This window comes from Legionella taurinensis (assembly GCF_900452865.1).
Lineage (GTDB): Bacteria > Pseudomonadota > Gammaproteobacteria > Legionellales > Legionellaceae > Legionella_C > Legionella_C taurinensis.
Genome location: NZ_UGOZ01000001.1, coordinates 1,323,674 through 1,381,344, shown reverse-complemented (window position 1 = coordinate 1,381,344; position 57,671 = coordinate 1,323,674). Strand labels below are relative to the sequence as shown.

Here is a 57,671-nt window from a genome sequence, read left to right as displayed (position 1 = left end):
TTTCAGTGAAACCACCGAAAGGGATTGGGTTCGCGCGAACCCACAGGCCTGAAGCTAGTCGCCGTGGTGCTCGCGGGTAAATTTTTTAATTTCCGGCAGAATAATATGGGAAAATTTTCTGCCGTTAAACAGGCCATAATGGCCTACACCCATGGCCAGAAAATACTCCTTCATGCTGTCAGGTAGATTTTTGCACAAATCAATCACAGCCCGCGTTTGCCCAAGCCCGGTGATGTCATCGTGCTCGCCTTCAATCACCAGAATGGCGGTCTTTTTAATGTCTTGCAGGCGAATGCTGCGGCCTTTGGATTTGTAGCGGCCTTTCACCAGCAGGCTTTCCTGAAACACCGTATGAATGGTTTGCATGTAAAATTCCGCGGTTAAATCCATGGTGGCAAAGTATTCAAGGTAAAATTCAATGATTTTAAAGGCTTCATCCCTTTTCTTTAAGGCAAACTTATCAATGGCGTTTTTAAGGGATTCCAGATGCCTTTGCATGTTCATGCTTAAAAAGCCCGACAATTGCATGAATCCGGGATAAACCAGACGCATGGCGCCCGGGAATCGGGCAGGAACCATGGTAATCACATTCTGCTGAAACCAGTCATCACCGCGTGAAACCGCCAGTTCATTGACGGAGGTTGGTGATTGACTGGTATCGATAGGCCCACCGAGTAAAATGGCGCAATGCGGCGTTTTGGGGTCATTCTCAGTCGACATCATGGCCAGTGCGGCCAATGTTGGCACGGTCGGTTGGCACACCGCCATGACATTGACGTCAGGCCCTAAAAGTTGAAAATAAGAAATCAGGTATTCAATGAAATCATCCAGATCAAAGGCCCCTTCTTTCAGCGGCACGTCACGGGCGTTTTTCCAGTCGGTGATGTAGACATCGTAACAAGGCAGCATGGATTTGACCGTGCCGCGAAGCAAGGTGGCATAATGCCCGGACATGGGCGCCACCAGCAACAATTTGGGAAGTGTCTTCTCGAAGCCCTTCTTGCGAAAGCGCAACAGATTGCAAAAGCTTTTCCGGTCGACGATTTCTTCTTCTATGTCGTAATAATCATCGCCTATCTTCACTTCGGTGATATTAAAATGCGGCTTATCATAGATATTGGTCATCATATGAAAAACATAAAAATACCCGGACAACTCACGGTTAAACCGCACGCCTGAATCAAGAAAACCAGCCATGAGCTGGGTCTGGTCTTCCGAGAGGTAGGGAATTCTCACCGGCAAGTCCATGCTGTCGGCCACCCGCCTGAACCGGCGGGACATGGTCAGGCAATAGTCAGAATAAGGTTGCAGGGCACTCATGCCCCAATCATACCAGTTGTAAATCGAACGATTATCAAGCGGGTGCAACATGGTTCGCTTCCTTCCCTGCATGCAACATGGTTGAATAGCTACAGTATAGATCAGGATGGATTTTTTTGTTTATCATGGAGTTAGGACCAGGAAAACGTCCAATTGATCAAAGATGGAATTATTGGTACAATATTTGTCCAATTAATTGGTGTTTATTCTTCATGCAAGACAAGTACTCTTTTTTTACCGCCAAGACAGCGTTTACAGTTGCGACTGAGGCTGACCATACCCCACTCCATGCTGCAATATCCTCCTGCACCTCGGCCTCGGAAATAATCCATTATGTGACTCAAACCAATCAGCAGCACCTGGCCAGAATGCTTCACACCCCCAATAAGAAAGGGTTACTGCCCATTCATCTGATTAGGGGTTTATCAATCGCCCCCGAGGAAAAGGAAGCCCTTTATCAGTGTTTGTTGCCGCACATGAAGCCGTCCGTCCCCTCCCTGGCCACACCCGTCGATTTAAAAACGATTTGCAATCAATACAAAATACAGCCAGACAGTCCTTTGTACGGCACTGTGAAAATTGCTTGCCTTTTAGTCAATCAGATCCGCCAAACGGATTTTTTATCGTCAACGCACCCAGACATCAGTGGGAAAGACGCCGAGGACATTGAGCTATTGCACAGAGAAATAAAGGGCTGTCGCAATGAAGCGGACAGAAAAAAATACGAACACCTGTTTACCGACAAAGACGTAACTTACCAAAACGAGGAAGACGACGAATACTGCTCCATAACTGCCCATTTCACACCCTCTGTCCGTAACACCCTGCTCCAAACCTACGCCGAAATCCCATTAGCTGCCAAAAAGGCCAATTGCGCGGAATTTAGTGACATTTTTGTTCATCTCTTCAATAAATTGAATCTGAAAAATGAGCGCATCGAACTGTTTGAAATCAGCAATAGCGATCATGGTTTTGTGGTATTAAACCGTGATCCGGACAGTAATCCTGCCCAGTTTAAAACCTGGGGCGATCGGGCCCTTGTTGTCGACGTCTGGGCGGGGAAAATCTACCCGGCCACCTCAATTCCGGAGCAGTTGAGCACTTTCTCTTCAATGGACATCACCCTGGGTAAGGCAACCAGGCACTACGTCTTTATCGCGCCTTTTATCCCGGGATACCATACTCTGGCATTGGATACCGATGTCTCGCTGGTGGAGGAGACGGTTCAATTTAAACTAGCCCCAAACTCGTATGTGGGTGGATGGATTAAATGCCTAAACCTGTCTCTAAAAGAACTCTTTTTATTCCATGGTTACATTAAACCGCTGCTCAAAGAATTAATCGCAGAAAAAAAACTGAACGAGTATGAACTGGCGGAACTGGAATATCCCGTGGAAACCCTCATCTACACTTTTCTTGATCCCTATTATTTAAAACAACTTACTCACGGTCAGGTTTACTTAAAAGACATTGAAGATCGGCATATTATCGACGAGGTCCCTCACCCCATGGGTTATGAGATGCCCGAGTTATCAAGCCCGCAAGAGACGGCCGTTGGTCAGGGGCAACTGGCAAAATAAGTCCCTGATATATTGAAGATTCCTGCCACTTCCGATAAATTGAACCAGGTGTCTTTATGTATCAATGTACATAAAATCATAATCTGGAAGCCCTCCAGACCATCAGTCAGGGAATGAGTATGGAATTCGAAATTAATTCGGCAAAGGACGTCGACAGTGTATCGCCCTGGTGGCGCAGGGCAGTCTTTATTGTGATGGCTTTAGGCTTTAGTGTCCTGATTGCATTGACAGCCAAAGTCTACCGCGACGCGCCCCCTATTCCCGACCGTGTGGTGAACGCCCAGGGGCAGGTAATTTTTACCAAAGACAACATCCTGGCCGGGCAAGCCGTTTTTCTGAAATACGGATTAATGGACAATGGCAGCATCTGGGGACACGGCGCCTACCTTGGTCCCGATTTTTCTGCTCAGTACCTGCATAATTTAACCCAAAACCTTCATGATGACTTCGCCCAATCGCGTTACCAAAAGTCATTTAATCAACTGAATGAGGGCGAACAGGCGATGGCCCGCTCCCTTACCCAGCTGGTTTTAAAAACCAACCGCTACAATCCGCAAACCGGCATTTTAACGGTAAGCGACAGCGAAGCGGCTTCTTATGTCAGGCAGATTGACTGGTGGGCGGCCTATTTTACCAAAACTGCTGACAATGGCGGTTTGCCGGCCAATTTTATTACCCGGGGCGACGAATTAAATAATCTGGTTGCTTTTTTTGCCTGGACGGCCTGGGCGTCCGTCACTAACCGCCCGGGTCAAACGACCACCTACACCAACAATTTCCCCTATGACCCGGATGCTGGGAATTTTCTCAGCGGTTCTGCTGTCCTCTGGAGCGCCCTGAGCCTGATTGCGCTTTTAGGTGGGACTGCCCTGGTGCTTTTAGCCTTTGGCAAATTTGATTACCTGGGATGGAAACGAAGCCGGGAGAAAATCCTTCCGCGATTTGCTATCGGTGATCCCACCCGAAGCCAGAAAGCCACCATCAAATTTTTTGTGGTGGTGATGTTACTGTTTTTTGCACAAACGCTGGTTGGCGGTCTTACTGCGCATTACCGCGCAGAACCCGGCGATTTTTACGGGCTCGACTTGTCATCCATCTTTCCGAGCAACGTCGTGCGCACCTGGCATCTGCAACTGGCCATCTTCTGGATAGCCACGTCCTATGTTGCCGGCGCCCTGCTGCTGTCCCGTGAATTGGGTGGACGTGAAGTCAAACACCAGACCCTCTTTACCCATGGATTGTTTGCAGCCCTTTTTGTGGTAGTTGCCGGCAGTTTACTGGGTGAATGGGCAGGGACTTTCCAGTGGTTGAAGGAGTACTGGTTCTGGTTTGGCCAACAGGGCTGGGAATACCTTGAGCTTGGGCGATTCTGGCAGATTCTCTTAGCCCTGGGTTTGATTTTCTGGTTATTCCTGTTGGTACGCAACGTCATGCCGGTTATTCATGATCCTGAATTACGGGAAATATCGCGTCTGTTCCTTTTCGCGGCACTGGCAATACCCGTTTTTTACCTGCCGGCGATGTTTTTTGACAGCACCACCCACTATTCAATTGTCGACACCTGGCGGTTTTGGATTATTCATCTGTGGGTTGAAGGGTTTTTCGAGTTCTTTGTCACTGTACTGGTTGCACTCATTCTGTTAGGCCTTGGCGTGGTTGCGCGTACCACAGCAGTCCGGGTGATTTATCTGGACGCTATTCTTTATTTTGGCGGCGGTCTCATTGGCACCGGTCATCATTGGTATTTTAATGGCCACAGCGAAGCCAACATGGCCTTCAGCGCGGTGTTTTCCGCCATGGAAGTCATTCCCTTGACCTTACTGACCCTCGATGCCTGGGATTTTATTCGCGTCACCGAAATGGAGCGCCTCCCCTCCGGAGAGCCTGTGCATATCCCGCATAAATGGACCTTTTATTTTATCATGGCCGTCGGTTTCTGGAATTTTGTCGGTGCCGGGATCCTTGGTTTCCTGATCAACCTACCGGTCGTCAGTTATTTTGAAATTGGCACCATGCTTACGCCAAATCATGGGCATGCGGCCATGATGGGCGTTTTTGGCATGCTGGCTCTGGCTTTGCTGGTTTTTGCCATGCGCCATGTGTCGACTGATGCTCAATGGCAGTCCTTGGAGCGTTATGTCAAACTTTCTTTCATTGGTTTAAATGCAGGGCTTGTCTTAATGCTAATCATGAGTTTATTCCCGGGCGGCATCATGCAGCTTGTGGATGTGCTGCATCACGGTTATTGGCATGCCCGAAGCCTTGAGTACACCGCCCTGCACAGCGCACGCCTTATTGAATGGTTGCGCACCCCCGGGGATGTTATTTTTATAGTTTTTGGCGTGGTTCCCTTATTGATCGCTGTTTTACGTTGTTACTTCAACATTCGTTCAAAACCAGCGCAACTCATTGACCTGCCTGCATCGAGTGTCCCTGGCAGCGAGTGATCCCCGGATAACTTCATGAAGCCCTCCGCAGGATGGGCCCCACCTTCAGACTTCCAAAGCACTCGGCTCGCCTCGTCCTGGGTAACTCCTGTACACCGGGGAATTTCTTCTCTGATCAACGGGTTTTACAGGGTATACACAGACTTATCCACAGTTATTGTGGATAATGCTGTCGTTACGCATGGAGCCAATGGCTGAAAAAATCAGGCGCAGGCTGGTATTTTAGATGGTCGTCATGGATAGGTTGGGAAAAAAGACGGGCTGTTTAAAAAAGATATCCACAGGCTGTTGTGGTGTTGGAATAGTGAAACTGCCCCAACAGAATATCAGAAAAGAAATAAAAATACAGTCTTGACATCGGTTAATGTCATTAAAATGAAAACAGGATTACACAGAGCAACAACTCATTACCCCCATTCCCGGGGATCACCATTCGAGTTTCGAATAGTTGCCCGCCTACGCGGGGCAAGACAGCAGATGAGTTCACAAGCAGGGCCATTCTATGCCTTGCCTGTTTGCCATCCTTTATGCAGCCAATCCCCTGGAGTGCGACACCCCATAAACGAGGCAGGCGAGGTGCCTGACCTCGCCTTGTTCTAATACTCAATTCGGGGAAAAGTCATGCGGCCAAGCGGCCGTCAACATTATTTGACCCGCTTTCCTTTGGCGTCATAGATTTGAACGTTGACCGCCTTGTCAGCATTTTTGCTGGCATACACCACGCGGGCGACCACGTAGCCGCGATTATTGGAAATCGCACTTTCAATGGGGGTTCCCGCCACTTCCCATATCCCCAGCGTGGCGACATCCAGGGCTCCATGGCCGGCTGCGCGCACATAATTTAGCCCGCTCTTTCGCGATTGAGCCCGGTAAATCTCCAGGTATTGGCCATTTTTAAGTGTGCTTTTCTCAATGGGTTTCATACCATGGGATAAAAAACACATGCGCGTTTCGCAGCGGCTGATGTCGTTAGGAGCTACGCCTTTATTTTCTGCGGCCTTGTAAACCGCACAACTGCTCAAAAGCACACTGGCCGCAGCAATTACATAGTTTGCACACCTCATACCACACCCCTATTGTTATAATTTTGGGCATTCTGATGCTATTGAATTCTGAAGTCAAGGGGCGTTGTGCCGTTATTGTTTATTTTTGGAACTCATTTTTTGCTTTTCAAGCTCAGCATAAAATTCCTGCTCCTTTTTGGCAATGTGCATTTTATAGCCTTGCGGATCCACAAAGGGGTTCTCGGTTTTCGTCTTTAATAACGCGTATTTTCCTGCAAGATCGAAGTAACCGGCATGTGCACCCAGAAAAATATCGCAGGGCAAGGATTTCATCACGTCAATCGCCTGTTTGAAATCCCTCGCAATCTGAGGGTAGGCGGTGTTATTAATCAGCTTATAGCCTGGATTGACGTTAAGACTTCCCACCATCACCACGTCGTAGGTTTTGCCCTGGTCATTGACTGTCATGGTCCAGGTTGTACACCCTTTCGTATGCCCAGCCGTGCGATGGGCGGTCAAGACTGTTCCGCCGAGTTTAACCTGCTCCCCATCATGCAGGACTTTATCGACCGGGGTGGCAGCAAAATACAGGCTGCTGTCATTGGCGTAATGAAAATCGGACCGCCCTCCAGATTCCACGGTCGGCACGTCATCTGCCATGACCATGTATCGGGCATGGGTTTGTTGTTTAATCTGCTTGCTGCCCCCGGCGTGGTCGAGATGCGCATGGCTGACCAGCAGAATTTTGGTATCACTGAATTTAAATCCCAGGGTTTCAATGCTCTTTTTAATCATCGGCACATTGGCTTCAAGGTCGCTGTTGACGAGAATGTTCCCCTCAGGGGTTACAATTAAATAACTCGCCAAATCATCGGTTCCCACATAATACAGGTTTCCGGCAATTTGAAACGGCGGGAAGGGATGGCCAACAGGGTAAGCAAAACCGACTTGATTCGCGCAGAGGATCAATATAACCAGGGAAAGCACGCTTTTTTTCATTGTTTTCTTCAATTAATTCAAAGCGCGGAGTTTAAACGTCTTCACCACCAGCAGCAAGAGTGGGTATTACGTCAATTCCTGTCTCTCCCCTGAGTAATCAGCTTACCTGCCTCTCCGCTGCACAGGTAAAATTACTTCATCGTCGGAGGCTCATACCCTGAATTCGGCTGATGAATGGTCATTCCCGCAAACATATCCACAGCGGGCTGGCCTCTGACTTCCCAGTTCATGCTGTGATTATGAGTAACGGCTGTGCGGCCCAAGACGTTTTTAATAATGACCGCCGGCACTCCGGTAAACATGGGCTCGACCTCCTGCTCTGCGCATTGCTCGATGTAATCGCCGATCGCCTGTTGCAGCACCATGACCTGTTCATCGACTTGATCGGCAATGTCCTCTGAACGCGCCTGCGTCAGATCGGCGCCTCTTTTTTCAAGTGCACGTAACCTGAAAACCACCGAGGCCATAAAATCAATATCCACTTTCAAAGGCCCTTCCTCGCGCCCAAGCGGTACGCTGTCGGAGTAATTGAGGGTAATGGCGGTCGCTTCGCCCTGACGATTATCCAGGTATCTGCCCAGTAATGATCCGACCTGGCCGGACGTATTATCCATCCAGTCACGGGATACATTCATAAAACACCCGCGTAAAATCATTTTCCCGGCATTGTTGGGTCCAATTTCATATTCCGGCTGGATGCGATTGGGCATGATGTGTCCTTAGTCCATTATTTGATCAAATTATAGGAAACCAACCCCAGTATTCAACCCGAGGCGGGTTAAGATCCTGATAACGCATGCAATTCTGTCTTTGCTATACTGTCAACAATCGTCCACAGTGGGTTAGCAATGATAAGCAAAGACAAATGGGAGAGCCTGAAAGCACGCATGGCCCAACTTGAGATTGACGAGGCGCATCTTGTGGAAAAATTCATCATTGGCAGCGGAAAAGGCGGCCAGAAACTGCATAAAACAGCGTCGACTGTTTATCTTAAACACCTGCCCACAGGATTTGAAATAAAATGCCAGGACTCACGCTACCGTGAAGACAATCGCTATTTTGCACGCTTGCGCCTCTGCGAAAAAATGCACACCTTGTTCAGTGAGGAAAAATCCAAAGCCCAGCAGGTGATTGAAAAATTAAGACGCCAGAAACAGCGGCGTTCCCGGCGGGCGAAACAACGGATGCTTCAAGAAAAAGCAAAGCAAAGCCAGATTAAGCAATTACGGCAAAAACCTTCGTCCGATCAGTAATTTTCACCCTGCCCCGTGTTTCAATCGCCTGGACTATAATTGAATTGTATCTGCATTATGAGGTTTATCATGAAAAATCGTCATCAAGAGAAAAAATCCATCCGAAAAATATCCAAACAAACACTGGAAAACGTTGCCGGGGGTAATCGCAATCCGCGCGAGATGATTGATGCTGATGATATCAATCGACGATTGACAGATTTCGTTAGTCGGTTTCATCGTCGCTAACCGGGTTATTTCTCAATCCAGAACTTGAGAAATCTTATCCGGATTGACGTCCTGAGTCAGGTGCTTACGACACTCGGTTCAGTGTTTCAATAACGAAACATTGGGTTCGTGGCAGGCTGTTTAAAGTGATGTTTCTGCCTCTGGCCATGACCTTTTTAGCAACGATTTAATGTAAAATGGGCATCGTTGATTGAGTCTTTCACCCATGAATCCAATACGAAAAATTATCCACATTGACATGGACTGTTTTTATGCCGCCATTGAAATGCGTGACTTTCCGGAACTCGCTGATAAACCCATCGCCGTGGGAGGCGATGTAAAACGTCGCGGCGTTATAGCCACCTGCAATTACGCCGCCCGCGAATTCGGCGTGCGCTCGGCCATGCCGACTGCTCAGGCGCTGAAACGCTGCCCTCAATTAATACTGCGTCCTGTCCGTATGGAGGTTTATCAACGGGAAAGCCAATACTTAAGGGCCCTGTTTGCGGAATACACCGAACTCATCGAGCCCTTGTCTCTGGATGAAGCCTACCTCGATGTCACGCAGTCGACCCGCTGTCAGGGCAGCGCCACCTGGATTGCCCAAGAAATACGGCAACGCATTTATGAAACACGGCAATTAACAGCCAGCGCCGGCATTGCACCCAATAAAAGCCTTGCCAAAATTGCCAGTGAATGGAATAAACCCAATGGCCAAATGGTGATTCGCCCCGAGGACGTGAGCACCTTTATTCTTGATCTGCCGGTTCGCAGTTTATTTGGTGTAGGTCCCAAAATGGAGGCGAAACTTAATGCCCTTCAGATAAAAACCTGTGCTGATTTGCAACTATACCCCGTCGAATTCCTGTCAGCCAAATTTGGTACCCTGGGGCAGCGGCTTTATGAATTGGCACGAGGCATTGACGAGCGTGCAGTTAATCCTGAACGCATCCGCAAGTCATTGAGCGTTGAAGAAACCTACCCAAGCGATTTGCCGGACAGCGAAGCCTGCGTCGCCGCACTGCCCGACTTAATTACCCGCCTTGAAAATCGCATCCAGCGTGCGGGCAGCCTAATCGCTATTCATCATTTATTTGTCAAATTGAAATTCAATGATTTTCATCAGACCACCGTCGAACGGGTCAGTCCTCAAATTGATGCGGGTATTTTAAGCCAATTAATTCGCGAGGGCTTTGCCAGACACAACCTGCCCGTTCGCCTGCTGGGTGTCGGGATTCGATTGAAACAGGAGCCTGAGCGTGAAGCAATACAGTTGCCATTACTGGATTTATGATGTTTTCGAGTGACTATCAAGGACATTTCGGCGGCGGATTTAATGATCAATCCCCTATAACCAACCGGCTTACCATTAAGGCTTTAAAGTCTCCAGGGAATATGCGCTGAAATCAATTTCAGGGAGGTTGCTGTCTTCCCACCCTTCTCTAATAATGGTTTTCTGCTCAAACGATTTTTTAATGTGTCCATCGAGAAAATTATCAAATTGCTTAATTAAGCCTTGTTCATCCTGATTAGCAATTAATTTAACAATGAGGGGCAAATCGCTTTTGCTCAGGGTGGTTGATGTGCCATTTTCGCCCTTAATCAAATGAAATTTGATCACATCAAAAGGCAGGACTCTTTCTAAAACAAGGCTAAACCCACCAAAAGAATAGCCGGCAGGATTAAACAGTTGCTTTAATACTGACAATTCCTCGCTGTGCTCTTTAACTAACTCATTGGATTGCCAGCTTGCAAATGAAAACCTCAGTTTTTCTCGATAAGAAGTAAATCTTAAGGTGTTCAATAACACTTCATTTGGAAATTCAGTCATGTGTTTTCCTTGTCATTCCTGGCAATTCATCATCCAATACCATCCCTTTAAACCCATTGGGCCTTGCGGCTATCCAGCTTACCTTAATAAGAGGCAAAACAACATGCTAAACTAGCGACAACGTAAATGACCTACCCAATTGACATGATTACCCTCCGCGAACCTTCCGCTCAGGATGAAACCGTATTTCTTGCTACCATGAACAAGAGCCGTGACTTTCATTTTCCGTTTATCTCCGCGCCCTGTACCACGGAAGCATTCCACACTTATCTGCAGAAGAGCCAACAAGACAGTGAGCAGTACTACCTCGCCTGGGACGAAGACCAACGACAAATGATCGGTGTTTTTAACATCAGTCACATCGTGCGCGGCGTATTTAAAAGCGCTTACTTAGGTTATTATGCCTCAGTGGACTACGCAGGAAAGGGCTTCATGAGTCAGGCATTGAAACTCGTACTTCAACGGGTATTCACGACCCTTGATCTTCATCGCATTGAAGCCAATATCCAACCATTAAATACCGCATCCATCCAACTGGCGACGAAAAACGGTTTTTTAAAAGAAGGGTTTTCACCCCGCCATTTAAAAATCAATGGCCTCTGGCAGGATCATTTTCGTTTTGCGCTCACCCTTGAGGATTGGTTAGCCAATCAATAGGAAAACACATGCTCACTATCACCACCAGCCATTTATTTTTAAGACCGTGGCATCAAAAGGACAGCAAACCATTCTTTGACATCAATCAGGATAAGAAGGTGCTTGAATTTTTGCCGGGACCTATGTCTCGGGAACAAATAAACCATTTCATGCAGTATCAAAACGAACAGTTAGAAAATCGCAACTACATGCTGTGGGCCGCTGAATTACAACAAACCGGGGAGCTTATCGGCTTTATCGGTCTTAATTATTTTGATAAACCCACACCCTTTTCCCCCGCGGTAGAAATTGGTTGGCGTTTGGGCTCGCAATATTGGGGTCATGGCTATGCGCCGGAAGGAGCCTTGGCCTGCCTTGATTACGCATTTAAGCAACTGGGCCTCCATGAAATCGTCGCCTTCACAGTACCCGATAATGCGCGCTCGCGAAAAGTGATGGCAAAAATAGGTATGGTGCAGGACATGGACGGCTCTTTTGCTCATCCTGGGTTGGCAGGGGCGCATCGGCTATCGAGGCATGTTTTGTATCGTATCAAGAGGGGGTAATCTTCTTTATTTAGAAGGAATCATCGTTCCATGCCTTCAATGTTCCGATTCAATAGCCGACCACTCAAACAGCCCCTGGATGGCGGGCCTGATGCGTATTCTACATGCTGGGTTATGCGCCTTTCTTCACCAATTGACAAAACAAATTCATCCGGGCGATTTGTTCGATAGTCCCCGGCAAAGAATTCAACAAAGCCGGCGAATAAACAACGATTGCCAGGCATTGTGCTCTCGATATCGCCACATTCATGCGATTCTTGTCGAAAAGAAAATTAAACCCCCGAGGCGACTCATTGGCACTGCTTGCGCACATGCTTAAGAAGACAACCGGGGCTTCCTGTCCCTGGAATTTATCCACACTCCCAACCCTGGCGTTAGCCCCCAACGCTGTTTTAAGCTTATTGACCTGATAATTATAGGGAGCAACAAAAAGGATATCATTCCAACCCATTAGTCTTTTTTCACCTTTTTTAGCATGAAATGTCCGCCCCAGTAATTCATTCGTCAAGACGACGATGTGCTCCACTTCTTCATCACTGCCTTGTGTGTTGCCTTCATGTTTCACCGGGACAGGGATTATTCCAGCGGTTTTGTTTAAAAGCCCATGATACCCGGCAGGGATGCTTATCCATTGCTCATCATTTTCAGGAGCCGTTTTAAGCTTGCCTTCGTAGACACCCTCACTGATAAACTGATTGACGGCCGAGTGCATACGGTAAGTGGTTCCCAAAAATACCCCCATGGAATCCGGGATGGTGGGTGTGGAGTGCAGCAGATAATCCAAAATCGATAAGCCGCTGTCCTCGGGGTGACTTCCCTGCGAAGGCTGCCCCAATTGCATCTGATCCCCCATCAGGATAATGTTCGATGTCGATTGGCTCATGGCAATCAAATTAGCGACGCTCACCTGCCCTGCCTCATCAATAAACAGATAATCAAAGGCATTTTCCAAATCGTCTCTGGAAAAACCCCAGGCGGTGGTTCCGACCACACAGCCTGCTTGTAAAAAACCGGCAATCGCTTTATTGTCAATCACGCTGATCTTTAAATCCTCCAGGGCTGAATCCGTATTACGGGTACAGGCAAAATGACCGTTAATGCCTTCTTTGCGGCAATAGTCGGCCGTGCTGATTAATAAATGATTGACCGCTTTATGGCTATTCGACGAAATGCCTATTTTCTTGCCGTTTTTAATTAACTCCGCAATTAAATGCTTGCCCGTATAGGTTTTACCAGCCCCGGGTGGTCCCTGGATGGTCAGATAACTGTTATTGAGATTACGCACAGCGCTAATCATTTCATTCAACCGCTGATTGGGATCAGGACTGGGAGCGATGGGCTGGCCGGCGACATGCCCCTTGATTCGAGGGATGGATTGACTCAGAAAATCAATGATGGCCGTTTGCCCTAGCTCCCCTTTCGCAAACTTTCGCGCCTGTTTTGCAATGGCTTGCGGTATGGGCTTAGGATTAACATGCTCATCGGGGATTAAGGTGATTGGGCCATCCGGCTCCTCCTTTAATTTCAGCGCGATAATCCCTTGCTCCAAATCACTTCCTTCCGGATAGCAGGCTGCTTTGATGTTGTGACCCTCGGGGGTTTCATGGCCTAACAAAAAATAATTATCCAGGCTACCCTTGAATTCCTGGGCCGGATCAAATGAATACTCATAAACGAAATGACGCGCTTTAGGGCTGGGTTTGTAAGCCGGCTTTTCAGTTCGCCGGCAATAAGCAAGGCAATCCATGTCGTCGAACAATTCCTCTTCGCTTAAACCTAATCGGTCGAACAGTCGCCAAAACACCGGCTTGGATTCGCGTCGATGAAATTCAATGGACCAGGCCATGACCGAATAAAGTCTGGCGGATTGTTCATTTCCCTGCGCTTTTAATTGCAGCGCTTGTACCAGTAACTGTTCGCGAAGTTCAATACCCTCGTTCATTTCTTTAATGTCCGGCTCAACGGGTTCTTTTTTGCCACAAAAGGCAATGCCGCTGGATTCTTGCCTGTCTCTCAGCCAACTCACCAGTTCCTGAGTGGAATAACAATCATCAATATTGTACAAACGAATATCATTCAATGCCTTGGAGGATTGCCAGGTATCACCATCCGGATTTTCAAGCCACTGTTGGTACACCACGACAGAATCCGTTCCAGAACCTACCTCGGTGTTTCGTTTGCTGCGGTATAAATGCTCAATGTTTTTAATGGAATAACGGGGCTCGCCCACCAATAAGGCGGTTTTTACGACCTTATATAAATCAACAAAGACGTCATTGCGCAGCAGCTGGTCCACTTCATATTCGCATACGCCATACCTGCTCATCAGTTTACGGCAGGCCGTGATTTCATAGCTGGCATAATGGTAAATGTGCATGGACGGATCCTGAAGCCATCGTTGATACGTCCATTCAATAAAGGCTTTGAAACAGTCTTTTTCCTGCTCGCTGTCGTGCGCCCAGAAATCCTTGTATTGACGCTGATTATTGTCATCAAAATAAGCAGCACCCCACAGGTACTCCAGGCCGCCGTCTTCCAGCGGGAACCCTTCGATATCAAAAAAAATGTCCTTGTTGGAGTGCGGCGGCAGAAGCGCCAAGCCTTGCTTTTTTCCCGCGGCATGAGCGATCAACCGGTAGACCGGTCTTTCTTTGCCAATGCTCTCCTTTTGGATTCTGGCCTGCTCCTGTAATCGTGCAAACGGTTCCGGTTTTATGCCTTTGACACCACTGACTCTGGCTTCGGCTAATGCCGTCATGGTTGTGATGCCTGCATCATGCAATTTTTTGATTTGTGCTGACGTAATGGTCGCCACCTGAATCAAATGATCTGCTTTTAACAGCAGGTGTTGCGCATGGGTACTCCATCGCCCCCAATTCCTTGAGGAAGCCGGATCCGGGCATTGAGTGGGCTCAAATGCCTGATGCGCGGATAAAAAGTGACATTTAAGGTTCTGGTAGAAGTAAAAATAATCAGTAATCCTGAACCGGATTTGCTCTTTATTGCCCAACACGGCAGTCAGGTAGTCAGCCCTGGCCTGCTGCATTGCCTCAAGCATCTCAGCATAGCAACATAACTGCACCAGGAAATGCGGTTTAACAGACTTCGCTAATTTGGTATCCCAGATTTCATAGCAATAATTCCCAAAACGGCTTTTACCTTCAATTTTGATCAAAAAATCAGCATGTCCTCTGAACGGTAACCCTTGCAAATGAGCCTGATAAATCACATCCACGCCGTTTTTCATCGCCTCAAGGGTTGCTTGATAAGCGTCATGCCGACCGTGTAGAGTGGCAATGGTTAATCCTTTAGCCTTAAAATCCGCTAATAGCTCTAATTCGTGTTGATTTCCTTTGTCACGCAAAACACTGAGCAAAGGGTCGCCTTCATCAGGCGCCGGTAGTAAATCAGGGTGTTTTATGGCCAGATGTTCCATCCAGGAGGCAAAAGGACTATCCATAAACTGAGTGAGATCGGACGGTGAAAATACCATTTGACTCGATTCAAGATACATTCAGGGCTACTCCCAGTGATTAATGAAATGGCTACAGAATCTCATCATGAACGGCATGGTATTATAAATAAAGTCCTTATGAAGTAGGTAGTGTACCGTGCTTTAGTTTTAAAATTAACCAGTACTCAATAGAAAGAGGGTGTCTATTCCCTTACCCCAGACGAGTATTATGGCAAACCGAGGCGGAAAGCCAAGTTAATAAAAACACGGGGTTCTCTTACGCCGAAACCCATGTCATCGGTAACGCCGCTTGATCTCCACCTGTGCAACTATCACCCTCAGCCTGCGCTCTCAATGAGAGAGATGATTTTGTACGTAGAAGGACCGTTTCAAAGCCGATCCATCGGCGCCGTCCATCCCTACCAGGGCCACCAATCCCATGAGTTCCTGTGTCGTATTATTTGGAATCCTCTGGACGTTTGACTCCAAAGGGTAATCCTTTGCACAAGACACTGTGTTCGTAAATCGCTTGAGAGGGGATTCCAGGCATTTTTAAAATTCTTTCAAATCGCTATCAGTAGGGATCCGTTTTTTAAGTTTTTTCTTCTTATCTTCTTTAGATCTTGTTCTGCAAATGTGAGTGAAGTCGTGCGTTAGCCGCGGAAAACTCAGTCAAGAATCGAGATTGCTAATATTTCCTTAATCCAGTTGATGTACTATTTTAGCCCAGTATGAAATTAATTTGATTAGAATGAAACCATTTGCATCCAAATGATAAATAGTAGTCCTCAGTTGTAAAAGTCAATCATGAAAAAAGCACTGCAGTTTAATGGAGAAGTCATGATTCGGACCCTAGTCAAGCGTCTCTCTTTGCAAAGGACTCGAAATCTGAAATTACTTCTGAAGCATCGTCCATCTATGTTTTAGATTATGCGTGTAAGGAAGATTTTCCTGATTTTCTTGAGTCGGTCATGAAAGAGAGTGCAATGGCTGAAATCTATCTTGAGGATGAAGTTTTGCCGAAAGACACTGCCAAATTATTCGATATGCGAGGCAAGTTACGATATCGGGAAAGCAATCGCTGCGATCTGATGCTCGTTTTGCGGGACAATACTAAGTTGGCAGGTTATGTTGAACTTAGATTAATCAGTGATAGTGATTCCTCTTCAACTCTTTTCGCTTTGTATGTGCATAACGAATACCGGAACCGCGGGATTGGAAATTTGCTGGTACTGCATGCATTGAGAGTGTTTTTGAATACGGGTGAATCGACGATGTCAGTTAGCTACACCGCCGATTCACTGCCATTGTATAATAAATTTGGCTTTTACCCTCCCTATAAAGAGAAGGATGAATTAGCAGATTGGTTTAAAATGGACGATGATCAACGGCTGGCGCAACTCAAAGACGAGCCCTCCGATTATCTTATCCTGGATTTAAAAGTTAGATCGTGTCGTGACATTTTTGATGGCAATTTTCGGAAATTCCAATCAAAAAGTATAACATTCGAGCTTTCTGAAAATCTAAAAGCGGATTTGCACATGAACGTGTTAGCAAAAGAAACAGCGTATTTGACTTCAAACACCATGTTATTAGTTCAAAGTGGCTTAGGAATCCTGAATACTGCAGCCTCCCAAGACGCTAAAAAAAGAAAAATAACTCAAGACTTACCGGAGTTTTCTTCTGTGGCGAAGTTTAACATTCGTAATTGACTTCTTACCCCCCATCACTTCTTCAAAACCACTCTATCCAGACTTGGATTAGATCATCTTTAATCTGGGTAACGCGTGGTGCTTTTTCTTTTATAACTCGTATCATCCGAGCAGAACGACGAATCTGATGCGAGAGAATAGCCTTTAAATTGCTTTAATCAGGTCTGTTCTTCATCCATTTGATGAGTTGGGTTATAGACAGGCCTGCTCAAGAATTATTGGAAAAATTTAAAGCGATACTTAAGGAAATAATTTCGCCAACACATGCTGTTTCAACAGCAACAGGTGATTAACAGGCACGCACCGCCCAAGAAACGCCTTTGTAAAGTGATTAATGGGTGGGTAATTTTTAAACACACCTCAACCCATCAAATCCGTTACTTCAAAAAAGGAGGTTAGCTCTGGTCTTGGCATATCAAAACTATCCTGCACAGCCGTATAACCATGGTAGCCTAAGCGCGCAAGTGGGTGAAATCGGGTTGGATCAATTCGTTGTTCTTCATTCAGCACGGATTCACAGACATGAATACCAACCACATGGCCAAGGACCATGCGATTTATTAATTTCTCTGGATTAGACCGAGGCAATTGCACGGACATGTAATACCGGCACTCCAAACTAATGGGTGCAGCTTTAATCCGTTTTGGTTTTACTATTTTGGCAGGCGCTTGTTCAATACCGGCCATAGAAAATTCGCTGGTATGGCGTGGGAAATTCATCGAGGTGATATTCATTTTTTCTTTTAAAGCATAGGAGGTGATATTCACCACAAATTCACCTGTTTCTTCTGCATTACGCAAAGTGTCTTTTTCCCCCGTTTCCACATGCGCCTCGGTGGTTGAAAACATCACCATCGGCGGATCATCGGCCACACTATTAAAATAGCTAAACGGCGCAAGGTTATCTTTCCCGCATTTACTCACGGTGCTTATCCATGCAATAGGCCTGGGAATAACACAAGCCTTAAACAGTCCTTTAGGTAATTGGTTGGCTGGATAAAAAACCATGGCTTTCTCCGGAAACAGTGTGGGCTTAATGATTAATTCTGCACTTACGCCATTCAACTTGCAGGTAAGACAGTGCTTTCTAAAGAACCAAAACCGAGTTTGTGAGAACCGTATTCCCAATAGCCTGTGATAATAACCTTATCACCGTCTAATAGAAAGGAACGTTTATTCCCGTCATCAAGCGTTATCGGTTCTTTGCCGTCTAAGGTGATTTCCAACAGACTCCCCCAACTTTCTTTTACTGGCCCGCTGATTGTCCCAGTGCCCAGTAGATCACCCGTTTTTAAAATGCAGTTATTGACTGTATGATGAGCAATCATCTGTTCCAAACTCCAATAAAGCTCCGTGCTGCTCGTTTCACAAACGATCGTTCTAATGTTTGAACCTGCAGGCTGGATTTCAACAAGCAATTTAATATCAGGTAGCTGACGAGGACTGTCGTAAAGGTATTCAACCGGTCTTGGGTTTTGTTCCGGCAGGTTTTTCATAACCAGACTTAAAGCATCGAATGGTACAACCCAGGTTGAGATAGACGTGGCAAAGCTTTTCGAAAGAAACGGCCCTAAAGGCTGATATTCGAATGCCTGAATGTCTCTAGCACTCCAGTCATTCAATAACACACAACCGAACAAATGTGATCTGGCATTATGGACTGAAATGGGGCGGCCATCAGGATTGCCCCCTCCTATAAACACTCCTAACTCAAGTTCAAAATCCAGTTTACGGCAAGGTTGATAAACGGGGGGGGCGTCAGGAGACAGTTTTATTTGCCCTTTCGGCCGCATGATGTCAGTACCCGAAGGAAACACGGTACTTGCCCTGCCATTATAAGCGACAGGTAAATACCTCCAATTGGGTAAAAGCGCATTCTCATGGCTTCGGAATAATTTACCCACATTGCTTGCGTGATGCAGAGCCGCATAAAAATCAGTATACCCTTCTATTTTGAAAGGTAGGGCCATTTGAACGTCGCATAGTGGAATAAGGGCACGTTGCAATAAGGCATGATTGCCCTGCAATTCATCATTATCAACAGACAATAATGTTTGTACCCTCCTTCGAACATCAGACCAACAATCAGGGCCTAAAGAGGCAAAATAATTCAGGCTGCTTTGGTTAAAAAGAGGTTGCTCATGGTGTGTAACGATAAGCTTTTCTTTTTCGAGCAAGGCAAGATCAAGGACATAACTGCCAATCGCTGTACCTATTCTTGGAGAGGATTTATCCGTGTAAAATACACCGTAGGGCAAGTTATTGATAGAAAATAGCGAATCATCCGACTTTTCAACAAATGAAACCAATTCTCGGGTTATTTTTACCATTCACCTCACTCCAGATAACTCAGGGTTTTGACAAACCCGGTTTATTTGACCGGTTTGCAACAACGAAGTGAATGATACGGCTTATTAATTCCGATTTAAATAAGCTAATTACATAAAACTACTCTATTAGTCTTGGAGTAAGCGATTGCTTTAACGAGTTAAAAAATGAGCCAAATGTATTTTCTACCCCAAGCGTGCTTTTTCCAAGCAGGAGATTTTGAGCAACCTGCTCGCCAAAAGCAATGGCATGTTTATACCCATGTGCGGAGCCTACATCCATGATTTTGACCTGAGGATGATCAGGCAGACTATCGTAGATAAAACGTTCTTTCTTGTTCATTGTAAAGGGATAATTGATGACACTCACACAATCAGAAGATATTCCATTAAAGTTCGGCGCAATATACTGATTGAATACTTCCTCGGGAGGCATCATCGCCTGTTTTTCGTTTAAGGAATCAGGCGACAATGCATTTGGTTTTAAATCTGAGATTGGAAATAAGGCAAATTGCACGCGTCCCTCGCCATTCACATCGGGAAAAAACACGAAAGCCTCGGTCTGCCCCTTTTGCCAGATTAATACCGGACAATTTTTAGGGGAGTATTTTTCCCTGAATTCATCCGTTATTTTAAACGTGTACATGGAACACATATGGACACTCAATTGCTCGGAAACATCAGCGCCAAAATGCTCGGATAATTCCTTTTGGAGCCAGGGGCCCATGGATAAAACGACTTCGTCGCTTGCGTAAGTTCGCTTGTCCGTATGCACAAGGACAGTGGACTTACCCCCGATGATCTTTTCCTCAAACCCCTGATAGCACTCATCAAAAATAAATTCCACTCCCGCGTTTTCAGCTAATTCAATCAGTATTCGATGGCATTTTTCGGGGATCAGCATCCCCATGGACGGTTCGAAATAAGCCAACTCTTTACTTCCTATCTTCAACGCGTCATAGCGCGTCAGTTCGTCAGGATTTTTTATCTCGCAGGGAATACCATTTTCCCTGGCATATTGTGCGCTGGTTAAAGGCCAACTTCCATCGTCTTGCGGTCCAATAATCAAGCCACCTGAACGGATGTGAAGGGATTGTTTTGTTTCCTTTTCTATTGATGCAATAATTTCTTGGCTGCGTTTTGCATAAGGAATGTACTCTTTGCCTTCTGCTGTGGCTATTCGAGTTATACGCGCATTCCCATGCGAGGAGCCGTGAGGGTTTGGAGTATTTTCTCTCAAACCTTTTTCAATGACACGGATTTTAATGAATTGCCCCTTTTCAGAGGCTTGTTTACTCAATTGATAAGCCAGGGAGGCGCCCGCTATACCACAACCAATGATCGTGATGGATTTCTCATTTTTATCAAAAAATGATTTCATAATGTTTAAAATATTGCCATTTTTGGTTAATTATAGTCTATACGGATGAACAAACGGATGGCTACCCACTGGATAATGCCAGGGAATAAATGGTAGATGAAGTAAAGACGATGCCCTGCTCCAAAGATTATGCTGAACGTACGCACCTATCCCAGCCAGACAAATGACGTTTCGGCATGAATACGTTTATCGTTTCAGAACCTGAACTGAAAAACCGGGTTTCCCGTAAAAAAGACGTCATTGAAATAAGCTTCATTTTTCGATTGCGGTTGGGTTATTTGCCCAAAGAATCCATCCATCCAATTAAGTAGCATTTGCGACAACAAGGGCATGATGCTATTTTGTCATCTCAATTTACCCCCTATTCAAACTACAAATACCAAAGTATGAGTGAAACAATCGCGGTTTGTGTCTGTACCTGCATGCGCCCCCAAATGTTAGAGCGTTGCCTTTTATCGTTGATTCAGCAGGAGTGTCTAGACGATTGGAATTTAATATTCATTGTGGTAGATAATGAATCATCCCCTAACAACCAATCGTTAGTCGAACGCTTTCAAAGCAAGACAAATTTTCCTGTGGTGTACAGGCATGAGGCCAGGCGCGGTATATCCACTGCCAGAAATGCGGCATTGGAAGAGGCCTTATCCCACAAAGCCGATTGGGTATGCTTTTTTGATGATGATCAGTATGCCGACAAACAAGCCCTCAAGTGGGCCTATTCATGGATGAAAGAACACGATGCCTCTGTGGTATCTATGAATTTGACGTACGTCGATCAGGCCTACACGCCGTCATTAGAACCCATCCGTGACGAAGAAAAAACGCGGGCAAGAGCATTACAAACGTGCGGTACAGGTGGTGTTTTGTTTTCCGCATCCTTAATTCATCCTGATGGCTTAGCTCTACGCTTTGATGAATCGTATGCCTTATCAGGTGGTGGGGATGCTGCCTTTTTCTTTGCTGCATTTAAGAAAGGGGCAAAAATGATAAGGTCAAAAAAAGCAGTCGTCTTTGAAGAAATAACGGGGGAACATTTTAAACTTCGTACCCTACTGTTTAGAACGTACTGCACTAAATTACAACGACTTAAAATGAATATAAAATATCGACGGCTTGCAGCTGTATTTGCATTTGTATTGTCCTCAATACTCTTCCCTATAGCGGCCTCTATAGAACTGTTCCTGTTGCCTCTTTACCGAATTTACAGTAAGCGATTCTTTCATAAGCGATTAGCAAGCATATTAAGAAAATACGTGAGATTAGTAGTACTTTTAACGTGTCCCTTCGCAAAGCCCCAGATGTATAAAAAAATAATTGGGTATTAGGAGAGCAGGCAGGTTTAAAATCCTACTTGCTGCTCAAGCTAAACGTGACTCTTAAAAAAGATCTTAGGCAGCCAACTATAGAACCAGGATGTTCCTGTTGTACGGTACGAATTGGAGTCTTGGTTGCATCATCGATAATCTAAAACTTAACTTGACTTAGAAGAGCCAATTAAATAATGGTGCTATAGTTTTTTTATCAGGTAAAACCTATCCATTTCTCAACTGGGTCATTGTTGATTCTTCCACATCGGTGCAGCACAGGTTTAACTATAAGGCTGAAATGATTCATTTTGAGAAGTAGCCACTTTACAAGTTAAGGTTTTATCATTACAAGTAATTGGGCCGAGACAAGCATTTCCAATGCCTAGTGTACTAGGGTCTATTAAATCATACTTATAATCAAACGGTATTGAGTTTCCTGCGCTAGAGTAGGCAGGTGTATTTGCTGGTGGGTTCGAGCCATTCCTGTAATTCGAGTACGTGTAACTAGCATTTGGAGAAATAACATTAATAGTAACACACCACCCCCGAACATTTGGATCATCACCGGGCCAGGAGCACCCTGGTAAGGAGCATGGTGAAGAGCCTACCGTATTTTTAATATAATAAATGCCATTATAAAGCATGTTATATAAATAATTTTGTCCAATGGGAAGTGTTTGATTCGCTTTAAAAGTAAGGGGGGAAACGACGGCCCCGCCAAGGTTGTCTCCAGATACAACACTACCAAAACACATCGAACAATCATTGATGTCAAAACTTGCAATAAATAACCCCGATACCGCGACCGGCGCACCCATTTTGTTTGTTATGGTAATATTTGATAGCCCTGAGCTTTGTATGTCGCTAACGGTCATGAGGGCATAATCATTTGGATCTGTATTTTTTGCATACACACTTGTTACCAACGAAATCCCACTAAGCATACATAGCAAATAATTCTTTACCTTAATCATGTTAATAATCCCTTGTATTAAGAAAATGGTTGAATTTGTTGATTCGCTACAGTGCACGTAAGAGTTCTATCATTACAAGCAATGGGACCAAGATAAATATAGTTGCTTATTAAATTATAATTATAAAGACCGGAACTGGATGCTGAATCAGCTGAGGGCGGTACGGTGGATGTATAACCTGATGAAGTAGAAACGGGTGCCAACGCACCTAAATAAATGCACCAATTGTATTGCGTTGTATCGCTCCCCCATGTACAACCAGGTAGTGCACATCCAGGGGGAGATAAAGGAATGATAATATTTTCATAATAAATAGCCTCATAAAGCATATTATATAGATAATTGCTGCCAATAGCGGCTCTTCTCCCTGGGCGAATTACAGTAGGCGTGAGAAATGCACCAGCTGTAATATTATCTGTAGCTGGGTAAATGATTGTTGCATTATTACAGCTTTGCCCCGGCATAACATAAGCATATTGCCGAACGTACAGCCCATAGACAGTTGTGGCTGAATTCCGATTATTTTGCAAACTGACATTTGAAGTGGATTCATTACTGGTTATATTTAATGAGTCACGCGTTGTTATAAATCCAGAAAAATTGGTTTGAGCAAATGTAGATGTAAAGAAAGGAAAAAATAGGTTTAATAAAAAAAACTTCAATAGTTTCATGATAACATCCCTTTTATTGGAGCGTCTAGCAGGATACACTATTGCAAGTAAAATGAAAGGACTCGTGTAAAGTGTCAATTATTAGTAAACGAAATTTATGCTATGTATTTGTATCTTTTTCTTCAATATCAACTCCCGTATTAGCAAACTCTCTTCCTTGGTTAGGTCCTTATGCAGGTGTTTATCTAGGCGGGGGGTTTGGAAATAATCATGTTTCCACTAATGCTGGGACTGTAACCAATACCTCTTATTTCACAACATCTGCTGATATCAATGCAGTAACTAATGCTGGCGGATGGCAAAAGGAACCCAATGCGATGATTATTGGTTTCCAAATGGGACATGATTGGATTTGGAAACAAATGACCTATGGTATTGCTTTGGATTATGGCTCATTACCATTGAGTTCATCTCGTGTAGTAAATAACACCTATCCCAATAATTCCGATCAGTATTCTATTGACACATCGATGCACACTAATTGGTTATTTACGCTTCGTGGTAAATTGGGTTATCAACGAATGCTGAAATATCCTAGCCTCCTTTACCTGACTGGTGGAATGGCTATGACAAAACTTAAAGTGAGCAATAATTTTAGTGATAATTCCTCTTTGTTGGGGACAGGTGAAAGTGAATCAACTCAGAACCAGATTGGCTGGACCGTAGGCGCAGGCATTGAGGTTGCGGCATTTAAGAACACGTCGGTGAATCTTGAATATCTATACATTGACATACCATCGATAAAAACGACAAGCTCTATTTTTAATACACAAGGTGGTTTTGGTATACCAGAACAATCTCTTATTAGCCCTTTTTCGACTACAACAAACTTTTGCGCCAATTTGCTTAAAATAGGATTAAATTATCGATTTGATGAGTAATTTTAGCCAGGTTTCATTCTAATCAAAATGACTATCGTTAAATTTTGAAGGTTACTGGCTCAGAGGTCACTACAATCCTTTCGACACCACAAGAAGAATGCATGGATCGCTTGTTGGAGGCTTCACGGTACTCCTTATTTTTTAAAAGGTGATTGCTGGGATAACAACGTTGCTGAAAGCTTCTTTGGCAGCTTAAAACAAGAGCGAGTTCAATGGCGAAATTATCAAACCGATGGGAAGCTCAACAGGACATTCTGAATTACATCACCATGTTCTATAACAGCCACAGATCACATTCATATTTGGGATACTTAAACCCAAATCAATTTGAAAAACAGAGCGATTTTTTAATGAAAGTTGCTTAACTGGGGTGTAACATTTTAGTTGACCACGTCACCATGGCAAGATTCACATTGAACACACAAAAATCCATGCTCAATTCGACCTTATTTCAGGTAAGATTCAATTTCATCCTGAACTGACTGAGCCAGCGAGCAAGACTAGACCCTCTAGGTAAATAGATGAATTCCGATTATTAAACTAATTGGGGTACATCCAGGAAGGCATGCCCTACCACAAATGATTATTTTTTAACCATATTGATCCCAATTTATTCTTGTGTGATAATTGTATTTATTTTTTATCAAATTAGGGAGCTCAATGAAATTTGTAACACGTGTGAATAAACCTCTAATATTAACAGTTGGGCAAGATGCTCTAATGATTAGAATACGCAATGCAAGTAAACAAGCGTTAAATGAACTCCAAACCTATGTGGAGGAACAGATTAATGAAGTGCTATTAAGAATAAAAATGAATTCTGCACCTGAAAATCATATAGAGGAGTCATCTGTATTATCTGCATTACAAAAAATTCGGGAATCAATCGATCAAGAGATAACCAGTCGACAGCTCAACCCTGAAACATCCAATTTTGGACTTTTTAACTGATAACAATAAATTTTAACACTTGTTTTAACACTTAGAGAAAATGAGGTTTGATAACTTAATAAAAATTTCTCAAAAACCTCATAATCTTTATCCGAAACATGGTAGTGGAAAACTATGGGATAAGGGACAGTGTAATAAAATATCTAAACATGATTATGAAGAATTTTTAAGTGAATTTGACGAAACTGTTAAGTCTATTGTGACTATGAATTGTCAAAAGATAATATTAACAAATATGCATTAATTTACTGTCTTTAAAAATTGTGTATAAATATTAATCTAATATCTGTATACAATTTGTAATGAGTCGAGGGTCAAACCTTGCTTTTTGCTAAGCGTTTGGCAAAAGCAGCTACGGGGTCAGGGCTTGAATTGTGAATATTGATAAATTCACAATTCAAGCCCTGACCCTTTAAGCTTTTCTCAGCGCAATCACTTCCTCAAAAAATTTTGGTTGGAGAATTCCAGTTAACCCCTGAGTGTGATGCTAAATCTTTTCCAGAATATATACCTCAACAGCTAAGAGATGATTATATAGAAGCATGTTCCATTAAGTTAAAAAGTCCAAAAGCATCAGCGACTTTATCGAGAAGATGTATACAGGGAATTATTAGAGATTTCTGGGGCATCAAAATAAAAAAAATCTGTATGACGAAATTGAGGCCATCAAAGAATTAGATAAAATAGACCCTGAATTGCTGCTGTCACTTCATAATATAAGAGAAATGGAGAATATTGGTGCACACATGAAGGAGGACGTAAATATTATAATAGATGTGAGGCCAGAAGAGGCTCAAGCATTGATCGAAATTATCGAAGTGCTATTTGGTGAGGCATACATTATGAAAGAGAAAAGAAAACAACATATTGAAAAATTAAACAACATAGCTAAAATGAAAAAACAAAAAGAATAATATCCTAATAATTAAGTGTGTGATTCATAGACATCGTTTCAATTAATTGATAGATTTACCCGCCTTATGAAACAGCCAATTAAAGCTAGATTAACTTGGGTAAATCTATATCTGACCTATCCCCTCAATTAGTACCAGTTTCTCGATGAGAAAACCAACATTAAGCCACCTGTTGAGCAAAGTCCACTGGTGGAAAATAATTTAATGCACTATGTGGCCTCACATGGTTGTAATGATGCCGCCATTTACCAATTTCAAAACGCGCCTCTTCCAATGTTCTAAACCAATTTTGGTTGAGGCATTCGTTACGGAATTTCCCATTAAGGCTTTCAACGAAACCGTTTTGTGTTGGTTTGCCAGGCTGGATAAAGTTCAACCGTACATTGGTTGATTTAGACCAGAAAAACATAGCCTTAGAGGTAAATTCGGTGCCATTGTCACAGACAATCTGTTCAGGGTAACCGCGCTCTTCACCAAGTTGTTCTAAAAAGCGTGTAACTTGTTGTCCAGAAATAGAGAGTGCAACAAGTTGCCCCAACAGTTCGCGGTTAAAATTGTCAATGACGTTCAATACACGAAAACGACGACCACTCGCCAATTGGTCCGAGACAAAGTCCATCGACCAACGCTTGTTCTTCTGAGTTGGCACATCCATAATCAAGCGAGGACGTTGGAGTTTTTTTCGTGTTTTAGTACGAATCTGCAGACCTTCCTCAAGGTAAATCCGATAGGTGCGCTTCTTGTTCTGAACTAAACCTTCTCTTCGTAACAAGCTATGCAGCAACAAATAGCCATAACGAGGATATTGAACGGCCAACTCTTTCATACGTGCTTTCAACCCATCATCCGAGCGTTTTTTCTTTAGGTAGCGGTACGCCGTGCGACTTAGCCCAACCAGTTTGCAGGCAACTCGCTCACTGAGCTTAAAGTGAGTTACCAAATGCTTTGCAACACGTTTCTTACTGGTGGGCTTTACCACTTTTTTGAAACAACGTCCTTTAGCGCTTCATTCTCCAGTAGCTTTTCTGCAAGAAGTTTTTTCAGCTTCTGGTTCTCTGATTCCAGCTCGCGTAAGCGCTTCGCTTCGTTGACCTCTAAGCCCGCATACTTGCTACGCCAATTATAGAAGCAACCGCTTGTTATCCCCATACTACGACAGATATCACCAACCTTAGCGCCAGCCTCATGCTCTTTGATTGCTTTGATTATCTGCTCTTCGCTGTAACGTCTTTTCATTTTGAGTTCTCCATTGTCACAATTTTAATGGATTTCTCATCTTTGTCATGGGCTTATTTTTGGGGGATAGGTCATATCTTGAAACTAAAGATGCAGGATATGTTTGTCGTAAATGTGGTATCTCTCGCCCTACATTGAGGAAGTGGTACAAGCGTTATTTAGAAGCTGGTATCGATGGATTAAATGATCAAAGCAAAAAACCTCATTTGTCACCGAGTAAAAAGTTAAATTCAGAACTGACTCAACTAATTCTTGAGCTGCGTATCAGCCGTAATCTGGGCGCTAGGCGTATTCAAACTGAATTGATTAGATTACACAATTGTCCACTTTCTTTAGCTAGCATCCATAAAGCGTTAACTAGCAACAAAACACAACCAATAAAAAAACTTAAGCGGAAAAAGAAATTTAAGCGTTATAGTCGTCCTATTCCTGGTGATCGCATCCAAATGGATACCTGCAAAATAGCCCCAGGAATTTATCAATATACTGCTGTTGATGATTGTTCTCGTTGGCGTGTGCTAGAGATTTACAAACGCCGTACAGCAACAAATACATTACATTTTTTAGACTTGGTTCTTGAGCAATTCCCTTTTCCAATACAGCGTATTCAAACGGATAGAGGATTAGAGTTTTTTGCCGAAAAAGTTCAGCTGAAAATGATGGAATTAGGTATTAAATTTAGGCCAAATAAGCCAGCGTCACCCCATTTAAACGGCAAAGTAGAACGATCGCAAAAAACAGATCTTGAAGAATTTTATGTTATTACAGATTTATCTGACTTTGAAATACTGAGAGAAGAGCTAGCACAATGGCAGTTTGATGTGGTTCAATTGATTTGGACATACCAGTTAAGAGATAATTTGCTTAATTGGAGGTCACAATGTCTACAAGAAGAAAATATACAAAGGAATTTAAACTGGATGCGGTTAGCTTAGTAACTGAACAAGGATACGCATGTTTAGACGCTGCCAGGAGCTTGGGAATTAATTCGAATATTTTGAGTCGCTGGATTCGAGAGGCAGCAGAGAATAATGAAAATGCTTTTCGTGGAAATGGTAAATTGACGGAAGAGCAACTTGAGATTCGCCAGTTACGAGAAGAAGTCAGAAGGCTGACAATGGAGAAAGAAATACTAAAAAAAGCCACGGTCTTCTTTGCGAAAGAAGCGAAATAAAATATTCGTTTATCGCCCAACACAAGAAGACCTGGCCGGTTGGCATGATGTGCCACCTCATGGGCGTTACTCCTTCTGGATACTATAGTTATCAAAAGCGGAAACAAACAAACCCGAACAATGAACCAGAACATCAAGAGCTATTGGAGTGGGTTAAAAAAATCTCGGAATCCAGCAAGTTCTCGTATGGAAATCGCAGGATAAGGAAAGCACTGAATGCTCTTGGTTATCCGGTTGGTCGAAGAAAAACCCGTAGTTTGATGCGTGAGGCTGGTATTTTTGTTCGATATAAAAAGAAATACAAAGTGACAACAAACAGCAATCACAAGCAACCTGTTTTTGATAATGTGTTAAACAGGAGGTTTCAGGTCAATGAGCCCAATCGTGCCTATGTGTCCGATATTACTTATATCTCAACCCATGAGGGCTGGTTATACCTGACCGTGGTGATTGATTTGTTTTCTCGGAAAGTAGTGGGTTGGAACATGAGTTCGAGAATGAAGACTGATACGGTTTGTGATGCATTAACAATGGCCATTTGGCAGAGAAATCCAAGTTCAGGCCTTATTGTGCATTCCGACAGAGGCTCACAATATGCCAGTAAACAATATCGTGACCTTCTCAATCAATATGGTCTAGTGGGCAGCATGAGCAAAAAAGGTGACTGCTGGGACAATAGCGTTGCTGAAAGTTTTTTCGGTCGCTTGAAAGACGAGCGAGTACATTGGCGTAATTATCAAACCCGGAAGGAGGCAAAGCAGGATATCCTCGATTACATTACTATCTTTTATAACAATCAAAGATTACATTCGTCTTTGGATTATCAAAGCCCAAATCAATTTGAAAACCACTATTGGGGGCTATTGAAAAAAGTGGCTTAACTGGAGTGTACAAATTTGGTTGACCACGTCAAATGATTGTTGGCACAACCACGTGGTATTGCGCTGATGGAACAATTTCATACTTCAATCCCTGGAGTGCCTGCAACGATTTTAATACTTGCCCTGATGCGAGTTGGAAATTATCGGAGGATAAAAGTACTTGTTCCCGACCAAACTTTTCCTGCTTAGCCGATCCGAAAGACGTTTCTGAAATTAAGTTGCTCGCTGCAATAGCCTATGGAGAAGCTCGTACTAATAATTATGAAGAAATAGCAGCTATTGCTAATGCCATCGTCCGACGCAGGGATTCTTGGGATGTCTCTACCATAAATGAATTGGTAGAAAAATTCCCTAAATTTGCTCAAGCAGCCAGGAAGCAAAATGAGCGATATCGATTAATTATGTGCGCTCCTGAAGATGATCCAAATTATACCATAGCTTACCAAGCAGCTGCCAATGCCTTGAATCATGGTATTGATTACGCGAACGGAGGTTGCTTTTGGGATGGGAATGATTTGAAAAGTGACGGTAAAAAACACGATAAATACCGAGCGGGCTTTACATATACAAGTCCTGAGCATAATATTTTCCACACACCAGAACCACCACCGAAACATCGGCATTCGACCCATGGGGTTTACAATTATGCCTATGAATCAACAGCAGCCTATGGCTCAACTATATTTTGGAAATATACTTCCCAATTCATCCATGCTCGAGGAGCGAAACAATGTCATTAATACGTAATTATTTAATTATCACCAATTTTTTACTGGTTCCCTTCGCCTGGGCTACTCCTTCAATTGAAATATTGCAATCCTGCAAAAATGCTGAGCCTGCAAATAATTCAATTTCGATGGAAGAATTGGATGCACCAGGAGTCGAGCAAACTGTTGAAGCGGGTTGTGAGGAGAAATATGAACTTACCTACAATCATCAAAAATTTGGTTCAATAACCTGCAATAACGAGGGATATCTCATCATTAATAGTAATCGCATTAAATTAACCTCTGCAGCCAATTTCTCGGTTAATCCAGCAGTTAAACCCGATACACCACTTTTATTGACCGCTCAATATTGGAAAATTACCAAAGAGAACGACTCCTATTTATGTGTGGCGAGTGCTATTGATCAATCCGGCTCTCGTTCCGGAAGCTCGCAATATTATATTGCTGAGAATGCGTTTAATAGTGATCCTGTCAGTTTGTATTTTTATTATTTTGATAGGGAGTCGATACCGTTGACTTCGATGAATTGATCACGCATCAAGTTTACGGATATTTCAAACGATCAAAATCCTCTTAATGATTAAATTGACTAGGGAAAGGAATTTCTTACGAGTTAAATTAAGTAATAAATACTCATTTTAACTCGTTCATTAGTTTAAAACGATGCAGATGAGAATTAAATCTTTTCTTAAAATCATTAATACTTAGCTGGAAATTTTTTGCTTTATTAATGTTTTGTGTAAACTGATGATCTTTTGAATTACATAGAAAAAAATTGGCCAGCTCTTCATTAGTATCTAATGAATAAGTATTAATTTGTAAAGTCTCAGGAGCAACTCCTAAAATTTTAGAAAGTTTAATCCCATTTATTTCACCTCTTTCAATTTCTTCATATGCCGTGTTATTAGTTGAAATCAAAAAAATACAAAAAAATCGAATATATAAATCATCATTATCGACATACTTGGTTTCATTTTTAACAAGCACATGATCTATCTCAATATATAAAATTAATTTTTCAACATCTCTTAAAGAAAGATTGTTTCCAACAATCATTCTCTTGAAAAAATCCATCCTATCAGAAACCATTGATTTGACCACCTCATAATTACTTTCTTTAAGTTTATTTTCGAAATGTTTTTCAGAATTATGAACAGATTCCAATTTAGAATCCGGAGACAATTTAAATTGATATTTAAAGAATTTATCTAAATATGTTTTCTCATTAGGATTGGAAAGACCATATTTATGCTGTAATGCGGAGTTTATTTGATCAAGATTAGCGACAAAAATAAATTTAATTTGATCCAATTCAAATAAGTGCTTCACTATCTCAATCATTGCTATCGAGAAATCGGGGCGACATCGATCTAATTCATCAATAAATATATACAAAGGATTTTGTTCAGCAATTTCTTTGAGCTTATCTTTTAATAATTTGATGTTCTGTTCAAGTTGAGTATAGCTTTCGAACAATGAATTAAGATAGGAAGTAGTGGAATCCTCAGCAACATTGGCTATATTCTGCATCATTTCATCTGCGTATTTTCCAGTAAAATGAGAAGCCGCAGCTTTAGCTATTCCTAAGGTTATGACTCTTAAAATAGGAATAGTAATTTCTTTAAATTTTTGTACAGATTTCCCGGGTAAAAAAGATGATATAGAAGCAAAAAAGGCTAACAAAGGTTCATTAGTATGATCTGCCTTGAAAGCATCAAAATAAATACAAATATTCTCAGTATTATTTTCCTTGATAAGATTGATTAATTTTTTGCAAAATATGGTTTTTCCTATCCCCCATCCACCGTCAATAACCATAGGTGAAATAGATAATTTAGACAATAGTATATTCAAATTATTAGCTATAATTTTTCTATTAAATTCATCCTGACTTTCGAAAGTATTTAGGTTTTCTAATTCCATTTTCAATCCTAATAAATATTACGGAAACACCTCTGAATCTGAATAACAGGTCCGATAATCTCTGCTTTAATTTTAGTTTTGACGTGAACATTAGCCCAATCCTCATTGAATGCAACCAATTCAAATTCTGGAGCTATTTTTGAAGCAGACAATTGTTTATATTTGCGAATAATAATTTCAACATCTGAATCAAGCTTCGCAGCAACAAAATCACTGGGCATGGCTAAAGCTTCAGGATCAATAATCATCACATCCCCGATCCGAAACTCGGGCACCATACTCTCATCCTTAACCACCAAAGCAAAGGCATTTACCCCAATACGCTCACTTAGTTTTGCACTAAGTGGAATGAAATCAACCTTGTCCGAATAATTGCCGCTTTTAATTTGCTCTATGTAGAAGGCAGGATCACAAGCCTGTTTATAATCCAATACAGGCACTAAGGTACCAGCACCTGGAATCTTCTTGGCTTTACCTTCTCTATCATCCGACAAACACATTAAAAACGCAGGTGAAAGCTCTAAAGCCTTGGCAAGTTGTTTTATTTCGTTGGGTCCTGGTGTTCTATCACCACGCTCATAATTGTTGATGCTGGAGATTTTTAGGTTTTCAGTCAGGTCTGCCAGTTCTTTGCGAGTTAACTTTTTTGCCAAACGCTCTTGTTTTATACGCTGGCCAATTTTTTCTTTGATGTTCATATCCATTTCGCAATCAAGCCTTTCAAAAAAAAGAATTTAGATATTGACAGCAACTCCATTTGTGGTAATTTGTAACCACAAATACTCAATATGAGTATTTTATAATTTCGAATAGAGCTTCAATATTCCACGTTATTATCAAAAAATAACACAGAACGAGCTAGAAGCCTACTGTTTTTAAGGAAGAAACGAGCGATGGACTTCGTTATTAATCATGATGAATTAGCAGCCCTAAAGGGATTACCTCATCTGCAACAACTGGTTTACCTGCGAGGAATTAAACCCTATATGAATAAAAAGACAGGGATTGTGGGCGCAGATCATTCCATTAGCTATCAATTTATTGCCGACCAGCTTTCTGTTGAGCCTCAACGAGGGATTAAAGGCACTATTATTTCTCGTGCACAGATTAGGCGAGCTCTTGCAGGAATTGCACAAGCTGGCCTAATCCAATTTAAATGCGAAAAACAACAGCTGATTTTGGAGTGTTCATTCGCTTTAACAGACTATTTTGTTCAAAAGAAAGCCATCACAAAGCCGTCACACTTACCCGTCACAACAAATTGTTCACAATCTCTTGAAAAATATGATTATTTTCACAATGACAAGTTAAAAGCCGTCATATGCGAGGAGGCAAAGGCCGTCACTCCTCTTATTAATAGAAATAATTATATATATTTATTACAGCAATTTGAAAAATTTTGGTTGCTGTACCCCAACCCTATAGTTTGCTTGGATAAAGCCATTATACACTTTATCATAAGTACCCACTAAAAATTTGAAAATTTAAATTTTATTCGCTAACTTATTGATTTTACTATGCCGTTGCGCGGAATCGAACCGCGGACCTATTGATTACGAATCAATTGCTCTACCGACTGAGCTACAACGGCAGTGGGGGAAAGTATATCTTTGGCTTGCGATTGGTGCAATATTCGGTGATGGATTTATCCCTCTTCCCTGAGGGTCTGTGCTTACGCTTTTTGATGCAAGACTACGCCCAGTGTCCAGTCGCCGCTTTGGTCGGCGCTTAGGTAATGAATGGGTTGCTCGGGTTGTAATCCGTAACCATCGACCATCAGCGCGTAATAGTAAGCTGGGAACAGGCAATAGCCGTAAACGTATTCGTTGTTGGGGTATTGTGAATTAATGGTTGACCACTGCTGTTGGCAGAAATCGCTGTTGGCTTGCGCAATCAGACTCTGATTGTTGAATTCATTCGCGTTAAAGACAAAGGGTTTGCTTTTCGCCAATTCCACGACCCCGCCGAGACCATACCATTCTTTGACCGGATTGGCAGACAACACAGGCTGTACAACTTCATTGACATGGTGGACACTGTTTAACAAAGGTGCGACTTCGCCCTCGCAGGCGTAGGCATCACCTTGAGCGGGAATGCCGTCCGGTAATTCGTAATTGGTGATGAAACAACTGGCGGAATCGAGAAACTGATGCGACACTTCAGTTTGCCCTAATCCAAGAAAACTGTGCACAAAGAGTGAATAATGTTGGCCGTAAAGGGTAAACTCCTGTAAATCCACGGGTGCGATATTTCCCTTGCCATGAACAGGAAACGTTATCTGAACCGAAGCGCCGCCCATGTCCATCACACCCACGGTGTTTTGAGCGGTATTTTTAAAATTACCCAGTTGGTAATTCACCGATAACCATCCGTAAAGTCCTTCCTCATTGCCGGTAATGGTTTTAGCACTTTGCAATTGCCATTGCGATTGTTGGCCAAACCAGTTTTGCAGGTACCCATACAATTGCTGCTGCTTGGGCTGCGGCAATAAACGCATGCCGGCGGTGGAATAAAAATAAACCGGCAGTGACGACTCCGGAGCGCCGGAAAACAAAGTGGTTAAATAGCCATCTATAGTGGCTTGATTGGCGTCCAGTGTGGCAAAACCCGGTTTGATTTTTTTGCTCCACTTTTCGCTGATGTTAATCGGGGTATTGGTATTATCCAAATCGTAGGCGTAAATGTGGACACGCGATCCGGTGCTGCCAGCATCGACAACAGCCAAGCAGTGGCCTTTTTGACACTCAGGAATTTGGGCACTTACGGTCAGGCTTACACCCAGAAACAGCACACTACCAATAAAACGAACAGCGACATTCATTTAAAAACACCCTTTTTAGCAAGTGCGCATAGACTAACTTATGTTCAATTTATTGTCAATAAGATCTGCTGATGGACAATAATTAACCTGCCTCACGCTCCCAGCACACGGGTTCCAGCCCCTTCCCTTTCTGCAGCGAGAGACGAACCATACCGCAAGCCATGGTATTCAACACCTGACTTCCTGCCTGCTCCAGTGTGGTTAATGTTTGCGCATGAGGAAAATGATACCGGTTATCAAACCCGGCGGAGATTATCGCAAAACGGGGTTTAACCTGATTGATGAACGCTGGCGAGGACGAGGTTTTGCTGCCGTGATGGGCCACCACCAGCACCGCGGCCTGAAGCCTGCCAGAGTACCTCTGTACCAGATAGTCCTCCCCCTTTTTCTCAATGTCGCCGGTAAGTAAAACGTGCTGCCCCTTTCGGCTAATCTGAAGGATGCAGGAGGAGTTGTTCTTGTCATTAAACTGCTGCAGCACAGGAAAAAAATGGAATTGAATGCCATCCCATTCCCAATCCGGGTAGTGGTGGCACGTCTGTCCGCGATGATAAAAATCAACCCGATCCACCAGCAACTCCGCACCAGGATACTGTTCCTCGATTGACTCAAGCCCTCCCCGATGGTCCAAATCAGGATGACTGATGATGATTTTATCAATGCGGGGAATGCCCATGGCCTGAAGGTAAGGAATAACAGCCAGTTTTCCCATGTCACTGCCATGGAAAAATTTCATACCGGTATCGTAGATAAGGTAATGCTCCCGGGTGCTGACCACAATGGCCAACCCCTGCCCCACATCCAGCACGTCAATACGGGCCTCGCCCCGTTCAAGACGCGACGGTTTGGGAACCCACACCGCCAACAGCATGCAAAACAAGGCGGGCCAGATTAATTTTAAAGGCAGCACCAGCAAGAGTCCCAGGACCAACAGCAGGATCACCACGGTGCTTATTTCCTGAATACCAACCTGCAGATTGACCATGGCAAACGAATCAATCCAGCGCAAATAAAGCAAGAGCAGTTTAGTGGTGCCAATAACCGGCATCATCAACCAGGAGGAGGAAACAACATTGCTGATAATCAAACTAATCAGCGATAAAGGGACCAGAACAAAGCTGACCAAGGGAATGGCCAACAGGTTAGCCAGCAACCCATTGATCGCCCCATAACCAAAACAATACAGAGTCACGGGCATCAATCCGGCCAGACAGGCCAGTTGCAGCGCCAGGGTTTGTTTTATACCGGTCAACCCATAGCGGCGATGCGTGATAATCAACACTGCCACCGCCATGAACGACAGGTAGAAACCGGGCAACAGGACGGCATGGGGTTCATACAAAAGCACCAGAAACAACCCATACCGCCAGGCCTGCCAGACAGTAAACTGTCGGCTTAACCAATAGCGTGACAACAACAGCACCGTCCCGACCAGCGAACGCTGTGCGGGTACACCAAAGCCTGCCAGCAAGGCATAACTGAACGCCGCGAGCATGCCAGCCAGACTGCCGGCCTGCTGTGATGGACAAAAAAGGCATAACCGCCCCCAACGCCGCCATAGCCATTGCGTAATCCCCATACAAAATCCGGCCACCAACCCAATGTGCGCACCCGAAATAACCATTAAATGAGTGGTCCCGGTACGGCGAAACAAATCCCATGACTCAGAACCCATCTGATGAGTGACGCCCAGAGTCAACGCCTGAACAATGCCCAACTCCTCGCCTTTAGGAATACTGCGCGTCAGGTTAGCTGCCAACCGCTCCCGCCAGACCAGCAGTTTGTCCGCTGGCGCCTCCTTGATCAACAGGGATTGGCCTGGTTTCAGATAGCCTGTCCACGTCACGTGCCTCGCCGTCAGCCAACGCCGGTAATCAAAAGCACCTGGATTACGAAGATTAATCGGGCGTTTTAACTTGGCATGGAATTGCCAGCCTTGTCCCGCATGCACCTCGGGACAACGTTGGTAACAATTTAAGAGCATTAATGCCTTGGCCGGTTGACCGTTAATCGCCGTTAATGCCAACTGAAACTGGGTTTTATCCGTGTGAACCGCAGGAATGGAAACAACCGTTCCTTTAATCAGGGCCTGCTGTATCACGGGCGTCAGTGGCATGTTTTTTTCTGCGATGGCATGCTGATGAAGCCACGACCAAAGGCAGGCCGCCAGAAACCAGACAAGGATTCCCCAGCCGGCTTTAAACAGTAAACCAAAAAAAACAACGACGAGTGCATAAAGCGATTGCGAATAAAAAAACGCAATGCCTGCAAAAAAGCAGAGTATCCCCATAAGCGAAAACTGGACTTGCGACATACCCGGTAAATTAAGCAAAACCGGTTGCCGCGACAAGCGTAATTATTACCTGTTTTGGGGGAAGGTCCATTGCGGGTAAAATTACTTATTCGCAAAAAACTAGCAAAATCAAATGGATTGCAATACGATAAATTATCGCAGGTGAAATGGACATTACCATGATTATTGTCGCTTTAAACGAACATGCAAGGGACACTCGTGCGGCCATTACCCCCAATAGTCTCAAACACTACCAGAAATTGGGATTGACCGTTCACTGTGAGCAGAACGTTGGGGCCGCTTGTGGTTTTACCGACAGCGCCTATCAGGAAGCGGGTGCCGTGATTGTCAGTGATCGCGCCCTTCTCTTGCAGGAGGCCGATATTCTGGCCTGCGTCAGCGTGCCGTCGCCGGCTGACCTGCCGCAATTAAAAAGAAATGCGCTGTTAATAGCGCCTTTCGATAATGAACCCGAGAGCCCCTTAATGCAGTGGTGCCAGCAACAATCCATTACTGCGTTTTCAATGAATCTTATTCCCCGCATCAGTCGGGCACAAAGCATGGACAGTTTATCATCGCAGGCCAACCTGGCCGGTTATCGGGCGGTTCTTGAGGGCGTGGCCCATTTTAATCGTGCCATTCCGATGATGATGACCGCAGCCGGCATGATTCACCCCGCCAAAGTGCTGATCCTTGGTGCCGGTGTCGCTGGTTTGCAGGCCATTGCCACGGCCAAACGCCTGGGTGCGGTAGTCTATGCGTTCGACGTTCGTCGCGCCGCCAAGGAACAGGTTGAAAGCCTCGGCGCTGAATTCATTGAAGTCAGCACGGATGAAGACAGTGAAACCAGCGGCGGTTATGCCCGGGAAATGAGCGAGGAATATAAAAAACAACAGGCAGAGCTGATTCATCAATACGCCACACAAGCTGACATTGTGGTCACGACTGCCTTGATACCGGGGCGTCCGGCACCAGTGCTGATTACCCGAGAAACCGTTAACCAGATGAAACCGGGCTCTGTGATTGTCGATATTGCCACCTCGCGGGGTGGAAACTGCGAACTCAGCCAGCGGGATGAAGTGATTCATCATCAAGGCGTTACGATTGTAGGTTACAGTAACTTAGCCGGGTTCATTCCAGCCACAGCCAGTGAGCTTTATGCTAACAACGTGGTCAATCTGTTGAAATTGTTGGTGACCTCACCGGATGCCTTGACCTTCAATGCCGAAGACGAGATTGTGAAACAGGCCACATTAACGCATGAAGGCCGCTATTTTCCTTTTCAAACCACTGAGACCAAGGAGGCCATCAATGCCTGAAGTCAGTTCGTTAAGCAATGCCTATGTGGCCATTTTAACCATTTTCGTGCTGGCCTGTTTTGTTGGTTATTATGTGGTCTGGAAAGTCACGCCCGCACTGCATACGCCTCTCATGTCCGTCACCAATGCGATCTCGAGCATCATTATCCTTGGGGCACTGATTGCCACAGGCATCCGTATGACCGGGACCATTACCGTGTTGGGCGGCCTGGCCATTTTTATCACGGCTATCAATATCTTCGGCGGTTTCGTCGTGACGCAACGCATGCTGCGCATGTATAAAAAGTAAGAGGACAGTGCCATGACTACGCTTATTTCATTTTTTTATTTGATTGCCGCCGTTTGTTTTATTCTGGCACTCAAAGGGCTTGCCAGTCCTTCCAGTTCACGTCGCGGCAACATGCTGGGTATTTTGGGGATGATTATCGCCGTGGGGTCAACCCTGATGATGCCTTCAATTAACCATCATCTGCTGCTTATCAGCCTGATTATTGCTGGCGGACTCATCGGCACCCTTATCGCCTTGAAAATCAACATGACAGCCATTCCGCAACTGGTCGCCGGCTTCCATTCACTGGTGGGTCTTGCAGCCGTACTGGTCGCTTTTTGCGCCTACCTTGCGCCTTCGGCGTTTCACATCGGTTCTCCCGGTGCCATTGAAAAAACCAGCCTGGTTGAGATGAGTCTGGGCCTGATTATCGGTGCTATTACCTTTTCAGGCTCCATCATTGCTTTTCTTAAATTACAGGGTTTGATGTCCGGTCAACCGGTGCGATTTGCCGGACAGGGTATTGTGAATGCAATCATTGGTCTGGCGATTGTCGCCTTGCTGGGCGTGTTTATAGCCACTCAATCCGTTCATGTGTTCATCGTCATGGCCCTATTGTCTTTTTTAATTGGTGTGTTGCTGATTATTCCCATCGGCGGTGCGGATATGCCGGTGGTGATTTCCATGCTGAACTCCTACTCAGGCTGGGCGGCAGCCGGTATTGGCTTTACGTTAAGCAACCATCTGCTGGTTATCACCGGCGCATTGGTGGGGGCAAGCGGGGCTATCTTAAGTTACATCATGTGCGTGGGCATGAACCGCTCCATTATCAACGTCATCTTTGGCGGCTTGCAGGGCGGCGACAGCGCGCTGGCGGCGAGCCGGCACGAAAACCAGAACGTACGTCAGGCCAATGGTGAAGACGCGGCGTTCTTACTCAGCAATGCCAAAGACGTGATTATTGTTCCCGGGTACGGCATGGCCGTGGCCCATGCCCAGCATGCGGTAAAAGAACTGGTGGACGCCCTTGAGAAAAGCGATATCCGCGTCCGTTTCGCCATTCATCCGGTGGCTGGGCGTATGCCTGGGCATATGAACGTTCTGCTCGCTGAGGCCAACATTCCCTATGATCGTGTGTTTGAACAAAGTGAGATTAACCGGGATTTTTCAACCTGCGACGTGGCCTTTGTTATTGGCGCGAATGACATTACCAATCCGGCGGCCAAAACCGATCCTAATTCTCCCATCTACGGCATGCCCATTCTCGAAGTCGAAAAGGCAAAGACTGTCCTGTTCGTCAAGCGCAGCTTATCAGCAGGTTATGCTGGCGTTGATAATGATTTGTTCTTCCGCGACAACACCTACATGTTGTTTGGCGATGCCAAAGTCATGACGGAATCAATAGCTAAAGCACTGGAGGAAATGCACTGAGATAAGTTTTCGTTAAGGTACATGTAGTACAATTTTAAGCCATGCTCATCTTGGTTGTGTTGTTATGATAATTTTGTATGTACCTTTTCCTAGAAACAGTGCCGGAGACTTAGCGTCGGGAATGAATGCGTGGGTAAACAATCACGTCTACCATTTTGGCAACACAATTCAGGTGATCTTTTATCAGGACGAGATTGACTATGATGCAATTCCTCCCTCCACTGCCATCTATCTCTGTGCCCATGGTTCCTCCAGTGATGAACTGAAGCTGTATAACCACAGTAATCTCGATGTCAGCGAGAGCATTTCCATGGAAGAGACCGCGATGCGCTTTAGCAGTGATTTTCTTTTTATTCACTACAAAATTCAGGACCTTCACCTGTACTGTTGTGGAAGCAAGGAAAAAAACCATGCCTTGGCCCAATTGATTCAGAGTAATTTGCCTGCAATTCAGGAAAATCGTATCCATTATTACCAGGGCAGTTTGACTTCAGCCGCCCAAAATGGAGAATTATTTTCCATCATGGGCTCCAATTGGTTGCCTGTCGCTCAAGTTAAATCCACCGTTCCTCGCACCAGAGAGCAGGAGATTAACGAAGAGGGATCCACTGCATCCTCAAAATTTTATTTGCATTATTTATCCACCCGCCGTCCCTGCAGTGATCACTCTAAAGCAGAACGCCAGGAAAGAAGGCGCCAGAATTTTTTTGAAGAGAGCCGGGCACATCGACAACTTGATATTATTAACAATCGCAGGCAATGCACGAAAATGGAATGGGTAGCAGACGAAATGGAGCTCTCGACGGTCTTTTCTTCCTGACATCTCTGTGAGTGGGCTTGCGGCTGCAATGGGTTAATTGATCCGAGCTTTCTTTGAGCCTGCACAGATGCCCCTCTTCCATTCGGTGTGCCGATTTATTTGCCAGACAATAAAAATAAAGCTATCTTAGCTCCCTGAATTGACACCAAGGAGCAACAATGCTTAAAAAAACAGCGTGTACGTTACTGGCCGCCTGTGCCCTCTTCAGTGGTTCCTCACTGGCCGCAACTCATCATGAGCTTGCTCCAGGAATTACTGTGGAATATGACCTTCCCCCCAATAGCCCGCAAGTGTTTTCCAATTATTTTTTCTGGACTGTCACTGCCACCTGCGTCATGCACAGTGAAGACCCCAGCAATAATATCTTGGTCAAGGCATTAAGCAAATCCGGTAAAATCAATGGGATGCCGCTCACTAAAGGGCAACAAACCGTCATCACCATCCACAACCGGGATCACATTGAAATCAGTGCCGACTCCGGTGCCCAGGTGGAATTAACCAATTATGGTCCTCACACCGTGAAGGCAACCTGCTCCACCTAAACGTGCTTCCCCCTCCATGAGGGGGAAATCCCATTAATGTTCACGCGTCGCAGAAAATGTGATTTTTGGATAACGTTCTTCTGCCATCGTCAGATTGACCCGCGTTGGTGCTAAATACATGAGGGTATCGCTGCCATCCAATGCCAGATAATCATGCGCTTTGATTTTAAATTCGCTCATGGCCTTTTCATCGTCGGCATAAACCCAGCGGGCACAGGAGACATTGACGGACTCATAAACACAATCCACTTTATACTCGTGCTTCAGGCGATGAGCCACCACATCAAACTGCAGTGTTCCTACGGCACCCAAAATCAGTTGATTGCTGTTTAAAGGCCTAAATACCTGCGTCGCCCCTTCCTCTGATAATTCAATCAACCCCTTAATCAGGGCTTTGCTCTTTAAAGGATCCTTTAAACGCACCAAACGAAAGAGTTCCGGCGCAAAATTGGGAATGCCGGTGAATTTGAGGGTTTCTCCCTGCGTAAAGGTATCGCCAATACGGATCGTGCCATGATTATGCAGACCGATAATATCCCCAGCCATGGCCATTTCCGCATGCGAGCGATCGCCTGCCATAAACGTCAAGGCATTGGCAATCTGCACTTCTTTGTTCAGGCGCAGATGGCTAAGTTTCATGCCCCGTTTAAACGTACCCGAACAAATGCGCAAAAAAGCAATACGGTCGCGGTGTTTCGGATCCATATTCGCCTGGATTTTAAAAACAAAGCCGCTGAAATTGTCTTCCTCTGGCTGCACCATTCTCTCCGTGGCCTGCCGCGGCATGGGGCCGGGTGCGTATTGGGCAAAATCATCCAACAGCTCTTTAATTCCGAAATTATTGATCGCAGACCCAAAATAAACCGGCGTCATTTTCCCGGAAAGGTAATCGTCAAGGCTAAAGGCATGCGAGGCGCCCTTGACCAGCTCGATTTCATCGCGAAGTTCCTGCGCGCTGTCACCCAGAAGCTCATCCAATTGAGGATTATCCAGTCCCTTGATTGCCAGGGCCTGCTGCTTCTCTGTGTTTTTACCCGGTTGGTAAATGTACACGGTGTCCTGGTAGAGATGATAAATGCCCTTAAACCGTTTACCCATCCCTACAGGCCAGGTCACCGGTGCGCATTGAATACCCAGAACGGTTTCGACCTCATCCAGCAATGAAATGGGTTCGCGGCCTTCACGGTCCAGTTTGTTAATGAACGTCATGATGGGCGTATCACGCAAACGGCATACTTCCATCAGTTTCACTGTTCTTTCTTCCACCCCTTTGGCCACATCGATTACCATCAGCGCTGAATCCACAGCCGTTAACGTGCGGTAGGTGTCTTCTGAGAAGTCTTCGTGACCGGGGGTATCCAGCAAATTCATCACATAATCATTGTGTACGAACTGCATCACGGACGTGGTAATGGAAATTCCCCGTTCTTTTTCCATTTCCATCCAGTCGGAGGTGGCATGCCGGTCCGCCTTGCGGCCTTTTACCGTTCCTGCAAGCTGAATGGCGCCTCCGAACAGGAGTAGCTTTTCCGTTACTGTGGTTTTACCCGCATCGGGGTGGGAAATAATGGCAAAGGTCCTTCGTTTTCGAAAGTCCAGGTAAAAATCGGTCATAATCTCGCCTGCGATGGATTCATGCTGCGGATTTTAAGTGAAATTACGCGAACAAACAATTTATCCCTTGTCTGGCGAAGTTTTCTTTTGGATTTATACTAAGCATATGTACAATTAATAGTCACTCGATATAAAATAGCCGGGTATCCGGTATCAATTCCCTTAAGGATGTGCATGTTAACTTTTAAAGCGCTGACCGCCAATTGCGGCAATGGCACTCCCGGAGAGGCCGCCGCACAAAACATTCAGGCTGCCGCTCAAAACACAGACATTACGTTTCTTTTTTGCCAGGAAGCCCACTTTCAAAAGACACGAGAGGAACTTCAGGCGAATCTGCCAGACAACCTGACCATCACCCCCATTCATAGGATGCCCACGCACACCAAAGGGAAAACCCAGCTTCATAAACGCACCGGCATTATGATTCTTGCCATCCATAGTCACGACGTTACCATTCAAAAAAATGCCGATGACCAGGTTCGCATTCGCCGAGGCGCACGGATTTCAGGCTCAGCCTACAACAAGGGCGGTGTTTTCTCCCATCTGATTGTGCAAAAAAAGGATGAGCAATTTACCCTGGATTTAACCAGCGCCCATCTTGATTCAGCTAACGAAGAAACGCGGGCGCTGGATTGGGCCAACATTCATCAGGCACAACGCGTGCAGGCGTCCAGCTACGAGGAGTTGTGTCGAAAACTACCCGATACGGTGATCTCCGGTTTTGATGCCAATACCCGCAATCAATTGCAGGACGATGAGGCTTCAACGAACTGTTGGCAGGAAGGCCGGCGCATTCCGGCCATGCAAAGCCTGGTCATGGCACCCTTGGGCAATCATCGTGAGTCTCGCGAATCGACTTATAAAACCCATGTCGAGAACGTGTTAAATGTCGCGGATAAAAAACGCCCCAATTACGCCAAGGGCGGCATGCTGGATTTGGTTTGTTATAATCATCCGGATACTGCGCGCGAGCAGGCAACATCTCAAACCGTGACCATTGAAGAAGCCTCTTTTTTTGAATCCGTGGTTGAGGGTCAATCACGTGATCATGCCATCATTGGCAGTGAGGCTGTAGTCCTTGACAAAGCGTCCGATTTTGACAAAGTCAGACATTCCATTGGTTGTGCCTTAGCCTTTGCAGCCCCCGAGCTTGCCGCACACATTTTAAGCGATGAGTTTACAGAAACGGAAGGAAACCAACGCTATTTATTTGAGATTCATCAACTCTACCTATCGCCTGAGGGTTTACTGCAGAAAAAACTCTACGAACATACCGAGAAGCTTGGTTTTTTAAATAGCGAAGTGAAGGGCCATACTGCACAGCATAACGTGTCAGCCATACAGATGCACTTATTCCCTGACCAACCCTGGTTTTCTTTCCCTGCACACCACATTCCACTGCAGTACGAGGATTTGGCAGCCCACAAGCAGTTCCTCACGCAGTTATCCAAACTGGATGACCTGGAACAATTCTGTCTGGGAAATCCTTTTTCACTGCAGGAAAAAAAGTTGATGGTGGTCGTTTTGTACCAGGCGAGAAAAGCTCTTCAACAGGCCATTTCTGAAAAACAACAGGCGTCCATTATTCAGCACACGGACAAGCTGATTAAGGCGATTCAAATCCTCTGTGATTATAAAGAACACCTCGAACAGGAAAACAAAATAGACGAACTCGGTGAGGAAGAAAACGCAACGGATGGATGGCATGCCAAGAAAAGCAAGGTGGTGAACCGGATGATTACCATACTCCTTACACCCCAGGCACCGGCTAAAACACTTCATCAGCTTTGTAACGAGGTAACAACGGCACAGGCCATGCTGGCCACACACCGCAAGAACGATCCCTTCAACCGCATGCTTCGCTGGTTAAAATCGTTGCTTTCCCCCAGCCTGGCTGAAACCCACGGGGCTTTTTTTGCCAGGGGCATGTCATCAACCCTTCAACAGGAGGAAGCGAAATTATCCCCCCTGAATGAACCAGCGGATCCGGAATCGCCTGAATCAGGCCCTTCCTGACCCTTATTCATTAATCAGTTCGAGGGCGTTTTCGCATTCAAAATAATCAGCCACCCTGGCCGAAGTGACGCGTTCGAGGCAATCCGGCTGCCACTTTGGTGCCTTGTCCTTGTCCACCAATAACGCCCGCACCCCTTCGTAAAAATCATGATCGGTCATGAAATGGCTGACCAGGCAATAATCCATTTTAACGCACTCCGCCATCGACAGGCTTTTTGCCTTATGGATTTGCTCCAGGGTGATTTTTAAACTTAAAGGCGCCTTCTCCAGCAACTTGGACGCGAGGTTTTTTGTCCACTCACTGTCAACTTCCCGCAAGGAATCCAGGATGGCCTCAACATGAGGGTAGCGAAAACAGTGATCCAATTCCGCCAAATGATTTTCGATCTCGGCATTGCCCCTGCGCGCGGCAAACCGGCTGAGGCAATCGTCAACGCCCCGGTAGGCATCCTCTGACAAATCCGCTTCCTCCAGGGCATTCAATAGAGCCGGAAACTGCTCGCTTCTCACCTGTTGTTTAACCAACTGCATGGTCAATGCCTCCTCCGCATTCAGGCGGTTGCCAGTTAAACCAAGGTAAACACCCAATTGGCCAGGGCAGCGCGCGAGCAGATAACTGGCCCCGATGTCGGGAAAAAAACCAATGCCGGTTTCCGGCATGGCAAAGACAAACCGTTCACTGGCCACCGGATGGGAGCCATGCAGAGACACCCCGACTCCCCCGCCCATGGTTATCCCATCCATCAGGGCAATGTAGGGTTTGTTCAGATGATGAATGAAATGATTTAAGCGGTACTCATGCCAGAAAAACTGCATTTGCTCCGGATCTTTTCTTTTACCTGCTTCATACAGCCAACGCACATCGCCGCCGGCACAAAAGGCTTTTCCAGGCGCTGACTGAATGACAATGGCATGAATGGATGTATCCTTCTGCCAGTGCAGTAGCTGGTGCTGCATGGCTTTAATCATGGACAAAGTCAGGGCATTCAACGCTTCCGGACGGTTTAAGGTAATAAATCCTAAGTGACGCTGCCTTGCAAACAGGATATCCGCTGTCATGCTATTCCCCTTTGAATTCGGGTTGGCGTTTGTTCAAAAAGGCATTAACCCCTTCTGTTTTATCCTCGCTGGCACACACTTTTGAAAAATGCACCGCCTCAAGATGCAGCGCTTCGCTGAGCGGTAAATCGTAGCCGTGATCAATGACCTCCATGACGCTTCGGATAGCCAGAGGGGCCATGCCGAGTATGCCTCTCAGGATTTGCCGCCCTTCGTCCAACAATTGGTGAGGCTCCGTGACCGCGCTGACTAAACCCCATTGCAATGCCGTCTCGGCATCGATAAAACGGCCGGTTAAACATAAATCAAGGGCACGTCCCTTCCCGATTAAGCGAGCCAGCCGTTGAGTACCCCCATAACCGGGGATCACTCCCAGCTTCACTTCCGGCTGGCCGAACCTGGCGGCTGACGAGGCAATGCGCAACGTGGCTGAAATCGCGAGCTCACATCCTCCGCCAAAGGCAAAGCCATTGACAGCGGCAAGCGAGGGTTTTCCGAGGGTTTCCAACTGCCTGAATACAGCCTGACCATCACAGGCAAATTGATAACCACTTTCAGCCTGGCATTCTGCCAGCCGCGAAATGTCGGCTCCCGCACAAAAGGCCTTGCCATTGCCAGTAATCAGCAGCGCTTTTACCTTTGGATTGTTTTTGGCATCAGCCACCAGATCTGACAACAGGAATAACACGTCCTGGCTCAGCGCATTGAGCTTTTCTGGGCGGTTAAGCGTCAGGGTAAGAATACCGTCGCTGTCTAATGATTGTTCAATTACATTCATGATAACTCCTGTTATTCGATTGAATAGTCTTCGTCCAGAGTGGACTTCGCGATGATTTCCCGCATGATTTCATTGGTGCCTTCAAGGATTTGGTGAACACGTAAATCACGAAAGATGCGTTCAATCTGATAGTCATGCAGATAGCCATAACCGCCATGAATCTGCATGGCCTTGTCGCTGATATGAAAGGCCGCATCCGTCGCCATGCGTTTCGCCATGGCACAGTACATGGGTGCGTGTTCCTCTTTTTTGTCCAGTGCATCCGCTGCACGATACACCATCAACCTTGCCGCTTCAAAGTCAGTCAGCATGTCGGCAAAATAAAAACGCAGTGCCTGAAACTGCGTGAGCTTTTTATCAAATTGCCGACGCTCATTCATGTAATTGCGTGTCTGCCGCAGGCAAGCGGCCGCTCCGCCCAGCGAGCAGGCGGCAATGTTGACCCGGCCGCCGTTTAGGGCATTGAGCGCGATTTTAAACCCCATGCCTTCCTCACCCACAAGATGACTGGCAGGGACACGGCAATTTTCAAAATAAACCATGCAGGTTGGCTGGTTTCGCCATCCCATTTTCTTTTCGAGTTTACCAAAACTTAAACCAGGCGTGTCTTTTTCAACCAGAAAGCAGGAAATGCCATGATGGGTTGAGTCACCGGTTCTGACCATGCACAGGTAAATGTCACTGACACTGCCGCCAGAGATAAATGCCTTGGCGCCATTAAGAATGTAATGATCGCCGTCTTTAACCGCACGGGTTCTTAACGACGCAGCATCGGAACCTGATTCAGGCTCCGTCAGGCAGTAACTGGCCACCACCTCCATGGCAGTCAGGCGCTTACCCCAGGTGCTTCTCAGCGGTTCGGTCGCATACCGGTCTATGGCGGTTGTAACCATGTTATGGATGGAGAGAAAAGCACTGGTGGTGACACAGCCCATGGCAAGCTGCTCAAAAATCAAAGCGGCATCCAGTCGGTTTAAACCTGCCCCGCCAATGTCTTCCGCAGCAACCATTCCTGCCATGCCCAGTGCAGCCGCTTCCCGCAGGGTTTCAACCGGAAAATAATCCTGCTCATCCCAGGCGGCGGCGTTGGGCGCTAACCTGTTGCGGGCAAACTCAGCGGCCATGTTACGGAAGGCCACATGTTCGTCTGTCAATTGAAAATCCATAACCCATCCTTAGTCTTTCCCAAACCGCCATCATTGCGTAATTTTTAATGGTGGAGGCCTTTCTAAAAAATGATATTATGCCAACTTTTAGCGTTCATGAAATAAAAAAAGAAAAAAAATCACATGGAAACGAGTCCTAAGTTCGCTCCACAGGCTGACGATGCTGCGCTGGCTTTAAAAAAATATTTTGGCTTCGACAGCTTTAGAGGCTTGCAGAAAACCATCATTGACGACCTCATTCAGGGTAAGGACTTACTGGTGCTGATGCCGACAGGCGGCGGCAAATCCTTATGTTATCAGATCCCCGCGCTGGTTCGCCGCGGAGTTGCCATCGTTGTATCGCCCCTGATTGCCTTGATGGAGGATCAGGTCGCCGCACTTAAAGCGCAGGGCGTGCGTGCAGCGTATTACAATTCATCGCTGTCCTCGGAAGAAGCCAAACAAGTTCTGTCGCAATTGCATCACGAAGCGCTTGATTTACTTTATATCGCACCGGAGCGTCTGGTCCACCCGTCCTTTCTTGAGCGCCTGCAACAGTGTGATCTGGCCCTGTTTGCCATTGATGAAGCCCATTGCATTTCGCAGTGGGGGCATGATTTTCGTCCCGAATACCGTGCCCTTGGCCTGCTGAAAACCCATTTTCCCCATGTGCCCGTTATTGCTCTGACCGCTACGGCCGATCAGCAGACTCGTAATGACATCATTGCCAGGCTTAATTACCATCCCACCGGTTACGTGGCCTCCTTTAATCGCCCCAATATTCATTATCGAGTCCTTCTAAAGAATAATCCTGGTCGGCAATTGCTGCAATTTCTCGATACTCAACCGGAAAAGGCCGGGATCATTTACTGCAGTACCCGCAATGGCGTTGAGCGTCTGGCTGAAAAGCTGAAAGACGAAGGATTGCGAGCGCGCGCCTACCACGCCGGTTTAAGCCATGAGGAACGCCGCCAGGTGCAATCGCTGTTCAGGCATGATGAGATAGATATCGTGGTAGCCACCATCGCCTTTGGCATGGGCATTGATAAACCCAATGTACGCTTTGTCATCCATTATGACCTGCCCAAAAGCATTGAAAGTTACTACCAGGAAACCGGCCGTGCCGGCCGGGACGGCTTACCCGCCCAGGCCTTGCTGCTGTTTGATCCGGCGGACAGCGCACGGCTTCGTGCCTGGATTGCCGCCTCCGACAACGACGATCAGCAGCGCGTTGACACAGCCAAGCTTAATCACATGCTCGCTTTTGCCGAGGCAGCCCATTGCCGCCGGCAGATTCTTTTAAATTACTTTGATGAAAATACGCCGGCGGCCTGCAATTACTGTGATGTCTGTGATAGTCCTCCGCGCGTGGAAGACGCCACTGAAGAATCGCAAAAGCTGTTATCCTGTATTTACCGCCTGCGTCAGAGTTATGGTATGAGCTATACCATTGAGGTCCTGCGGGGAGGCACATCGGACAAGATCAAAGAAGCTCGCCATGACCAGCTAACCACCTATGGCATCGGCCGCGACCGTTCCGCGCATTACTGGAAGCATCTCGCCTGGCAGTTGATTCACAAAGGCTATTGCTATCAGGACATCAGCCAGTTCAATGTGCTGCGGCTTACGCAAAAAGCCATTCCGGTATTGCGAGGCGAAGAGCAGGTTTCCATGACCTTGCCGGCTAAGGATTTACCCGCACCGAAACACGGTAAAAAAGCAACGACTACCCCTGCGTTTAACGATCCTCTCTTTGAAAAATTACGCCAATTGCGGCGTGACATCGCTCAGGAAGAAGACAAACCACCTTTTATGATTTTCAGCGACATGACGCTTCAGGAAATGGTGGACAAAAAACCATCTACCTTAATGCAGTTACGCAATATTACCGGTGTCGGTCAATACAAACTCGAACACTATGGGCTTCAATTCCTGAACGTACTGAATGAAAGCAATGCCCTTGCTTAACCAACCGCGCAGGGTTAGGATAGGCCTGCTGTATAACTCTGGCTAAGGCTTCTAATCATGGAAAAGATTTTAGAGTTTCTAAACTACACAACGGCCATACTCCTCGGGCCTTTGGTTTTATTACTCAAGTTCGCCCTGGTTCAACTTTTTGTCGCATTGGGTTATGTTGTTGCCGCCCTGGCTTGGGTTGTGCTGGCACCTGCTCTTGCAAGCGCCGTATTGAATGCGTGGGGTTTAAATTCCACATTGGCCATGATTGTTGCTGTTCTGTTTGCACCTGTCTTCTGGTTAATCAGTGCCGGCCTGGTCCCTGTCCTTGCCATTTGGGCCCTGTCCACAGCCATCGGCGACGGGATCAAGGTATTCTTTCAAGGGCTGGCCGCGGCATTCCTGGATGGGTGGCAGGGCGTGGGCGAAAATTTTTCCCAGCCGATTGCTTACTTTGCCACAGCCAGCACCTACCTGCTCGGTTTGATTAACCTCACCCCTGACCGTGCTCCCGCTAGCGATAACAGCCCGCAATCCGTCGATGTGGATGATCTGAAACAGGAAATGGGCGATGTAAAACTGGAATCGTTGGATATCGGCAACACAACGTCCTTATTGCAAGAAGCGAAGGGTATTGATCCAGACCAATTGAAGCAGGCCGAGCGCCTGGTGCGTTTCCATGAACAGGCAGAGAAACTGAAGGCAGAACTCGAACGCCATTACCACTTGGCTGAAAATTTATCCGGCATTGCAAAAGCGCTCGAGCACAAGACGCCTCTGACGCTTGAAGACGAGCTATTTCCACACATGGAAATCGAACGCCCTGTTCTGCTGGTAAAAGAATACCTCGACAATGATCAGTGGCGGACAGTTCCAGGATCGACCAAAATCACGGATTACAATTCCCTCAAAACCTGGATAAATCAAAATGCCGTCATCCCAACCACCCGGGATTCCATTTCCTCGCCCACACCCTACCAGGGTAAAAAATGCCGTTATGCTTATTACCCTTTCTCCGTGGTGTGCAACGAGTTGGTGGAATCGTCTGCCCGCATTAAGCAATTAACAGCAGGTCTGCAACAATTAAGCCCCACGCGCCAAAATGGCAAGGTTGAAGTGCCTTCACTGTCAGATGCCAGGCATGCCACGTTTTATAAACCGCAAAAAGAGGTTCCCAGTGAAGCAGTGGTATTGACACAGCAGGTGGGGTCAATAGAACCCTATAACGCCTTTACCCCCACTTAATGAGTTGAGGACAAATGGGAAAGGAAATAGCAATTATTGGTGCAGGCCCCTCCGGCCTGACTTCCATCAAGGCAGCACTGGCAGAAGGACTGAGCCCGACTGCCTTTGAAATGTCCGGAGGGATTGGCGGTGTCTGGGGCGAGGCACAGCACGCCGCCCATCAACAAGGCACAGCCTGGCCTGGCATGAAGAGTAACATTTCTCGCTATACAGGCGCGTTCTCTGATTTTCCATGGCCCTCCAATACCCCGGATTTTCCTACCACTGAGCAACATTATGCTTATTTATCAGCGTATGCGAAAGAATTTAAGCTCCTACCCTGTGTGCGGTTTGAATCGAAGGTTATAGAAATCAAACCTAAGGACAATCAATGGCTGGTTCGCTGGCAACAGAACGATTCTCTTGCGTGCCAGGAAAAAATATTTGATGCCGTTATCGTAGCCAGCAGTAAATTTTCCCACCCGTTTATCCCCCCATTTAAAGGACTGGAAACCGTTCGACACAAGATGAGCCACAGTGCCGATTATCAGGGTCCTAAACCCTTTGCCGGAAAAAAAGTGCTGGTGGTCGGTAATTCATTCAGCGGTACAGCCATAGCCGAAGAATTAGCACCCGTGGCCGCATTGACAACCCATCATTTTCGCCAGGAGCATTGGTGCGTTAAACGATACCGCTCTGCTGATCCTGAACATCAGGGGCCCTGGTTACCCCGGGATTTATTAAAAACCTACGCCAACAGCCAAACGCCTAAATCGCCTGAGGAAGAAGTGACGTTCTTACATGCACATTGTCAGGAACAACAGGACTTTGCTGAGTGGCAAATGACGAACGCATCGCCCATGAAATTTACCATTGTTGAAGACTATTTTAAGCGATGCCGCGAAGAAAAAATCGTTTTTGCGAAAGGTGAGATTGACTCTTTTACCGAGAAGGGCATGAAACTCACCAATGGCCAGTTTTATGAATTCGATCATGTGATTTTTTGCACCGGGTATCAGCGTCAATTGCCCTTTCTTCCCGAACATTTAAGGCACCTTCCCAACCCCTACGAAGACACGATGTTATCTCCTAATCTCGCGGTCATCGGCATGTACGAAGGCGCACGTGGTGCGGTCTTTCCGATTGTGGACTTACAGGCACGGCTGGCGTGCGGGGTATTCAGCGGCAGGTGTCCGTTACCCAGTGAAGAAACACTATTTAAGGAAATAAAAGAAACGCCGACTAAACGCGATGAGATTGAATTTTTAAATTCGCTGGCTAAGAAAATCGGTATTTTGCCTGACATAAAAGCTTATGATCCAGGCTTTCGACACATCTTGCTGGATGGCGCCCATACCCCCCAACGCTTTAATTTAACAGGACCTGGCAGCAATCCTGAGGGTGCTAAACAAGCCATTGAGGCTACCGAATTTTATCGCCGTGAATTACTGGGTAGCAAAGAGAAGGTGCCCCGCCTGGCTAACCTGTGTCTGTTTAAAATCAACTCATCGACAATCAAAAAAGCGAAACAGGATGAAATGGACGTTTATTCACCTGTTAACCTGCAGTGACAGAAAATAACCCTGGAATCGGCCCTCCCACCACGTAATTATCCTGTTTCATACCACCTGAACGGCATGGAGCCCCACCTGCGCAGAGGATGACGGGAAGGATACGGGAGGTGGCGGGAAGAATGTGGGATGGCGGGAAAGGAAGCAGGCGGCAGGGAATGGCATTGCGTTCCCGAGCTGTCCTTCCCGCGAAGGCGGGAATCCATGGTTCCATGACACCGAAGGGCAATTAATGCGCGTGGCAGCCTATTTTCAAATGAACCTGGTAGTATTTGCTTTCACTGCCTTCGATAAAACCGCGGGTTTGAAGTACTTCATACCAGTCCAGTTTGCCATGAACTTTTGCCGCCTGAGCGATGGCATTATTGATTGCTTCCTCAATGCCTTCTTCTGAGGTACCCACTAATTCAACAATTTGATAAACACGGTTTGTCATGTTTCCTCCTTGAAAACGTTCGACCATTAACCCTACATACTAGACTATGAATAGCAAATAAATGGGAACTACCACTCTATAACTGTTGTTGTGCTTTAGCAATGGCTTTGCGCAGGCCCTGTGCTGTCTCCGAATTACCTGGAACCATTTTAAGCAGTTGTTGCCAGTAAACGATCGCCTCACTGAACTCCTTTTCCTGATACGCTTTGGCAGCAAGCATGGCCAGGGCATCCGGTTGTTGCGGATTTTTTTTCAACAACTGATGCAACTGCGCCGTCATCTCCTCATTAAACTGTTGGTGATTGAGCAATAACAGAACCTGGATGTAACTGATTCTCGCCGTGTCATTGTCAGAATCAAGAGTAATGGCTTTTTTAAAAGCCATCTTGGCCTGCTGTAATTCATTTTGACTGAGGTAAAGCCTGCCCAATAAGTACCATCCGCGCGAACTCGCTGGCGTATCGTCCAAACGCTGCCGCAAACGGACAATTAAATCCTGGGGGTCCTTAATCGTCGCGAGCACTTTCTTCACGTCCTGCATACGAGCCTGCTGCCGTGAATAATCGTTTAAGGCCTGCCAGCTTCCCCAATACCAGTAGCCGACACAGGCACTTGCAATAAAAAGGGGAACAAGGACAATCAGCGTGCCTTTTGTCTGCCGGAGACTAAAGAAAAGCAGCAGCAGGGCTGAAAGAATCAACGCACCAAAAGCCAATAAAAGCCATTTCTCATTCATGTGCAACCTGCTTTAAACCTGTCCGCCAAAAAACCAGTAACCCCAATGCCAGAAACAGAATGGGACCAAACCACAACAGCACGGTGACCGCCTTGACCGGGGGATTAAACAGGATAAAATCGCCATAACGGTCAGTCAGGTATTGAATGATTTCACTGTCGCTCTTCCCTTCCCTCACAAGATCATACACCTGCCCGCGTAAATCCTTCGCCAAATCAGCATTGGAATCGGCCAAATCCTGATTTTGGCAGACCAGGCAACGCAATTCCTTCAATAAGTGATTAAATTGCGCTTCCTTTCGGGGAGAATCCAAAGGATAAAAACTGTTCGCCTGGGCCGCACCCAACGAACAGAGCATGAGTATCAGAATGTAGGCCAGCCCTTTCTTCATGATTGTCTTTTCAATTGGTTAATGCGGGGCAGAAATTCTTTTTTCCAAGTTGCTTCATCCAGAATGCCGGCATGGCGATATCGAATGATGCCCTTGTTATCAATAAGAAAGGTTTCCGGTGCGCCATAAACCCCTAAATCGATGGCTACTCGGCCTTTGGCGTCCTCGGCAATCAGACGGTAGGGATTTCCCCATTCCGCCAGCCATTTTAACGCATTGTCACTATTGTCCTTGTAATTCAGGCCATACAGTGGGATCCCCTCTTTGGCCAACTGCAGCAGAAAAACCTGCTCTTCAACACAGGCAGCACACCAGCTGGCCCAGACATTCAATAAACTCACCTGCCCTCTTAAGCGATCGGATGTCATGGTCTTGCTTTCGTGACCCAGTACAGGCAGTTTAAAAACAGGCAGCGGATGACCAAGCTTGCTGGAAGGGAGCTTTTGAGGGTCAAGGGACAGTCCCCGCCAGAAAAACAAAACCAAGACCACAAAAATGAAAAAGGGCAATAAACGCCAGTTGATTAGTCGTGTCATGACTGACTCACTCCTAAATGGGCTGGGACGGTTTTTTGCTGCCGGTAATAACGGCGATCGGATAAGGCAAGCAAACCACCGGCTAAAATCAGAAAGCCCCCACTCCAGATCCAACGGATAAAGGGTTTAAAATACAGGCGCACAGACCAAGCCGTTTCATCCACAGGCTCCCCCAGAGCCACGTAAATGTCGCGGAAAGGATTGACGTCGATGGCTGATTCCGTCATTGCCATTTGGCCGATGGTATACATGCGTTTTTCAGGATAAATCACATGCACCTGCGATCCGCGGCTGATTTCAAAGCGGGCACGCGTTCCTTGATAATTAGGCCCCTGCAAAGGTTGTTCACTGATGAACCGAATGCGGTAGCCGGCAATCATCGCTTCATTACCGGGCGCCAGTTTGACATCATCCTGAATGCCATAGCCGCTGGAAATGGCCACACCAATAACCGCGGCAGCCACACCGACGTGAGCAAGCACCATTCCCCAAAACGCCTGACCCAGGGTGTTAAACCCTCGCTCCCGCCCCCGGAGGTAAACCAGTTTGCCGGTACTCAGCACGATCCACACAGCCAGTATAAGCCCAAGCAGGCTGTAACCATTCATGGGCTGTTCAATGAACAGGAGGATCGCAAGGGGAATAAGGACACTGATGCCAAAGACACTCTTCAGACGGTTTAGAACCGCTGGAAGAGTGTCTTTTTGCCATCGTAAATGAATGCCTAATCCCATCAGCAGCAGCAAAGGAATCATCAGAGGAACGAATACCGTATTGAAATACGGCGCCCCCACCGATAACTTGCCAAGTCCAAGGCCGTCAATTAACAAGGGATAAATCGTTCCCATCAATACGGTTAACATGATAACGGCAAGAAAAACATTGTTTAAAAGCAAGGCGCTTTCTTTTGAAATCAAGGCGGGATTGTTCCGCCGCGTAAGGCCCGGCGCACGAAGCGCGAACAACAGCAGCGAGCCACCAATAACCGTCAGCAGAAAGCACAAAATAAAGAGGCCCCGCTGTGGATCCACGGCAAAGGCATGGACAGAGGTTAGCACACCCGAGCGAACGAGAAATGTTCCCACGAGGCTTAGCGAAAAAGCAGTAATGGACAATAATAATGTCCAGGCAATGAATTGCTGTCGCTTTTCGCTGACCGCCAGGGAATGAATCAGCGCGGTACCCACCAGCCAGGGCATGAAGGAGGCGTTTTCGACCGGATCCCAGAACCACCAGCCGCCCCAGCCTAACTCGCGGTAAGCCCACCAGCTTCCAAGAGTAATGCCCGTGGTTAGACAACACCAGGCCGCCAGTGTCCAGGGTCTTGTCCATTTTGCCCAGGAAGATTCAACCCGGCCAAGCCATAGGGCCGCAATCGCAAAAGCAAACGCCACCGAAAAACCAACATAGCCCATGTACAGCATCGGGGGATGAAACAGAAAGCCTGGATCCTGCAGCAAGGGATTTAAATCCCGTCCCTGCGTATTGAGCACCTGGAATTGACGCGCAAACGGATTGGACGTACTTAATAGGAATAAAATAAAACCAATACTGATGAGTCCCAGGACAACCAGCACACGGGTGCGGAGGGCTTCATCTAGGTTCTTGCTGAAAAAACTGACACCCATCATCCACAAACTGAGGATGGCAACCCAAAGCAGCATGGACCCCTCATGCCCTCCCCAGACGGCGCAGAGTTTGTAAAACCAGGGTAAATTCACGCTGGAATTGCTCAAGACATAGATTACCGTAAAATCATCACGCAAAAAGCAGACGGTCAAGGCAAGGTAGGCTAAACTGATAAACATAAATTGCCCCGCTGCCAATGCGGGTGCTGTCGCAATCCAGCCCGCTCTGGCGCGCAGCAGGCCAACGGTTGGAATGGTTGCCAGCAACACCGCAAACAGCAACGCGAGCACTAACGAAAATAAACCCAGTTCTGCTGTCATTTTTTCCCCTGAGCAGCCAAGGCGGCTTTGACTTCTGGCGGCATGTAATTGGCATCGTGTTTGGCGAGCACTTCCGCGGCATTAAAATGGCCCTCATCAAGCACCTGGCCTAAGGCCACGATCCCCTGCCCTTCGCGAAACAGATCCGGTAATATACCCCGGTAGCTGACTTCTATTTCGTTGTTAAAATCAGTGAGTTTAAAGCGGACTGTCAAATCCTGGCTTCCGCGAACAATGCTGCCTTTGACCACCATGCCGCCAATCCGTACCTTTTGCCCCTGGGTTACCTTGCCCTCAGCCATTTGCGAAGGGGTATAAAACAAACTGATATTCTGGCGCAAAGCATACATGATAAGCGCCGTCACCAGAGTCAATCCAGCGAGCAGACTTAAAATTAAAATCAATTTTC

At 45.8% G+C, this 57,671-nt stretch carries 54 protein-coding genes, 1 tRNA gene and 2 pseudogenes (2 of these 57 running past the window's edge); 29 read left to right on the top strand and 28 right to left on the bottom strand.

Features of this window, described 5'->3' with window-relative positions:
• On the top strand, nt 1-52 hold the 3' portion of the coding sequence (locus tag DYE45_RS06435) for a hypothetical protein (RefSeq protein WP_108291955.1). The gene continues 1,187 nt to the left of window position 1, outside the view; 52 of the gene's 1,239 nt are visible here — the last part of the coding sequence; its start codon lies off the left edge, out of view; the stop codon is at nt 50-52.
• A gap of 2 nt (nt 53-54) precedes the next feature.
• Here the strand turns inward: DYE45_RS06435 and phaZ are convergent, their stop codons facing one another.
• The gene (gene phaZ, locus DYE45_RS06430; protein ID WP_108291957.1) at nt 55-1,371 is read right to left on the bottom strand and encodes a polyhydroxyalkanoate depolymerase; all 1,317 of its coding nucleotides are present in this window, start codon (nt 1,369-1,371) and stop codon (nt 55-57) included.
• 161 nt (nt 1,372-1,532) lie between these two features.
• Between phaZ and DYE45_RS06425 the strand changes: the two genes are divergently transcribed.
• Both DYE45_RS06425 and DYE45_RS06420 read left to right on the top strand, forming a co-directional pair.
• Nucleotides 1,533-2,900 (top strand): hypothetical protein, encoded by a 1,368-nt coding sequence (locus tag DYE45_RS06425; RefSeq protein WP_115300629.1) that lies wholly within the window; start codon nt 1,533-1,535, stop codon nt 2,898-2,900.
• Nucleotides 2,901-3,019: 119 nt separating this feature from the next.
• Nucleotides 3,020-5,347, top strand: a complete 2,328-nt coding sequence (locus DYE45_RS06420) for a nitric-oxide reductase large subunit (RefSeq protein ID WP_207393849.1) — start codon at nt 3,020-3,022, stop codon at nt 5,345-5,347.
• Nucleotides 5,348-5,991: 644 nt separating this feature from the next.
• Here the strand turns inward: DYE45_RS06420 and DYE45_RS06415 are convergent.
• The 3 genes from DYE45_RS06415 to DYE45_RS06405 form a co-directional block, all read right to left on the bottom strand.
• Nucleotides 5,992-6,411 (bottom strand): hypothetical protein, encoded by a 420-nt coding sequence (locus DYE45_RS06415; protein WP_108291963.1) that lies wholly within the window; start codon nt 6,409-6,411, stop codon nt 5,992-5,994.
• A 72-nt stretch (nt 6,412-6,483) separates the two neighbouring features.
• Nucleotides 6,484-7,350: a subclass B3 metallo-beta-lactamase gene (bla, locus tag DYE45_RS06410; protein WP_108291965.1), complete on the bottom strand. Its 867-nt coding sequence runs from the start codon at nt 7,348-7,350 to the stop codon at nt 6,484-6,486.
• 131 nt (nt 7,351-7,481) lie between these two features.
• Nucleotides 7,482-8,060: a hypothetical protein gene (locus DYE45_RS06405; RefSeq protein WP_108291967.1), complete on the bottom strand. Its 579-nt coding sequence runs from the start codon at nt 8,058-8,060 to the stop codon at nt 7,482-7,484.
• A 138-nt stretch (nt 8,061-8,198) separates the two neighbouring features.
• Between DYE45_RS06405 and DYE45_RS06400 the strand changes: the two genes are divergently transcribed.
• The 3 genes from DYE45_RS06400 to dinB all read left to right on the top strand — a co-directional run bounded on the left by DYE45_RS06400 (nt 8,199) and on the right by dinB (nt 10,104).
• Nucleotides 8,199-8,603 (top strand): peptide chain release factor family protein, encoded by a 405-nt coding sequence (locus tag DYE45_RS06400; RefSeq protein WP_108291969.1) that lies wholly within the window; start codon nt 8,199-8,201, stop codon nt 8,601-8,603.
• 69 nt (nt 8,604-8,672) lie between these two features.
• Nucleotides 8,673-8,831 carry a hypothetical protein gene (locus DYE45_RS14680; RefSeq protein ID WP_160160687.1) on the top strand — a complete coding sequence of 53 codons (159 nt, stop codon included), beginning with the start codon at nt 8,673-8,675 and terminating at the stop codon, nt 8,829-8,831.
• 205 nt (nt 8,832-9,036) lie between these two features.
• On the top strand, nt 9,037-10,104 hold the full coding sequence (gene dinB, locus DYE45_RS06390; protein ID WP_115300626.1) for a DNA polymerase IV: 1,068 nt from the start codon (nt 9,037-9,039) through the stop codon (nt 10,102-10,104).
• 75 nt (nt 10,105-10,179) lie between these two features.
• On the opposite strand, the gene DYE45_RS06385 is transcribed toward dinB, so the two are convergent.
• The gene (locus DYE45_RS06385) at nt 10,180-10,641 is read right to left on the bottom strand and encodes a hypothetical protein (protein WP_115300625.1); all 462 of its coding nucleotides are present in this window, start codon (nt 10,639-10,641) and stop codon (nt 10,180-10,182) included.
• Between the two features lie 126 nt (nt 10,642-10,767).
• Between DYE45_RS06385 and DYE45_RS06380 the strand changes: the two genes are divergently transcribed.
• Nucleotides 10,768-11,298, top strand: a complete 531-nt coding sequence (locus DYE45_RS06380) for a GNAT family N-acetyltransferase (protein ID WP_242602631.1) — start codon at nt 10,768-10,770, stop codon at nt 11,296-11,298.
• A gap of 8 nt (nt 11,299-11,306) precedes the next feature.
• Nucleotides 11,307-11,843 carry a GNAT family N-acetyltransferase gene (locus DYE45_RS06375; protein WP_108291977.1) on the top strand — a complete coding sequence of 179 codons (537 nt, stop codon included), beginning with the start codon at nt 11,307-11,309 and terminating at the stop codon, nt 11,841-11,843.
• A gap of 112 nt (nt 11,844-11,955) precedes the next feature.
• Here the strand turns inward: DYE45_RS06375 and DYE45_RS06370 are convergent, their stop codons facing one another.
• Nucleotides 11,956-15,357 carry a TM0106 family RecB-like putative nuclease gene (locus DYE45_RS06370; RefSeq protein ID WP_115300624.1) on the bottom strand — a complete coding sequence of 1,134 codons (3,402 nt, stop codon included), beginning with the start codon at nt 15,355-15,357 and terminating at the stop codon, nt 11,956-11,958.
• A 911-nt stretch (nt 15,358-16,268) separates the two neighbouring features.
• Here DYE45_RS06370 and DYE45_RS06360 point away from each other — a divergent pair.
• Nucleotides 16,269-17,009, top strand: a complete 741-nt coding sequence (locus tag DYE45_RS06360) for a GNAT family N-acetyltransferase (RefSeq protein WP_115300623.1) — start codon at nt 16,269-16,271, stop codon at nt 17,007-17,009.
• Between the two features lie 360 nt (nt 17,010-17,369).
• Here the strand turns inward: DYE45_RS06360 and DYE45_RS06355 are convergent, their stop codons facing one another.
• The 3 genes from DYE45_RS06355 to DYE45_RS06345 all read right to left on the bottom strand — a co-directional run bounded on the left by DYE45_RS06355 (nt 17,370) and on the right by DYE45_RS06345 (nt 20,717).
• Nucleotides 17,370-18,017 (bottom strand): flavin reductase family protein, encoded by a 648-nt coding sequence (locus DYE45_RS06355; protein WP_108292013.1) that lies wholly within the window; start codon nt 18,015-18,017, stop codon nt 17,370-17,372.
• Nucleotides 18,018-18,070: 53 nt separating this feature from the next.
• Complete coding sequence (fahA, locus tag DYE45_RS06350; RefSeq protein WP_207393848.1) at nt 18,071-19,339, bottom strand: fumarylacetoacetase; 1,269 nt, start codon at nt 19,337-19,339, stop codon at nt 18,071-18,073.
• Nucleotides 19,340-19,457: 118 nt separating this feature from the next.
• On the bottom strand, nt 19,458-20,717 hold the full coding sequence (locus DYE45_RS06345; RefSeq protein WP_115300622.1) for an FAD-dependent oxidoreductase: 1,260 nt from the start codon (nt 20,715-20,717) through the stop codon (nt 19,458-19,460).
• 176 nt (nt 20,718-20,893) lie between these two features.
• Here DYE45_RS06345 and DYE45_RS14895 point away from each other — a divergent pair, with 176 nt between their 5' ends.
• Complete coding sequence (locus DYE45_RS14895; protein WP_256594889.1) at nt 20,894-21,028, top strand: hypothetical protein; 135 nt, start codon at nt 20,894-20,896, stop codon at nt 21,026-21,028.
• A gap of 75 nt (nt 21,029-21,103) precedes the next feature.
• A complete protein-coding gene (locus tag DYE45_RS06340; protein WP_115300621.1) occupies nt 21,104-22,042 on the top strand; it encodes a glycosyltransferase family A protein in 939 nt (312 codons plus the stop codon).
• A 263-nt stretch (nt 22,043-22,305) separates the two neighbouring features.
• On the opposite strand, the gene DYE45_RS14590 is transcribed toward DYE45_RS06340, so the two are convergent.
• Nucleotides 22,306-22,998 (bottom strand): hypothetical protein, encoded by a 693-nt coding sequence (locus DYE45_RS14590; RefSeq protein ID WP_133138142.1) that lies wholly within the window; start codon nt 22,996-22,998, stop codon nt 22,306-22,308.
• A gap of 17 nt (nt 22,999-23,015) precedes the next feature.
• Complete coding sequence (locus DYE45_RS14585; protein WP_133138141.1) at nt 23,016-23,669, bottom strand: hypothetical protein; 654 nt, start codon at nt 23,667-23,669, stop codon at nt 23,016-23,018.
• Nucleotides 23,670-23,740: 71 nt separating this feature from the next.
• On the opposite strand from DYE45_RS14585, the gene DYE45_RS06335 reads away from it, so the two are divergent.
• The 4 genes and pseudogenes from DYE45_RS06335 (at nt 23,741) to DYE45_RS14825 (ending at nt 26,415) form a co-directional block, all read left to right on the top strand.
• Entirely contained in the window at nt 23,741-24,550 is an 810-nt protein-coding gene (locus DYE45_RS06335; protein ID WP_108291987.1) for an outer membrane protein, read from the top strand.
• Nucleotides 24,551-24,694: 144 nt separating this feature from the next.
• A pseudogene (locus DYE45_RS06330) lies at nt 24,695-24,915 on the top strand (IS3 family transposase); the annotation flags it as partial.
• A 295-nt stretch (nt 24,916-25,210) separates the two neighbouring features.
• Nucleotides 25,211-25,501 (top strand): hypothetical protein, encoded by a 291-nt coding sequence (locus DYE45_RS06325; RefSeq protein ID WP_108291989.1) that lies wholly within the window; start codon nt 25,211-25,213, stop codon nt 25,499-25,501.
• Between the two features lie 620 nt (nt 25,502-26,121).
• Nucleotides 26,122-26,415, top strand: a complete 294-nt coding sequence (locus DYE45_RS14825; RefSeq protein ID WP_207393854.1) for a DUF4145 domain-containing protein — start codon at nt 26,122-26,124, stop codon at nt 26,413-26,415.
• A gap of 160 nt (nt 26,416-26,575) precedes the next feature.
• On the opposite strand, the gene DYE45_RS06315 is transcribed toward DYE45_RS14825, so the two are convergent.
• A protein-coding gene (locus tag DYE45_RS06315) for an IS3 family transposase (protein ID WP_115300371.1) occupies nt 26,576-27,651 on the bottom strand; the annotation gives its coding sequence in 2 pieces (ribosomal slippage) (nt 26,576-27,402 and nt 27,402-27,651; 1,077 coding nt in all).
• A 47-nt stretch (nt 27,652-27,698) separates the two neighbouring features.
• On the opposite strand from DYE45_RS06315, the pseudogene DYE45_RS06310 reads away from it, so the two are divergent.
• The 4 genes and pseudogenes from DYE45_RS06310 to DYE45_RS06295 form a co-directional block, all read left to right on the top strand.
• Nucleotides 27,699-28,466: pseudogene (locus DYE45_RS06310) on the top strand (DDE-type integrase/transposase/recombinase); the annotation flags it as partial.
• Between the two features lie 65 nt (nt 28,467-28,531).
• A protein-coding gene (locus tag DYE45_RS06305) for an IS3 family transposase (protein ID WP_108349036.1) occupies nt 28,532-29,706 on the top strand; the annotation gives its coding sequence in 2 pieces (ribosomal slippage) (nt 28,532-28,784 and nt 28,784-29,706; 1,176 coding nt in all).
• 32 nt (nt 29,707-29,738) lie between these two features.
• Nucleotides 29,739-30,446, top strand: coding sequence for a hypothetical protein (locus DYE45_RS14890; protein ID WP_115300620.1), 708 nt, complete (start codon nt 29,739-29,741; stop codon nt 30,444-30,446).
• Nucleotides 30,437-30,964: a hypothetical protein gene (locus DYE45_RS06295; RefSeq protein WP_115300619.1), complete on the top strand. Its 528-nt coding sequence runs from the start codon at nt 30,437-30,439 to the stop codon at nt 30,962-30,964. The genes DYE45_RS14890 and DYE45_RS06295 overlap by 10 nt, the downstream gene beginning before the upstream one ends.
• A 103-nt stretch (nt 30,965-31,067) precedes the next feature.
• On the opposite strand, the gene DYE45_RS06290 is transcribed toward DYE45_RS06295, so the two are convergent.
• On the bottom strand, nt 31,068-32,357 hold the full coding sequence (locus DYE45_RS06290) for a KAP family P-loop NTPase fold protein (RefSeq protein WP_115300618.1): 1,290 nt from the start codon (nt 32,355-32,357) through the stop codon (nt 31,068-31,070).
• Between the two features lie 8 nt (nt 32,358-32,365).
• Nucleotides 32,366-33,055: a helix-turn-helix domain-containing protein gene (locus tag DYE45_RS06285; RefSeq protein ID WP_115301070.1), complete on the bottom strand. Its 690-nt coding sequence runs from the start codon at nt 33,053-33,055 to the stop codon at nt 32,366-32,368.
• A gap of 195 nt (nt 33,056-33,250) precedes the next feature.
• On the opposite strand from DYE45_RS06285, the gene DYE45_RS06280 reads away from it, so the two are divergent.
• Nucleotides 33,251-33,829 carry a hypothetical protein gene (locus DYE45_RS06280; protein ID WP_115300617.1) on the top strand — a complete coding sequence of 193 codons (579 nt, stop codon included), beginning with the start codon at nt 33,251-33,253 and terminating at the stop codon, nt 33,827-33,829.
• A gap of 46 nt (nt 33,830-33,875) precedes the next feature.
• On the opposite strand, the gene DYE45_RS06275 is transcribed toward DYE45_RS06280, so the two are convergent.
• The 3 genes from DYE45_RS06275 to DYE45_RS06265 all read right to left on the bottom strand — a co-directional run bounded on the left by DYE45_RS06275 (nt 33,876) and on the right by DYE45_RS06265 (nt 37,528).
• A tRNA-Thr gene (locus DYE45_RS06275) sits at nt 33,876-33,948 on the bottom strand.
• A gap of 81 nt (nt 33,949-34,029) precedes the next feature.
• Nucleotides 34,030-35,178, bottom strand: a complete 1,149-nt coding sequence (locus DYE45_RS06270) for an acetate and sugar kinases/Hsc70/actin family protein (RefSeq protein WP_108295039.1) — start codon at nt 35,176-35,178, stop codon at nt 34,030-34,032.
• A gap of 82 nt (nt 35,179-35,260) precedes the next feature.
• Nucleotides 35,261-37,528 carry a DNA internalization-related competence protein ComEC/Rec2 gene (locus DYE45_RS06265; protein ID WP_115300616.1) on the bottom strand — a complete coding sequence of 756 codons (2,268 nt, stop codon included), beginning with the start codon at nt 37,526-37,528 and terminating at the stop codon, nt 35,261-35,263.
• Nucleotides 37,529-37,650: 122 nt separating this feature from the next.
• Here DYE45_RS06265 and DYE45_RS06260 point away from each other — a divergent pair, with 122 nt between their 5' ends.
• The 5 genes from DYE45_RS06260 (at nt 37,651) to DYE45_RS06240 (ending at nt 41,851) form a co-directional block, all read left to right on the top strand.
• Entirely contained in the window at nt 37,651-38,790 is a 1,140-nt protein-coding gene (locus DYE45_RS06260; RefSeq protein WP_108295081.1) for a Re/Si-specific NAD(P)(+) transhydrogenase subunit alpha, read from the top strand.
• Entirely contained in the window at nt 38,783-39,079 is a 297-nt protein-coding gene (locus DYE45_RS06255; RefSeq protein WP_108295043.1) for a proton-translocating transhydrogenase family protein, read from the top strand. The genes DYE45_RS06260 and DYE45_RS06255 overlap by 8 nt, the downstream gene beginning before the upstream one ends.
• Nucleotides 39,080-39,091: 12 nt before the next feature.
• Nucleotides 39,092-40,489: an NAD(P)(+) transhydrogenase (Re/Si-specific) subunit beta gene (locus DYE45_RS06250; protein ID WP_108295045.1), complete on the top strand. Its 1,398-nt coding sequence runs from the start codon at nt 39,092-39,094 to the stop codon at nt 40,487-40,489.
• A 121-nt stretch (nt 40,490-40,610) separates the two neighbouring features.
• Nucleotides 40,611-41,309, top strand: coding sequence for a hypothetical protein (locus DYE45_RS06245; protein WP_108295047.1), 699 nt, complete (start codon nt 40,611-40,613; stop codon nt 41,307-41,309).
• A gap of 158 nt (nt 41,310-41,467) precedes the next feature.
• Nucleotides 41,468-41,851 carry a hypothetical protein gene (locus DYE45_RS06240; protein WP_108295049.1) on the top strand — a complete coding sequence of 128 codons (384 nt, stop codon included), beginning with the start codon at nt 41,468-41,470 and terminating at the stop codon, nt 41,849-41,851.
• 33 nt (nt 41,852-41,884) lie between these two features.
• On the opposite strand, the gene DYE45_RS06235 is transcribed toward DYE45_RS06240, so the two are convergent.
• Nucleotides 41,885-43,465 carry a peptide chain release factor 3 gene (locus tag DYE45_RS06235; protein WP_115300615.1) on the bottom strand — a complete coding sequence of 527 codons (1,581 nt, stop codon included), beginning with the start codon at nt 43,463-43,465 and terminating at the stop codon, nt 41,885-41,887.
• Between the two features lie 174 nt (nt 43,466-43,639).
• On the opposite strand from DYE45_RS06235, the gene DYE45_RS06230 reads away from it, so the two are divergent.
• Nucleotides 43,640-45,481, top strand: a complete 1,842-nt coding sequence (locus tag DYE45_RS06230) for a hypothetical protein (protein WP_115300614.1) — start codon at nt 43,640-43,642, stop codon at nt 45,479-45,481.
• A gap of 3 nt (nt 45,482-45,484) precedes the next feature.
• Here DYE45_RS06230 and DYE45_RS06225 read toward each other — a convergent pair whose 3' ends face one another.
• The 3 genes from DYE45_RS06225 to DYE45_RS06215 are packed head-to-tail and all read right to left on the bottom strand — an operon-like array spanning nt 45,485 to nt 48,484.
• Nucleotides 45,485-46,540 carry an enoyl-CoA hydratase/isomerase family protein gene (locus DYE45_RS06225; protein ID WP_115300613.1) on the bottom strand — a complete coding sequence of 352 codons (1,056 nt, stop codon included), beginning with the start codon at nt 46,538-46,540 and terminating at the stop codon, nt 45,485-45,487.
• Nucleotide 46,541: 1 nt separating this feature from the next.
• A complete protein-coding gene (locus DYE45_RS06220; protein WP_165481682.1) occupies nt 46,542-47,318 on the bottom strand; it encodes an enoyl-CoA hydratase/isomerase family protein in 777 nt (258 codons plus the stop codon).
• An 11-nt stretch (nt 47,319-47,329) separates the two neighbouring features.
• Entirely contained in the window at nt 47,330-48,484 is a 1,155-nt protein-coding gene (locus DYE45_RS06215; protein WP_108295059.1) for an acyl-CoA dehydrogenase family protein, read from the bottom strand.
• Nucleotides 48,485-48,607: 123 nt separating this feature from the next.
• On the opposite strand from DYE45_RS06215, the gene recQ reads away from it, so the two are divergent.
• The 3 genes from recQ to DYE45_RS06200 are packed head-to-tail and all read left to right on the top strand — an operon-like array spanning nt 48,608 to nt 53,214.
• On the top strand, nt 48,608-50,431 hold the full coding sequence (gene recQ / locus DYE45_RS06210; protein WP_108295061.1) for a DNA helicase RecQ: 1,824 nt from the start codon (nt 48,608-48,610) through the stop codon (nt 50,429-50,431).
• A 57-nt stretch (nt 50,432-50,488) separates the two neighbouring features.
• Nucleotides 50,489-51,664 carry a sensor domain-containing protein gene (locus DYE45_RS06205; RefSeq protein ID WP_108295063.1) on the top strand — a complete coding sequence of 392 codons (1,176 nt, stop codon included), beginning with the start codon at nt 50,489-50,491 and terminating at the stop codon, nt 51,662-51,664.
• A gap of 14 nt (nt 51,665-51,678) precedes the next feature.
• Nucleotides 51,679-53,214 carry an NAD(P)-binding domain-containing protein gene (locus tag DYE45_RS06200; RefSeq protein WP_115300612.1) on the top strand — a complete coding sequence of 512 codons (1,536 nt, stop codon included), beginning with the start codon at nt 51,679-51,681 and terminating at the stop codon, nt 53,212-53,214.
• Here the strand turns inward: DYE45_RS06200 and DYE45_RS14580 are convergent.
• The 7 genes from DYE45_RS14580 to ccmE form a co-directional block, all read right to left on the bottom strand.
• A complete protein-coding gene (locus DYE45_RS14580) occupies nt 53,201-53,428 on the bottom strand; it encodes a hypothetical protein (protein WP_133138177.1) in 228 nt (75 codons plus the stop codon). The genes DYE45_RS06200 and DYE45_RS14580 overlap by 14 nt on opposite strands.
• A 15-nt stretch (nt 53,429-53,443) precedes the next feature.
• Nucleotides 53,444-53,650, bottom strand: a complete 207-nt coding sequence (locus DYE45_RS06195) for a dodecin (RefSeq protein ID WP_058532235.1) — start codon at nt 53,648-53,650, stop codon at nt 53,444-53,446.
• Between the two features lie 76 nt (nt 53,651-53,726).
• A complete protein-coding gene (locus tag DYE45_RS06190; RefSeq protein ID WP_115300611.1) occupies nt 53,727-54,386 on the bottom strand; it encodes a tetratricopeptide repeat protein in 660 nt (219 codons plus the stop codon).
• A complete protein-coding gene (locus DYE45_RS06185) occupies nt 54,379-54,777 on the bottom strand; it encodes a cytochrome c-type biogenesis protein (RefSeq protein WP_108295069.1) in 399 nt (132 codons plus the stop codon). Before DYE45_RS06185 ends, DYE45_RS06190 begins: the two co-directional genes overlap by 8 nt.
• Nucleotides 54,774-55,313, bottom strand: coding sequence for a DsbE family thiol:disulfide interchange protein (locus DYE45_RS06180; protein ID WP_108295071.1), 540 nt, complete (start codon nt 55,311-55,313; stop codon nt 54,774-54,776). The genes DYE45_RS06185 and DYE45_RS06180 overlap by 4 nt, the downstream gene beginning before the upstream one ends.
• The gene (locus DYE45_RS06175) at nt 55,310-57,262 is read right to left on the bottom strand and encodes a heme lyase CcmF/NrfE family subunit (RefSeq protein WP_108295073.1); all 1,953 of its coding nucleotides are present in this window, start codon (nt 57,260-57,262) and stop codon (nt 55,310-55,312) included. Before DYE45_RS06175 ends, DYE45_RS06180 begins: the two co-directional genes overlap by 4 nt.
• Nucleotides 57,259-57,671: the 3' portion of a cytochrome c maturation protein CcmE gene (ccmE, locus tag DYE45_RS06170; RefSeq protein ID WP_108295083.1), read on the bottom strand. Its footprint extends 19 nt past the window's final position; the window shows 413 of its 432 coding nt (coding positions 20-432); the start codon falls outside the window, past its right edge; it ends in the stop codon at nt 57,259-57,261. The genes DYE45_RS06175 and ccmE overlap by 4 nt, the downstream gene beginning before the upstream one ends.

Coding starts and splice junctions, on each gene's coding strand:
- phaZ (WP_108291957.1), bottom strand. CDS start 1,371: ATGTTGCACCCGCTTGATAATCGTTCGATTTACAACTGGTATGATTGG.
- DYE45_RS06425 (WP_115300629.1), top strand. CDS start 1,533: ATGCAAGACAAGTACTCTTTTTTTACCGCCAAGACAGCGTTTACAGTT.
- DYE45_RS06420 (WP_207393849.1), top strand. CDS start 3,020: ATGGAATTCGAAATTAATTCGGCAAAGGACGTCGACAGTGTATCGCCC.
- DYE45_RS06415 (WP_108291963.1), bottom strand. CDS start 6,411: ATGAGGTGTGCAAACTATGTAATTGCTGCGGCCAGTGTGCTTTTGAGC.
- bla (WP_108291965.1), bottom strand. CDS start 7,350: ATGAAAAAAAGCGTGCTTTCCCTGGTTATATTGATCCTCTGCGCGAAT.
- DYE45_RS06405 (WP_108291967.1), bottom strand. CDS start 8,060: ATGCCCAATCGCATCCAGCCGGAATATGAAATTGGACCCAACAATGCC.
- DYE45_RS06400 (WP_108291969.1), top strand. CDS start 8,199: ATGATAAGCAAAGACAAATGGGAGAGCCTGAAAGCACGCATGGCCCAA.
- DYE45_RS14680 (WP_160160687.1), top strand. CDS start 8,673: ATGAAAAATCGTCATCAAGAGAAAAAATCCATCCGAAAAATATCCAAA.
- dinB (WP_115300626.1), top strand. CDS start 9,037: ATGAATCCAATACGAAAAATTATCCACATTGACATGGACTGTTTTTAT.
- DYE45_RS06385 (WP_115300625.1), bottom strand. CDS start 10,641: ATGACTGAATTTCCAAATGAAGTGTTATTGAACACCTTAAGATTTACT.
- DYE45_RS06380 (WP_242602631.1), top strand. CDS start 10,768: ATGACCTACCCAATTGACATGATTACCCTCCGCGAACCTTCCGCTCAG.
- DYE45_RS06375 (WP_108291977.1), top strand. CDS start 11,307: ATGCTCACTATCACCACCAGCCATTTATTTTTAAGACCGTGGCATCAA.
- DYE45_RS06370 (WP_115300624.1), bottom strand. CDS start 15,357: ATGTATCTTGAATCGAGTCAAATGGTATTTTCACCGTCCGATCTCACT.
- DYE45_RS06360 (WP_115300623.1), top strand. CDS start 16,269: ATGAAAGAGAGTGCAATGGCTGAAATCTATCTTGAGGATGAAGTTTTG.
- DYE45_RS06355 (WP_108292013.1), bottom strand. CDS start 18,017: ATGGTTTTTTATCCAGCCAACCAATTACCTAAAGGACTGTTTAAGGCT.
- fahA (WP_207393848.1), bottom strand. CDS start 19,339: ATGGTAAAAATAACCCGAGAATTGGTTTCATTTGTTGAAAAGTCGGAT.
- DYE45_RS06345 (WP_115300622.1), bottom strand. CDS start 20,717: ATGAAATCATTTTTTGATAAAAATGAGAAATCCATCACGATCATTGGT.
- DYE45_RS14895 (WP_256594889.1), top strand. CDS start 20,894: ATGAATACGTTTATCGTTTCAGAACCTGAACTGAAAAACCGGGTTTCC.
- DYE45_RS06340 (WP_115300621.1), top strand. CDS start 21,104: ATGAGTGAAACAATCGCGGTTTGTGTCTGTACCTGCATGCGCCCCCAA.
- DYE45_RS14590 (WP_133138142.1), bottom strand. CDS start 22,998: ATGATTAAGGTAAAGAATTATTTGCTATGTATGCTTAGTGGGATTTCG.
- DYE45_RS14585 (WP_133138141.1), bottom strand. CDS start 23,669: ATGAAACTATTGAAGTTTTTTTTATTAAACCTATTTTTTCCTTTCTTT.
- DYE45_RS06325 (WP_108291989.1), top strand. CDS start 25,211: ATGAAATTTGTAACACGTGTGAATAAACCTCTAATATTAACAGTTGGG.
- DYE45_RS14890 (WP_115300620.1), top strand. CDS start 29,739: ATGATTGTTGGCACAACCACGTGGTATTGCGCTGATGGAACAATTTCA.
- DYE45_RS06295 (WP_115300619.1), top strand. CDS start 30,437: ATGTCATTAATACGTAATTATTTAATTATCACCAATTTTTTACTGGTT.
- DYE45_RS06290 (WP_115300618.1), bottom strand. CDS start 32,357: ATGGAATTAGAAAACCTAAATACTTTCGAAAGTCAGGATGAATTTAAT.
- DYE45_RS06285 (WP_115301070.1), bottom strand. CDS start 33,055: ATGAACATCAAAGAAAAAATTGGCCAGCGTATAAAACAAGAGCGTTTG.
- DYE45_RS06280 (WP_115300617.1), top strand. CDS start 33,251: ATGGACTTCGTTATTAATCATGATGAATTAGCAGCCCTAAAGGGATTA.
- DYE45_RS06270 (WP_108295039.1), bottom strand. CDS start 35,178: ATGAATGTCGCTGTTCGTTTTATTGGTAGTGTGCTGTTTCTGGGTGTA.
- DYE45_RS06260 (WP_108295081.1), top strand. CDS start 37,651: ATGATTATTGTCGCTTTAAACGAACATGCAAGGGACACTCGTGCGGCC.
- DYE45_RS06255 (WP_108295043.1), top strand. CDS start 38,783: ATGCCTGAAGTCAGTTCGTTAAGCAATGCCTATGTGGCCATTTTAACC.
- DYE45_RS06250 (WP_108295045.1), top strand. CDS start 39,092: ATGACTACGCTTATTTCATTTTTTTATTTGATTGCCGCCGTTTGTTTT.
- DYE45_RS06245 (WP_108295047.1), top strand. CDS start 40,611: ATGAATGCGTGGGTAAACAATCACGTCTACCATTTTGGCAACACAATT.
- DYE45_RS06240 (WP_108295049.1), top strand. CDS start 41,468: ATGCTTAAAAAAACAGCGTGTACGTTACTGGCCGCCTGTGCCCTCTTC.
- DYE45_RS06235 (WP_115300615.1), bottom strand. CDS start 43,465: ATGACCGATTTTTACCTGGACTTTCGAAAACGAAGGACCTTTGCCATT.
- DYE45_RS06230 (WP_115300614.1), top strand. CDS start 43,640: ATGTTAACTTTTAAAGCGCTGACCGCCAATTGCGGCAATGGCACTCCC.
- DYE45_RS06225 (WP_115300613.1), bottom strand. CDS start 46,540: ATGACAGCGGATATCCTGTTTGCAAGGCAGCGTCACTTAGGATTTATT.
- DYE45_RS06220 (WP_165481682.1), bottom strand. CDS start 47,318: ATGAATGTAATTGAACAATCATTAGACAGCGACGGTATTCTTACCCTG.
- DYE45_RS06215 (WP_108295059.1), bottom strand. CDS start 48,484: ATGGATTTTCAATTGACAGACGAACATGTGGCCTTCCGTAACATGGCC.
- recQ (WP_108295061.1), top strand. CDS start 48,608: ATGGAAACGAGTCCTAAGTTCGCTCCACAGGCTGACGATGCTGCGCTG.
- DYE45_RS06205 (WP_108295063.1), top strand. CDS start 50,489: ATGGAAAAGATTTTAGAGTTTCTAAACTACACAACGGCCATACTCCTC.
- DYE45_RS06200 (WP_115300612.1), top strand. CDS start 51,679: ATGGGAAAGGAAATAGCAATTATTGGTGCAGGCCCCTCCGGCCTGACT.
- DYE45_RS14580 (WP_133138177.1), bottom strand. CDS start 53,428: ATGGAACCATGGATTCCCGCCTTCGCGGGAAGGACAGCTCGGGAACGC.
- DYE45_RS06195 (WP_058532235.1), bottom strand. CDS start 53,650: ATGACAAACCGTGTTTATCAAATTGTTGAATTAGTGGGTACCTCAGAA.
- DYE45_RS06190 (WP_115300611.1), bottom strand. CDS start 54,386: ATGAATGAGAAATGGCTTTTATTGGCTTTTGGTGCGTTGATTCTTTCA.
- DYE45_RS06185 (WP_108295069.1), bottom strand. CDS start 54,777: ATGAAGAAAGGGCTGGCCTACATTCTGATACTCATGCTCTGTTCGTTG.
- DYE45_RS06180 (WP_108295071.1), bottom strand. CDS start 55,313: ATGACACGACTAATCAACTGGCGTTTATTGCCCTTTTTCATTTTTGTG.
- DYE45_RS06175 (WP_108295073.1), bottom strand. CDS start 57,262: ATGACAGCAGAACTGGGTTTATTTTCGTTAGTGCTCGCGTTGCTGTTT.